The sequence below is a fragment of the Pontibacillus salipaludis genome (genome assembly GCF_014642405.1).
Classification (GTDB): domain Bacteria; phylum Bacillota; class Bacilli; order Bacillales; family BH030062; genus Pontibacillus; species Pontibacillus salipaludis.
This window is the reverse complement of the sequence record NZ_BMIN01000010.1, coordinates 57,672-115,342: the sequence shown is the minus strand read 5'-3', so window position 1 is coordinate 115,342 and position 57,671 is coordinate 57,672. Positions and strand designations below refer to the sequence as shown.

The window sequence follows — 57,671 nt, the reverse complement described above, 5'->3', positions numbered from 1 at the left end:
GTGCAGCGCAGGATAGCCGCGAAGAACGTGGTTTATCAGACCAGGATACGAGCAAAGCCTTCTCTATCCTTATTCATGGGGATGCAGCCTTTCCTGGCGAAGGAGTAGTAGCTGAAACACTAAATATGAGTGACTTGCCAGGGTATCGTACAGGTGGAGCCGTTCATATTATTGCGAACAATCTAGTTGGGTTTACCACGATTCAAAAGGACGGTCGTTCAACTCGTTATGCAAGTGATCTTGCTAAAGGTTACGAGATTCCTATTATTCATGTGAATGCTGATGATCCAATTCAGTGTTTGTCTGCTATGCAGCTAGCATATGAATACCGGAAGAAATTCCATAAAGATTTCTTGATTGATCTTGTAGGCTATCGTCGATTTGGTCATAACGAAATGGATGAGCCTCGTGCGACTCAGCCTGAGTTGTATACAGAAATTGATGATCATGCCACGGTTGCAACGTTGTATGCAGAGCAACTTCAAGATGAAGGTGTGATTGAGGAAGGGTACTTCGACCAAGTGAAAGAAGAGGTTGATGAGAACTTCCGTCAGACTTATGAGAATATGAAAGAAAATGAAACCGGAGAACGTGATGCGAAAGATGTACCTGAAGAAATGGTGAGTGGTTTAGATGCCATTGATACATCGGTCTCGCTAGATGTTCTGAAAACGTTGAATAAAGGATTATTAAAACGTCCAGAAGGTTTCAACGGCTTTAAGAAGCTAGAGAAAATTCTTCAGCGACGTGAAAATGTGCTTGAAGAAGGCAATAAAGTAGATTGGGCTACAGGCGAATCGCTTGCCTTTGCATCGATCTTACAAGATGGTAAGCCGATTCGTTTAACAGGTCAGGATAGTCAGCGAGGAACGTTCGCACATCGTCACCTTGTTTTACATGATGTAGAAGATGGATCTACCTATTGCCCGATGCATGGATTAGAAGAAGCGAACGCTTCATTTGATATCTATAATAGCCCGTTAAACGAAGCGGGTGTGCTCGGTTTTGAATACGGGTACAGCGTTCTTGCGCCAGAAGCCCTTGTTCTATGGGAAGCGCAATACGGAGACTTTGCCAATGCAGGTCAGGTTATTATTGATCAATTTATCTCAGCAGGACGTGCGAAGTGGGGAGAGAAATCAAGTCTTGTGATGTTGTTACCTCATGGTTATGAGGGACAAGGCCCTGAGCACTCCAGCGCCCGTTTAGAGCGATATTTGACGATGAGTGCAGAGTATAACTGGACGGTTGCTAATGTAACTTCTTCCGCTCAGTACTTCCATTTGCTTCGTCGTCAGGCTGCTATTGGTGGTAAAGATGCAGCACGTCCACTCGTGCTCATGACTCCAAAGAGCCTTATTCGTAATCAACGTGTTGCTTCAGATGGTAAAGAGTTCAGTGATGGACAATTCCAACCACTTAAACCACAGCGCGGATTGGGGAAAAACGAAGATAAAGTGACTAGACTTGTCATTGGTAGCGGGAAGGTCATGATTGATCTAGAAGACCGCATCGAAAATGAAGATCAAAACTGGGATTGGCTTCATATCGTTCGGGTAGAACAGATCTATCCATTCCCAGAAAAGCAACTGCAGGAAATACTGGAACAGTATCCAAATATTGAAGAAGTGGTGTGGGTCCAGGAAGAACCCCGTAATATGGGCGGATGGGACTTTGTTAAAGAAACACTTTATCAATTAGTGAACAATACACACGAAATTAAATATATTGGACGTCCAAAACGTTCTTCACCAGCTGTCGGTGAACCGAATATTCACAAGACAGAGCAGAACAGAATCATCCAAGAAGCACTGAAGCTATCTAAAGGAGGAGATTCCAATGAAGGAAATTAAGGTACCAGAACTTGCAGAATCCATTACAGAAGGTACGGTCGCAGAATGGCTGGTTAAAGAAGGCGACTCCGTTGAAAAAGGCGATGCGATCCTTGAACTAGAGACAGACAAAGTAAATGTTGAAGTAAACGCTGATGCTTCTGGCGTCATCTCCGAACTTCTAGTTGAGGAAGGAGACGACGTCGAAGTAGGGGATACCGTTGCAAAAATAGACGAAAACGGTGAAGGCGGCGGTTCTTCTGAGGCTGAAGAAGATAGCGGCCAAAAAGAAGAATCCGAGCAACAAGAAGAATCGTCTGATGATGGAAAACAGGAATCTTCCAAAGACAGCCAAGAAGAAGCTTCAGAGAAACAAGAAGATACAAAGGATGATAGCAAACAAGATCCGAATAAAGATATTGTAGCTTCACCAGCTGCTCGTAAAAAAGCGCGTGAACTTGGGATTGATCTTCGAGACGTTAAACCTAATGATCCGTTAGGCCGCATTCGTCCAGAAGATGTAGAAGCAGCTGCTAACCAATCCAAAGAAGACAAAGGTTCTAAGGATAGCAAGAAAGAAAGCAAGAAATCTAAGAAATCAGAGGAAAAGTCTTCTGAGAAAACCGAATTCGAAAAACCGGTAGAACGTGAGAAGATGTCACGTCGTCGTCAAACCATCTCAAAACGTCTTGTTGAAGCACAGCAAACGGCTGCTATGCTTACAACGTTTAACGAAGTAGATATGACTGCAGTTATGAATCTTCGTCAAGAACGTAAGGATCAATTCTTACAAAAGCATGATGTGAAACTAGGTTTCATGTCCTTCTTCACGAAAGCTGTTGTCGGCGCTCTTAAGGAATTCCCACTTCTTAACGCTGAAATTCAAGGCGATGAGATTGTGAAGAAGAAATTCTATGATATCGGTATGGCAGTATCTACGGACGAAGGTCTTGTTGTTCCGGTTGTTCGTGATGCAGACCGTTTAGGATTTGCTGGAATTGAGAAAGAAATTGGTCGTCTTGGCAAGAGAGCTCGTGACAAAGAGTTGGCGCTAGACGAGCTACAAGGCGGTTCATTCACGATTACAAATGGTGGAATCTTTGGATCAATGCTTTCTACGCCAATCCTAAATGCTCCACAGGTAGGAATCTTAGGAATGCATAATATCCAAAAGCGTGCAATGGTTATGCCGGATGATTCTATTGAAGTTCGTCCGATGATGTACATTGCATTGTCCTATGATCACCGCATCGTTGATGGGAAAGAAGCGGTTCAGTTCCTCGTTCGTATTAAAGAAATGTTAGAAGACCCGTACAATCTTCTATTAGAAGGTTAATAAGATAAGCTTAAAGCCCGTTCTGCTCTTGTTGGCAGGACGGGTTTTTTTAGATCGGTTGTTTGCTCGTAGAAAAAATAGTAGACTGAAGATAAGGAAATTGAAACGCATGAAATGGTTGTGCCGTAAATGTAAGAGATGCAAATGAGAAATGAGGCAGATGAATGAATATGCTTATCGAATATCTTTTGGATATGGATCTAGTCAATGATCCCTTTCTTTATTCATTTTACGTAAGTTTGTTCTTATCCCTTGCGTTTAATAGAGTATGGGGTTCACTCGTTGGCGATGCAGCCAATTTATTCTCAAAAAATTGGTCCATTAAACAAACAACTATTCAATTACCGTCTCATATGAACAGTGGAGTAAAACCAACTGACCATTTCGTTAGCTGGTTTTGCAAAACAATAGGGAGACAAGAAAGTTCACCAGATGATGAAGACTACCTCAATAATCGGTTACTCACTTTATAATCGACTATTGAGGAGGATTTAATAGAATGAAAGCTTTATGGAAATCAAGTCTGCTATTTATTGTTACAGCATTTGTACTATCCGCGTGTTCAAGTCAAAGTGATGGTGGAGATGGAATTCTCCACAACTTATTCGTTGAACCATTCACGAAAGCCATTGAATTGGCGGCATCTGTTACAGGTGGAAATTACGGGATCGCCATTATCGTTATTACCGTAATCATTCGCCTGGTGCTAATGCCTCTTATGTTGAATATGTACAAAAGCCAGCAACAAATGAAGGTTAAAATGGCAGGAATGAAGCCTGAAATGGATGATATTCAGGCAAGAATGAAAGAGGCTACTCCTGAAGATAAACAAAAGATTCAGCAGGAAATGATGGCTCTATACCAAAAACATGGCGTGAATCCTCTTAACATGGGATGTTTACCTATGCTTTTACAAATGCCAATTTTAATGGGCTTCTACTTTGCAATTCGAAGCTCAGAAACCATTGCCACACATTCTTTCTTATGGTTTAACCTTGGCGAACCCAATATTGCAATGGCTCTTATTGCAGGAGCATTATACTTCATTCAGTACCGGGTATCATTAGTTGGCGTGCCAGCATCACAGCAAAAACAGATGAAGCTCATTGGTCTCCTGTCTCCAGTAATGATTTTTGTGATCTCTCTTAACGCTCCAGCAGCGTTACCCGTTTACTGGGCAGTAGGTGGTCTGTTCTTAATTTTCCAAACGATTATTGGGCGTAAACTATACCAAACAGAAGCTGAACCCGTACCACAGCCATCAAATTAATCAGTTGTACTATAGAAAGCCCAGGATCAGCTAGCAGACCCTGGGCTTTTTTATGATATAGGTGAGTAATTTTTTATAAATGTTTCCATGTAACAGGAATTCTGTGGAAAGGCATCCCTAGCTCTCAATATTATTAAGTCCCCAACCTTAATAACATGTCTCAACTTTTAGTCCTCAACATCTCCACCCTTTATTAAGTCACAGAATGCTTGTCCTCTATTTACACGGGACTCATAATAGACGAACTGCGCTCATATGATGAAAGACATAAAACGTTAGGCGAGGTACGGTCAGTTTACAGGTAGAAAGAGTGTTGTCGCGGTACGGAACGCTATGGGTGCAAGCGGTCATATGCGGAAAGTGACAAGTTTTTAAATAAGTTTTCAGAATTTTTAATCAAAATGACAACTTCTGCATATGATAGAGTAAACAAAATGGAGGAGGGGTAAGGATGAGTCGTTCGAAAAATTTTGTGATATCTGAAGAGAACTGGTCCCTCCATAGAAAAGGGTATGATGATCAGCAGCGCCACCAAGAAAAAGTTCAGGATGCGCTGAAGAATCAACTCCCGGACCTGATTTCTGAAGAAAACATTGTAATGTCAAATGGGAAAGATGTTGTGAAGATTCCGATTCGGTCGTTGGATGAATATAAGATTCGTTATAACCATGATAAGAATAAACATGTAGGGCAAGGTGAAGGTGACAGCCAAGTCGGAGATGTAATTGCTAGAGATGGATCCCCGCAGCAAGCGCAAGGGAAAGGTGAGAAACCAGGTGATCAACCTGGTGAAGATTTTTATGAAGCAGAGATTTCGATTGCAGAATTAGAAGAGGCTTTGTTTAATCAGTTAGCTTTGCCGAATTTGCAGGAAAAAGAGAAAGATAACATTATAACAACGGATATTAATTTTAATGACATTCGGAAAACGGGGTTGCAAGGAAATATTGATAAGAAACGTACTATGCTAGAAGCGTTTAAGAGGAATGCTATGGGAGGGGATGCGACGTTTAATCCAATCTACCCAGAAGATATCCGATACAAGACTTGGAATGAAGAAGTGAAGCCAGAATCAAAAGCGGTTGTGTTAGCTATGATGGATACCTCTGGATCAATGGGCATGTGGGAAAAATATATGGCTCGTAGTTTCTTTTTCTGGATGTCGCGCTTCTTGAGAACGAAATACGAAACAGTGGACATCGAATTTATCGCCCACCACACAGAAGCCAAAGTCGTCTCTGAAGATGACTTTTTTTCAAAAGGAGAAAGTGGTGGAACCATTTGTTCATCTGCATATAAGAAGGCACTTGAGTTAATAGACCAAAAATATAACCCAGAGAGTTACAATATTTACCCATTCCACTTCTCTGATGGAGATAACTTAACATCTGATAACAAACGATGCTTACAACTTGTTGAACAGTTAATGGATGTATCGAGTATGTTTGGATATGGTGAAGTGAATCAGTATAACCGCCATAGTACTCTAATGTCGGCCTATAAGAAAATTGAAGATGAGCGTTTCCGACACTTTGTTTTAAGAAGAAAAGCTGACGTATTTTACGCAATGAAGCATTTCTTTAAAGAAGAAGATGAGGAAGTGTTGGTATAAGAAAAACTCGAGTCCCCTTTTGAGGGGACTCGAGTTTTTGTGTGTTCTAAACCTATACGCGGTATGTATAGGAAATTAGTTGTTTGAGGACACTACATACATAATCAAATTGTTCTAGAGGAGGGGTGGCGTGAAAATACGAAAGTTGTTACGGCCGAGACAATCGGCTACAGAGAATCAAAGTAGTGTGGTTAAAGAGCAGGAAAGTCCTACGAAAGATAGTTTTCGTTCGCTGAAAGACAATATTGACTATATCAGCTCAGAGCTTCATCATTCCCACGACTTAAAAGTTACGCATATGGATGGAAATCGCCAGGCCCTTCTCTATTTCGAGTCGCTAGTTGATCAAGAACAGATCCAAAACAAAATTTTCATTCCACTTTCCAATTATTCTGATCGTACAATTGGGCAGTTACCGAACCGAAGGGGTACTACTGACTTAAACGATGCGATCTTTGCTTTGTTAAGCGGTTGTGCGGTTTTTGTACAAGAAGGAAACACTGAGATTTCAGTCTTTGTCGTGACCATGTCCAATAATAGGAATATGTCGGAACCTGATACAGAGAAAGTGCTCCGAGGATCTCATGAGGGATTAGTAGAGAGCGTGATGATTAATATTAATTTAATCCGAAAAAGAATCCAACATCGAGACTTAACGGTAAAATATTTTCGAGTCGGGAAGAAGACGAATACGAACTTAGCCATTATGTATATGGAAGGGCTCGTTAATCCCGATGTGGTCAAGAAAATTGAGGACCGTATCAAACATATCTCTGCTGATACCATTATTAGTCCAGGCTACATTGAAGAAATGGTAGAAGATAATTCGTTATCCCCGTTTCCTCAGATGCTAAACACCGAGCGACCTGACAGGGGTGCTGCGAATGTTTTAGAGGGGCGAGTGATCCTACTCTCAGAGGGTAGTTCCACTTGTCTTGTCTTTCCTGTCACGTTTTTTACGTTTTATCAGACGCCGGATGATTATAATAGTCGATGGATATCTGGTACCTTTATTAGATTGATTCGATTAATGAGCTTTCTTATTGCGATAGGATTGCCAGCTTTTTATATCGCGGTTGTTGGATATCATTTTGAGGTTATTCCAGACACACTGGTCATCCCCATAAAAAGCTCCATTAATAATATTGCTTATCCCCCGATTGTCGAGGCTTTAGTGATGGTTATTATTATCGAACTCATTCGTGAATCTGGAATAAGACTTCCGAGTCCTGTGGGCCAGACAATAGGGATTGTCGGTGGTTTGGTTATTGGGGATGCTGTTGTAAAGGCCGGCCTTGTATCAAATTTGATGGTAATTGTAGTTGCGTTAACAGCGATAGCATCTTTCGTAGTCCCTTCAAATGAACTAAGCACAGCGTTACGATTATTGACTTTCCCGCTCATTTTATTAGCCTCTACTTTTGGATTTTTAGGGATTGTGTTTGGTTTTTTTGGCCTGTTAATTCATTTATGCCGTCTTGAATCATTTGGATCACCATATTTTGCCCCTTTAGCCCCTTTAAGAGTAAAAGACTTGAAGGATACGTTCATACGGCTGCCGCTTTTTATGATGGACAACAGACCAAAGGATGCTCAGCCAGCTAAGAGTAATACAGGTGATACGTCAAGGGAGTGGAAGAAGAATGGCCGCAGTAAAAAATGAGATGATTAGTAGAAGACAGTATTTCTTCTTTATTATTCAAACTTTGATCGGAGTGGGCGTTTTAACCCTCCCTTTTAACCTACATGAAGTTGCAAAACAAGATGGGTGGATCTCCCTCCTCATAGGCGGGGTTCTTATTCAAATCGTACTCTTTATAATGTGGGGATTGGCCAAACGTTTTCCTGATCAACACCTATACGAATATATCCCTACCATCGTTGGAAAAGTAGTGGGAGGGCTATTCAATGCTGTACTGATTCTATACTCACTAGCCGTTGCAGCCGTCATACTATTGTTATTCGATGAAATGATACGAACCTGGCTTCTCCCAAGAACGCCCTACTGGATTATTAGTCTTATGTTTATCGCATTAGGTGTTTACTTGGTTTCAGGTAATATTAAAGTAATGGCGAGGTTATATGTATTCGTTTCTGTATTGCTGCCCATATTAGTGCTCCTCTTATTATTTGCTGCCAAAGATGGTCAATGGATTTATCTACTCCCAATTGGTGAATCAGGGTTTTCATCGATATTCGATGGTGTGTATCAATCCTCTTTATCCTTGCTCGGTTATTTGATCGTTCTGTTACTGTTCCCGTACACGAAAGGAACACCAAAGCAAAAACTAGTAACCATTACGTTTGCTAACGGATTCGTTGTATCTTTTTATTTTATAACGGTACTACTGTCTTTCATTTATTTTGGAACCGTAGAAATGAAGTATGTCAGTGAGCCTGTTCTATATATGTTGAAAGCTGTTGAATTTCCTATCATTTCAAGAATTGATATGTTCTTTATATCCATGTGGATTGTTTCTGTCGCCACCACACTTTGTAGTTATCTATTGATAGCTAGCAAAGGCATGAGCCACGTATTCCCTAAGCTTCCTTATGAGAGGGCTGTCCTATTCATTGGCTTTTTTCTCTTTTGTATCGCTTATTTCATGCCAAAGGATGAAGAGTGGTTGAACGTTCTGGATGATTACGTATCCATGGCTGGTATGTGGACCGGGGTTGGTCTTCCGATCTTCCTGTGGCTAATTAGCCTTGTACTTAGAAAGAGACAACAAGGAGGGCCTAATTATGAGAATAGGCACTAAAGCGCTCATTATTATCACATGTCTCATACTACTTACTGGGTGCTGGGATCAGCGGCAATTTAAGAATGTGAAGCTTGTGTTGGCAGCGGGATTTGATGCTGGAAATGATGGACTTATTCGAAATACAGTTGTAATCCCTACAGTAGAGAAAGGGCTTGAAGGACCAGGACAAGAATTCATTCAAGTGATAACGAGTGAAGCTTATTCTACAAGGGATGGGAAAAAGAACGTCGACCATCGTATTTCGCGTTCTTTTGATGCTTCGAAGGCCAGGGTCTTTTTACTAGGAGAAGAGGTAGCGCGTCATGATATCTTCCCTATATTGGACGTACTCTATCGAGATCCGAAAAATAATTTGAATGCCAAATTAGCTATGGTGATGGGATCTGCTGAAGAAGCATTACGGCTCAGGGTGAATCAGGAGCCTCGCATAAGTGGGTATATTAGTGGGATTTTAGATAGTCAGATGATGAATACAGAAGCACCTACTGAAAACTTACAGCTTATATGTGCAGAGTTATTAGAAGAAGGAGAAGATTTCGGCTTGCCAGCTTTGGAAGTTGATCAGGACGAAGGTCTTATCAATTATGTAGGGATGGCCCTGTTTAGTGATCAGAAATATTCAGGGGTAACATTAACAACAGATGAATCGCTTCTTCTGTTGTTATTAGATGACAAACTGAAGCGATCGGCAACGATTAATCGTAAAGTGACTGACAACGAGGAAGAGCCTTTGAAGAATTATGTATCTATTGAGGTAGGGGGCGTAAAACGGAAAATGAATATCCAAGCCGATGCTCCAGATGATATTAAAGTTACGATGACCATGAAGTTGAAGGCGAAAATTGTAGAAAAAACGTTACCTGTAATTTTAAATGACAAGGAAGTAGCTAAGTTAGAAAAGAAGTATTCGGAGATCCTAACAAAGGATATGCAAAGCGTCATTCAAAAAACCCAAGAAGCCAATAGTGATTTCTTAGGAATTGGACGAAGAGTTCATGCCTTTAATCATCCTACGTGGGAAAAGGTAAGCTGGATAGATACTTATCCGAATATTACATTCAACATAGATACAAAGGTAGATCTATCAGGGCATGGTGTAATCAATTAGATAAAGGCATAAATCCTTCAAGTTTATGCCTTCTCATTTAGTTAAATTGAAGCAAGATCCTCTATGACAATACGGCGATCTGGTCCATTTTGAATGTCCTCACAAGCTTGTTGAGCCAGTTGTTTATACTCTTCTTTCTTCTCCGTTAGTCCAGCTAATTTGTACGCTCTTGCCATTGCTTCATACGCAAAAGCTAAATCAAAATCTCCAATCTCTTCTTGCAAACATAAATCTAAACAAATCTTAGCGTGAAAGAGGGCGGGTTCCTCGCGTCCGGTAACAGAATATACTCTCGATAGTTGCCAATCGCCTCGAACTTTGTTGAGCGAAGTGCCGATCTGTTCCCAGTGATACCTCGAGGCATGAGCAGCATGAATCATCGTTTGCCCTTGTTCTTCTGACCTATCTTCACGATCGAGTAGTGTCCACACATAATTAAATAGATCTACGGCCATTTTCTTATGGAAATCTTCTAAACTATGTAACTGTGCCATATCTTGTTTCATCGTTCTCCTCCTATTGATTGGGTCCTATATCTAAAGATTCGACACAAATTCATATGACCCTTTTTGTTTAATAGGCCGAACAGATTATTTAGCATGAAGATTTAGAGTCAAATATTACATTATTATTACAAATCTTTAAAAAATTTCGCACATATTACAATAAATTGTTAATAAAGCATTGACGTTCTACCAATAAATAGTTTACTATAATAAAAAATCAGAAAATTATTAATTCTAATACATTTGTAAAATTTAAATCTGAGGTGTCCTAATGAAGAACTCACAATCAAATGTAAATCATGACCCTTTACTTCAGGTAAAGGGCTTAGAGACGGCCTTTAGTATTGAGGGAAAAGATCACAATGCGGTCGACGGTGTTTCTTTTAATGTCGAAAAAGGTAAGATCGTCGGAATCGTTGGAGAGTCCGGTTGCGGAAAAAGTGTAATGTCTTTATCTGTAATGAATTTGTTACCAAAAGGAATCGGTAAAATCCGAAACGGAGAGGTTCTTTTTGAAGGAAGAAATTTAGAAGGTTTAGACGATAAAGAAATGAATAAAATTCGGGGTAAAGATATATCAATGATCTTCCAAGAGCCTATGACTTCCCTAAACCCGGTATTTACGATTGGTTATCAGTTGGAGGAAGTACTGCATAACCATTTTAAACTGTCTAAAAAAGAAGCGCGGGAAAAGGTAGTACAACTATTATCAGCTGTTGGAATCTCTAGAGCAGATCGTATCGTTGACGAGTATCCTCACCAGCTATCTGGTGGAATGAGACAGCGCGTCATGATCGCAATGGCCATTGCCTGTCAGCCGAAGTTACTCATTGCAGATGAGCCTACGACAGCACTAGACGTAACAGTACAAGCTCAAATTCTAGAGCTGCTACAGGATATTCAAAAGAAAAACGATATGGCGATTATCTTTATCACTCATGATCTTGGTGTTGTATCTGAGACTTGTGATGAGGTTATTGTCATGTATGCAGGAAGAATTGTAGAGCGTACGGATGTTCAGCGTCTTTTCCATTCACCTAAACATCCATATACAGAATTATTGATGGGAGCAATTCCCCGTTTAGAGGAACAGAAAGATATGCTTGCAACAATTGATGGAATTGTGCCTTCGTTAACGAAAATGCCAGAAGTAGGGTGCCGATTTGCTAATCGTTGTCCAAAAGCTATGAAAGAATGCACAACCGTTACACCTAAGTTAGCGAAAAATGAAGAAGGTCATGAAGTAGCTTGCTTACTCTACGAATCAAGTCGACCTGAAGAAGAGGTGTTACGATGAGTATAACCGAATTGAACAAAGCTCAAACCGAAAAGTTGCTTGAAGTAAACGATTTAAAGATGCATTTTCCCGTAAAGGGCGGTTTCTTTAAAAGAACAATAGGAGCTGTAAAAGCAGTAGATGGTGTTTCCTTTGATATTAAAAAGGGTGAAACGCTAGGTCTTGTAGGAGAATCCGGGTGTGGCAAATCTACTACAGGTCGTTCCATTTTAAGATTGCTAGATCCTACAGATGGTGAGGTACTCTTTAATGGTGAGGATATTACGAAATTAACCGGTAAACGACTCCGTGATATTCGTCAAGATATACAAATGGTGTTCCAGGACCCATACGCATCCTTAAACCCTATGCAAATGGTTGGGGATATCGTAAGCGAACCTATTAAAAACTACCATAAAAACCGCAAAGGTGAAGAACTAAAAGCGGAAGTTATGGATTTATTAACTCGTGTAGGTCTTCCTGAAGATGCTTATTATAAATATGCTCACGAGTTCTCGGGTGGACAGCGTCAGCGTATAGGCATTGCTAGAGCGCTTGCGCTTAAACCGAAGCTCATTATTGCGGACGAGCCTGTATCTGCATTGGACGTTTCTGTGCAGTCGCAGGTGTTGAATCTATTAAATGAGTTACAAGATGAATTTGATTTAACCTATTTATTTATTGCGCACGATTTGAGTGTTGTAAAACATATGAGTGATCGAATCGGTGTTATGTATTTAGGAAATATCATGGAAGTTGCTAATAAGAGTTCTATTTATGCAGAGCCTTTACATCCTTATACACAGGCATTGATTTCAGCGGTACCAGATGCCTCTAAAATAGGGCAAAAACGTGAGCGGATCGTCCTTGAAGGGGACGTTCCAAGTCCTGAAAATCCACCATCTGGATGTCCTTTCCATACAAGATGTCCAAAAGCAATGGATGAATGTTCTAAAACTAAACCTCAATTAAAGGAGGTGAAACCAGGTCAGCACGTCGCATGTCTTCTTTATGAGTAATAATCATTAAAAATTATCAGGGGGGTTCATTTTTTCATGAAGAACAAAAGAAGTTTTTATTGGCTAATGTCTTTAATGTTAATGCTAACGTTATTCTTAGCAGCATGTAACAGTGATGCTAACGGAGATTCAGGTGACGGTGAAGATACCGACACGGAAGATACGACTGAGGACACAGGTTCTGAAGGTGACAGTGGAGAAGAAGCAAGCGGAGAGCCACAAGAGGGTGGAACGTTAAATTACGCAATTGATGGTGAACCAGAAGGTATTCTGAACGTTCACTACTATGGTACAGCAACTGACTTTGAAATTATCCAGTTCGCTGTAGATCCATTATTCGAATATGACGAGAATTTAGCTATTCAACCAAATGTTGCTGATTGGAGCACTGAGGATAACAAGGTGTATACATTCACATTTGAAGAAGGTATTAAATGGCATAATGGTGATGAGCTAACAGTTGAAGACTGGAAGTTCGCACTTGAAACGCTTGCTAGCCCTGACTATGAAGGTCCTCGCTATGCAAACGTTGAAACAATCGAAGGTGCAAAAGCTTACCGTGATGGAGAAGCGGACAGCATCTCTGGTATCGAAGTTATTAGTGATTATGAAATTAAGATTACATTCGACAAAGCTCGTGTAAACAACTTACTTAATGTTTGGTCATACCCTATGAACCGTAGCTATTGGGAAGGTGTAGAAGTAGCTGACATTCTTGACAGCGAAAAAACACGTCAAAGCATGATGGGTACTGGACCATTTAAACTTACTAAAGTTGTACCTGGTGAATCGTACCAGTTTGAAGCAAATGAAGACTATTGGAAAGGCGCTCCTAAGCTAGACAAAGTTATCGTTAAAGTAATTGATAACAAAGCAGTAATTGGTGCTCTTGAAAATGGTGATGTGGACATGGTTCCTGTTCACCCAACACTAGGTGAGCAAGTAGAAAACATGGAAAATGTTGATCTTGTAACTTATCCAGGTCTTGCATACTACTATGTTGGATTCAAATTTGGTAAGTTCGACAACGAAAAGAAAGAAGTTGTTGAACAAAATGACAAGTACGCAAACTTAGAGCTTCGTAAAGCAATGTACCATGCAATCAACCGTGATGAGTGGATTGACGCATTCTTTAGTGGTTATGGTTCTAAAGTAAATGCTCCAGTACCAACTGCTCACTGGATTGCTGCTGACCAAGATGAACTAAACGACTATGCATATGACCCTGAAAAAGCAAAGAGCCTTCTTGATGAAGCAGGCTATAAAGACGTAAACGATGACGGTTTCCGTGAAGATCCAAATGGTGAGGAGTTCGTTATTAACTTTGCTCACTATTCTTCTACAAACCCAACATTTGAGTCTCGTGCAAAAGCATTGACTCAGTACTGGGAAGAAGTAGGTCTGAAGGCTGAATTAGAAATGATCGAATCAAGCCTTTACTATGACAAGCTAGAGAAAGATGCTGAAGGAATTGAAGTTTACTTCGGTGGTTGGGGTACAGGTTCTGACCCAGATCCATCAGCACTTTGGAAGTCTGACCAGCTGTGGAACTACACTCGTTGGGTAAACGAAGAAAGTGATCAGCTTCTAGAAGATGCGATTGATATTGATGTAGTTGGTACAGATCAAGAAAAACGTAAAGAAGTATATGGTGAATGGCAGAAACTTCTTAACGAGCAGCTACCAATGCTTTACATCGCTGAACTTCAAGAGATTTATGGTGTAAACAAACGTGTTGGCGGAGTTGAATTTGATGTATCAGGTTCTAACAGCCCTCACGAATGGTACATCCAGAACTAAGACCATCTTGGAAGTTTTATTAGATAAGGGGAATGTCCATGTTAAAGTACACACTTCGTAGATTATTAGGCATGATTCCGATGTTACTCCTTATCTCCATTGTAGTGTTCTTCCTGGCATTAGCAATGCCAGGAGATCCCTTCTCTGGAGAGATAGATCCGAATAATACCGATCCAGAGTATATTGAAGAAATGCGTGAGAAGTTAGGGTATAATGACCCCATTCATGTACAGTATTACGATTGGATTACTGGGTTTGTTCAAGGAGATTTTGGTAAGTCTGTTAAGTACAAGATCCCTGTTAGTGATTTAGTTGCTCAACGTTTGCCAAACACTTTATTTTTGGGAATAATGTCTTTAGTCATCACATACTGCTTTGCCTTTGCTATGGGAATGACAGCTGGGAGAAAGCCTTACACAAAATTGGATCACTTTATCGGTGGATTTAACTACATGATGTTGGCTATCCCTAGTTATATCGCAGGTGTTTTTGCGATTTACTTCTTCTCATTCCAATTAGGTTGGTTTCCGTTTAACGGTTCCGTTAACATAGCCGTTGATGAAGGTACACTAGACTGGTGGTTAAGTAAGGTCTATCATACGTTCTTACCTGCACTAGTATTAGGGGCTATGGGAACGGCGAGTTACACACAATTCTTGCGTAACGATATTATTGATAACAGTAATAAAGACTTTGTACGAACAGCTCGTGCAAAAGGTACGCCAGAATCAAGAATTTATAATCACCACATTTTAAGAAACTCTGTTATTCCTTTGATTACTTTCTTAGGTTTTGATTTAGTATCTTTAGTTAACGGTGCACTGATTACAGAAACGATTTTTACTTATCCAGGTTTAGGACAATTATTCCTAACGTCAGTTCAGGCTTCTGACTATCCTACACTGATGACGTTAACACTGATGTTTTCGTTTATCGTTTTAGTCGGTAACTTAATAGCTGACATTCTTTACGGAATCGTTGACCCAAGGATCAGAATTGATTAGGAGGTGTGGCTATGGAAGTTGTTCCTAACAAAGACCCACAACTAAAAACAACAAAGCCACCCAAGAGTATGTCCCCTTGGGCAATGGCCCGTCGAAAGTTTATGAAGAACAAATTAGCGATGATTAGTTTAGTTTATTTAATCATCTTAGCAATCCTGTCCTTCTTAGCTCCATACATAACTACCGTGGATATTTCACGAGTTAATATTGGGCAAATGAAACTTCCTCCTTCTTCCGAGCACTGGTTTGGAACAGATACAAGTGGAAGAGACGTTTTCGTTCGTTTGTTATACGGAGGCCGTGTTTCATTATTTGTAGGAATTAGCTGTACGATGATTATCTTGTTCCTAGGAGTCATTGTAGGAGCTATTGCTGGTTTCTTCGGTGGAATCGTAGATAGTATGTTAATGCGATTCACAGACTTTGTGTTAAACTTCCCATTCTTAGTATTCGTTATCGTTCTTAATGCGATCCTTTTCGGTAAAGTAGGCGGTGTCGGTGTACTAATTGGGGTTATTAGTCTTCTCGGTTGGGGTGGGGTTGCCCGTCTTGTCCGCAGTAAGATCTTATCTGAAAAAGAAAATGAATATGTACTGGCTGCTACTTCAATCGGAGGGCGACCAAATAAAGTTATTATGAAGCACTTGCTACCAAATGTTCTGACAACAGTTATTGTTCAAGCGACTATTTTGTTTGCGAACATGATTGTAGCAGAATCGGCTTTAAGTTACCTAGGCTTTGGTGTTCCTCAGGAAGTGCCAAGTTGGGGGAACATGTTAAGTGCCTCTCAACAACCTGAAGTTCTTCAGGATATGCCATGGATCTGGGTTCCACCAGCAATCATTCTGGTGTTTACCATCCTAGCTATTAACTTTATCGGAGAAGGGGTTAAAGATGCCTTTAATCCAAAATCATTCCGCTAAGTAAAATCTACCAAAGTTTCTTTGGTAGATTTTTTTATTTCCACGCAGACTCTATGTTGAGGCACTTTATTGTGACTGGGGCCGTTACGTTTATAAGTGCAAGGGCAGGCTTGGGGACTACTCGCTTTCCTGCGGGGAGCTGGGAAGCCTCCTCAATCGCTACGCGCTTTCCGGGGTCTCCCCTAGTTTTAAAGTGCAGGAGTGGTGCCTTTATATATAAGGAAGTTCGACTAAGATCGTCACATCCTGTGACAACGTCGAACGACCCCACGTCGTGTGGGGCCGCGGAAAGCGAGTGATTTCCAGGCCCACCTTACTTTGCGTTAAGGATGACGGAAACATCCCTTTAATTATAACGTAACAAAAGCATCTCAACTTAGAGCCTTCCATATAAGAGGTTTATATGGAGAGATAAAAACCTATCTTATTATTAGTTCAGTAAGACTCCGTACGTTTACTGTGGCTCAAAAATTCAAAACACATGTGGATGAGGTCGGCTTGGTCTGGCCCGTGGCAAACCATGTGCTTTGATTGAGGTAAGAAGTGAAGAGTTTTTTTTGTGGATTGGATGGAATTGTAAATGTATCTAGCGCTCTTTTGAGGGAGCAATCCATCTTCTCCACCTTGAAGGATTAAAGTAGGGGTTGTGACCTGTTTGAAATACGGGCGGAACTCACCTACGAGTTTCTGAAATTGAAGTGATGCGCTCGCTGGCGCATTCCCCATGCGTCTGATATACCGATGAAATAGATCATTTTCGAGTAAATCTCCCCGTATCCCATCCTTAGCCATTTTCCATAAATCCTTAGCAATTTGTGAAATGTCTATATAATGAGCGGATGTACTTAATAGTACAAGTTTATCGACTTTGTAAATGGTGGAGAGGTAAGCGGCGATGACTCCTCCCATCGAGTACCCGATTATATAAATGGTCTCACATTTTGCTTTCAACTTTTTAAAGTCATTTTCTGCCTTGTGCACCCATTCCATATACTCACTTTCTTTCAGAGATTCGCCTTCGTTGTGTCCGGGAAGAATGGGGATGCTTAATTCCCATTCTGAGTGTTCTTTAATTTCTTTATAAAGAGGCTCCAATTCGTAAGGAGCTCCACCAAATCCATGAATGAAGAGACAACCTACAGTCAATATAACCACTCCTTTTATTTAGTGATTATAAAACAGTACCCTTTTTGTTTCTTCATTAATATAAGTTTTGTTAACGTTGATGAGTATTTTTTCCTTATTTAGGCACACTACACATGATTACAAAAATAAGGAGCGATAAGAAATGAAGAAGATCCTATTTTCCCTTCTTTTTGCAGTTTTACTTGTTGCCATGATTGTGCCAAGTTCTAGCCATGCACAGAGTACGGATACATATACCGTAAAGAGTGGCGACACCCTTTGGAAGATCTCTAAACGCTACCAAATTGGATTGAATGAAATTATTAGTGCCAATCCACAGTTCAGTAACCCAGATTTAATTTATCCAGGTGATCGAGTAACGATTCCACTTAAAGGGGATATTAAATCAGTTGAACAAGAAGTCATTCGTCTTACAAATAAAGAACGGGCGAAGCAAGGATTGCCTGCTTTAAAGAGTGATTGGCAGTTATCACGTGTGGCGCGTTACAAATCACGTGATATGAGAGACCAGGGTTACTTCGCCCATAATTCTCCTACTTATGGATCGCCGTTTGAAATGATGAAGTCGTTTAATATTTCGTACCGTAAAGCAGCAGAAAATATTGCAGCAGGACAACGAACTCCACAAGAAGTTGTTCAAGCATGGATGGATAGTCCTGGACACAGAAAGAATATCCTTGATAAAGACTTAACGTATATTGGTGTAGGATATGCTGAGGGCGGTAGTTATGGCTACTACTGGACCCAACAATTTATTACAAAATAATGAAAAAGTCAGCCTTATAGGCTGGCTTTTTTTAACTAGAAAAGGACTCGTATCGACATGATTCGAACGCAATAGGACAATACTACGAGAGAGGGTAAAAAAATTTAATTATTGAAAATAGCGATAAATTAACGTTTTTCCCTATGTAAGCGTTTATATGGAAATGTTTGCATTTGCATGACGTCTGACAACTTGGTATGATTCTGTAAGAAGGTATTAATGAAAGCATTTTCATTGCCGTCATATCAATTATTATTAAATTTATATAAAAGGGAAAGGGAGGCATTTATGCCATGAATATTTTGCTTGGCTTGCTTGCAATTGTAGTGGTTCTTGGTATCGGATTTTTAATGTCCAATAATAGAAGTAACATTAATTATAAAGGTATCGGAATTATGCTTGTGCTTCAATTGTTTACAACTTGGTTTGTGTTCAATACTAAGATTGGTAAGATCATTATTACGGGGATTTCAGCTGCGTTTGATCAGCTCATTCAATCGGGACGAGCTGGTGTGAGTTTTATTCTTCCAAACGTTGCAAACGTTGGGGAAGATGGAAACCCAATGAACGTCTTCTTCCTAGATGTTCTTATGATCATTATTTTCTTCGCTGTTCTTCTTTCTGTACTAACATATTTGAAGATTCTACCTACGATTATTAAATACTTGGGGGCTGTAATTTCTAAAGTCACAGGTCTTCCAAAAGTAGAATCATTTAACGCTGTAAATAGTATGTTCTTTGGACAGTCTGAAGCGTTATTAGCGATTAAATCTCAGTTTCACCACTTAGAAAACAACCGACTGTATATCGTAAGTGCCTCCGCAATGGGATCTGTATCTGCTTCAATTGTAGGTGCATATCTTGAAATGTTACCAGAACAATTTGTACTTGTAGCGATTCCGTTAAACATGTTTAGTGCTCTTATTCTTGGATCAATTATCGCTCCTGTAAAAGTTTCAAAAGAAGAAGACCATGTTGATATTAAAGAAGTTTCAAACGCAAATAGTTTCTTCGAGGCAATGGGGAATGGAGCTCTTGATGGTGGTAAGATTGCTTTAATTGTAGCTGCGATGTTGGTAGCATTTACCGCTTCTCTTGACTTTGCTAACTTCCTAATCTCAAGCGTTTTCTCTGGGGTTACATTAGAACAGATTTTAGGTTATGTACTAGCTCCACTTGCTTTCCTGATGGGAATTCCTTCTGGCGACCTTATTCAAGCAGGTAGCTTAATGGGTACGAAGATTATCACAAACGAATTCGTTGCAATGCTACAATTGACAGATATTATGGCTAATCAGCCAAATGAATTATCCGATAAAACAATTGGTATTGTATCTGTATTCCTTACGAGCTTCGCTAACTTTGCTTCTATCGGTATCATTGCTGGTACAGTTCAAGGTATTGATAGTAAGAAGGGTGCAGCCGTATCCAAGTTTGGTTTGAAGTTGTTAATCGGTGCGACACTAGGTTCTGTACTATCAGCAACTATCGCTGGACTATTCTTATAAAGTCTACAACGCTTAGAACATTATGTTCTAAGCGTTTTTTTTTGCCATTATTGCCCCACCTTACATAGAAGACTCGGAGCTGAGACACTTTTGTTTGGGTAAGACCGTTACGTTTATTGAGTGCTTGGGGTGTCTGGGGAACGACTCGCTTTCCGCGGTCCCACACGACGTGGGGTCGTTCGACGTTGTCACAGGACGTGACGGTCTTAGTCGAGCTTCCTCTATTTTTTAACTTTTAACAGCCTCCTCGGGAAGGCCACCCTGCGGGGTCTCGTCGATCTCTTTCTCCCGCAGGAGTCTCCTCGCTCCCCAGACCCCCCTTCCTATAGTTTTACGAACGGTCCTGCATCTCGAAGGGGGTGGAAGTGGTGGGATTACCACATAAGGCATGTTTCCGTTTCATCCTATATGGCAGAGGTGGTTCGGGAAATTGCGAGACTCCTGCGGCAGTAGGAGCCTATCCAGTTCCGGAGTGGAGGACCTAGCGAGATAAGTCATCTTTTTTCCAAAGGCTAATCGCCTTTTCCAAAAAGCTGTCTTATCCGGCCCCACACGACGTGGGGTCGTTCGACGTTGTCACAGGATGTGACGATCTTAGTCGAACTTCCTTATATATAAAGGCACCACTCCTGCACTTTAAAACTAGGGGAGACCCCGGAAAGCGCGTAGCGATTGAGGAGGCTTCCCAGCTCCCCGCAGGAAAGCGAGTAGGCCCCAATCCTGCCCTTGCACTTGTAAACGTAACGGCCTCATCCTGTTAACACGTCTCAGCTTCGAGTGTTCAATAATACACTGCCCGCTTATGGAATAGGAGAAGAGCTTGTGCTTCGATGTTTGGAATTTCCTAATAAAGGTAATATTCAAAGAAATATTCCAAATAAAGGAGTGCTCGTCTTATGGAGCAGTACGGACTTTTTATAAATGGTGAATGGACCAAATCCCAAGAAACAGTAGAGGTTTATAATAAGTATACTCAAGAAGTGTTTGCAACGGTTTCGAAAGCTGGGAAAGATGAGGTAGACCAGGCGATTGCTAGTGCAGAGTCAGCGTATCGCAATAAGGAAATGTCTCCTTACTCACGGTTTGAAGTTCTCCATAAAGTAAGTACGTTGTTACAAGAACATAAAGAAGAATTGGCACAAATTATTACGGCTGAGGCAGGTAAACCAATTAAACAGGCACGGACTGAAATAGACCGAGCTACTCAAACATTTGAATTGTCTGCTGAAGAGGCAAAACGTATTCACGGAGAAGGTGTCCCTGTGGAGGCAGCTCCTGGGTCAGAGAATCGGATGGCTTTTACTATAAAAGTACCTGTTGGAGTCGTTGGGGCAATCAGTCCATTTAACTTCCCCGTAAACCTTGTGTCTCATAAGATTGCTCCGGCTATCGCTGCTGGGAATGCTGTTGTCCTGAAGCCAGCTAAGAACACACCAATCTCTTCTTTAAAACTGGCACAGTTATTCCAAGAAGCAGGCCTACCTGAAGGTTTTTTAAACGTTGTAGTAGGATCAGGGTCAGATATTGGTAGCCAAATGATGAAGGATGAGCGTATTAACCTTTATACGTTTACGGGGAGTGCCGAAGTAGGGTTAAAGCTAAAGCAAAATACAGGCTTAAATAAGTTGATTTTAGAGCTTGGAAATAATTCGCCTGTCATTGTAGACAAAGCAGCTAATGTAAAGAAGGCTGCAGAAACTTTAGCTCAAAAGAGTTTTGCTTTTGCGGGTCAGGTATGTATTTCTGTTCAGCGCATGTACGTTCATGAAGAAGTAGCAGAAGAATTCAAGAATCATTTTATTAGCGCTACGAAAGAGTTAAATGTAGGAGACCCAACAGATGATGACACGGATGTAGGACCGATGATTAGTCAGGGCGAAGCAGAACGGGCTGAAGAGTGGATCCAGGAGGCTAAAGGACAAGGGGCTGATGTTATTTATGGAGGCCAACGAAAAGGATCCATTTTTGAGCCAACTCTGTTAACGAACGTAGACCACTCTATGAAAGTCGTTTGTGAAGAGATCTTTGCCCCTGTAGTGACAATGATGACCTTCACTGATCTTGATGAGTGTATTCAAGAGGTGAACAAATCAAACTATGGATTACAAGGTGGAATCTTTACACAAGATGTCGATCGTGCTTTTAAAGCTGCTCGGAAAGTGGAAGTTGGTGGATTTATGATTAATGATGCATCTCAGTACCGTGTAGACCTTATGCCTTATGGTGGTGTTAAGAACAGCGGGTGGGGTAAAGAAGGACCCAAATACACGATTGAGGATATGACGGAAGAACGTTTAGTTGTTATGAATTTAGAACAATAAGGGTAAAAAAAGCTCGTTTTGGAATACTTCCAAAACGAGCTTTTTTAGTCGAATGCTGATGAAATTTCAAATTTCCCAGGTAATAATGTTACATATTGAAGCCTCTTATGAAAAGTTATAAATAACTGTCATGACTCACTGATGGGGAGCCATATACTGAAATGAATTCAATAAAAGCTGGTCTATGATTTAGGAGGTTTTATATGAGTATGTCCAAAATGCCCCATCAGCCGAATCGACCTAGCCAAAAAGAAGTAACAATTGACTTATTGGAATCTATTGCGTTAGAAGAAATGGCTCTTGCTAATCTTTTAAATGCAGAAGCAGATAAAATCCAAGCTTTTATAGGAGAATCCCATGACTTCCCTTCTAATCCACATCCACATGAAATTATTTCTTTCAATAAAGGGGCAAGGAAATTTGTAGATAGTATAATTATGAAAGAATGGTTACTATTGAAAAAGTTAGAGGAAGTGTGTGAATGTTTACCTTTACATGATTCTTATTGTCCTCACTACTGTACATGTCATGATGATGGAAGTGAATGCTGATTTAAGATAGAGGAGTGTAGGTTATGAGAGAAGTAGCTTCACAACAAAGGAGGCGATTATTACATAGTTTCTTTAAATCAGCGAGTAGCTGTCTCAAACTAATTTATAGTGTTAAGAGCTACAGAGAAGCATATGCAACCGATCTACGTGATAAGTTAGATTGTGATTATATAAAGATGCTTTCTGCGATTTGTAAGTGGTTTGAAATTTGGGAAGAGAAAATAGAGTGTCTGATGAGAATTACTCCGCTTGAGTACATCCAAGAATGGTCACATGAGCCAGTAGTGAAAGATTGGCAAACCCTCTACATGGGCATTTATAAAGAACTTGCCGAAAACAGAACGCCTCCATATAGTCATTCTAAAATTCTAGAATTGTTTCATGTGTTGAATCGTATTAATAGGTGGATTGATACATGGAAAAGTAATAATGAAGAGGCGAGGATTTGGATTAATCCAGCTATTCGTTATATAAAAGCCAATGACACATAAGTGTCATTGGCTTTTCGTTGCGTTTACTGTTGAGGATGCGTTTTTTTGAACATATATGAGACGAATAAACAATGTGATCGCTCCCACAGCAAGACCCGTAATGAGTCCCATCCAGTACCCTGCTGGTCCTAAGAATGTGTAAGTCGCCATTAAATACCCGCTTGGTAATCCAATCACCCAATAAGATACAAACGCCATGAGCAGAGTGATATTTACGTCTTTATATCCTCTTAGCGCACCTTGAATAGGAGCACCAAATGCATCAGAGAGCTGGAAGAAGATCGCGTAGAATAAGAAGTGTTTCGTCATTTCGATCACTTCGGTTTGATCATTGTAAAGTCTAGCGACAGGTCCATCAAAGGCATAAATAGCGATTCCGCATAATATTGACAAGAGGACAGCAATGCCTATTCCAAGATAGCTATATTGCTTTGCATGGTCACGACGATTACCACCTGCTTCAAATCCGACAGCAATCGTTAAAGCCATTGCAATGCTAAGAGGAATCATGTATAAGAACGAGGCAAAGTTAATTGCTGCCTGGTGAGCTGCAATCGTATTTGTACTGTAGGTACTCATTAGAATCGTAACAGCTGAAAAGATACTAACTTCAAAGAAAATAGCGATTCCAATTGGTACCCCGATCTTTAGTTGGTTCCACCATGCTTGGATGGAAGGCCTCTCAAACACTTTAAAGATTGCATAAGTAGAAAATGGCCGAACTCGTATAATAATCATAACTGTAAATAACAGCGTTACCCAGTAGGTCATAGATGTAGCAATCCCTGCACCAACACCGCCATACGCAGGTAATCCGAACTTACCAAAAATAAAGATGTAATTAAAAACGATGTTGAATGGAAGGGATAAAAGGGTAATGACCATCGTAACCCTAGTAGCTCCCAGTGCATCTATAAATGACCTGAGGCCATTATAGATAAATAACGGAATTATGCCAGTACTTAAGGCGATTAAGTAGTCCTTTGCAATTGAACGAACTTCAGACTCTAGCTTCATTAAGTTCAAGATGGGATCAAGAACAAAAAATCCAATAATCAGAACGAGTATGGCGAGCAATGTTGAAAGGTAGACGCCTTGTCGAACCGCACTAGGCACATCTTGTTTCTGATCTGCTCCAGTCAATTGTGCTACGATAGGAGATAGGGCTAACATAATACCGTTTATTCCTGTGAAAATAGGTACCCATAGGCTTGATCCTATTGCAACACCTGCTAGATCTTCTGCCCCAGCATTACCAGACATCACCGTGTCAAAGAAGTTCATTGCATACATACCAAGCTGGGTTACAAGAATGGGGCCTAAAATAATAAGAAATAATTTAACTTTTTGTTGCCATGTATCTGTTTTGTACATGAAACTCTTCCTTTTATCCGAAATTTCTTTTACGATAAGGGGGATTATAGCATACATTCTACTGATACTGTGAAAATTTGAAAATGTTTCTATATAGAAAGGACGTCAAAGCTATGAACACAAAGCGCATTCTCTTTACCGGAGGGGGCACGGCAGGACATGTAATCGTTAACCTTGCCCTTATACCTGAATTTCAAAAGGAAGGCTGGGAAGTTGATTATATTGGTTCTCATGAAGGGATCGAGCGTCAATTAATTGAGTCTCTTGGGGGAGTCACTTACTACCCAATATCAACCGGTAAACTACGCCGCTATTTCTCTAAAGAAAACTTTAAAGATCCTTTCAAAGTATTAAAGGGGACTGGGCAAGCCTATTCCATTATGCGAAAAAGAAAGCCGCAAGTCATCTTCTCTAAAGGCGGGTTTGTATCGGTACCTGTACTCCTAGCTGCGCGTATGGCTGGGGTGCCATCTGTTATTCATGAATCGGATTATACACCGGGACTTGCGAACAAATTAGCCATGCCATTTGCCAAAAAAGTACTAGCAACATTCCCAGAAACGATGAATCACATATCTGATAAGAAAGCAGAGTGGGTTGGAGCTGTTGTCAGAGAAGAGCTTTTTGAGGGAGATGCAGCAAGAGGGCGTGCCTTATGCGACTTCACCCGAAACAAGCCTGTGTTACTCGTGATGGGAGGAAGTATGGGATCGAAGAAAATTAACGATGCCATTCGGGATAATTTAGATGAGCTTTTAAAAGAATTCCAAGTTGTCCATCTTTGCGGAAAAGGGAATCAAGATGACAGTATTCATCGACCTGGTTATGTACAATTTGAATACGTAAATAAAGAATTAAATGACCTATTTGCCATGACTGACTTTGTAGTCTCCAGAGCCGGATCAAATGCAATCTTTGAATTCCTTGCACTTAAAAAGCCTATGCTCTTAATCCCACTATCTCGACATGCTAGTAGAGGAGATCAAATCTTAAATGCAGAATCCTTCCAAAAACAAGGCTACGCCCGATCCGTTGAGGAAGAAGAATTGGATGAGAAACGCTTCTTAGAAGAAGTTCGCCAGTTAAGTAAAGAGAAAGAAAAGATGTTAGAAGCAATGAGTCAATATCAAAGCAGACGCGCGAAAGAACAAGTGATAGATATTATTAAATCCCACGCCAAATCGAAGTAATCATTAAAATATGAATCCTCCTATACCACCGCCCAAGAAACTTCTTGGGCGGTTTGTTTTAGTTGTTATTTCTTATTCAAGTATATGGCAGGATTGTTTAACAATCGAAGGTGAGAGAATGTTTCCGTTAGCTAGATTGAGAGTAAGGTGGGCCTGGAAACCACTCGCTTTCCTGTGGGGAGCTGGTGAGCCTCCTCAGCCGGCAAAGCCGGCCTACGGGGTCTCACCGAGGCTCTTCTGCCCACGGGAGTCTCGCAGTTTCCAGGCCCACCTTTTCCATATATGAGGAACAGAAACATACCATCTAGAGAGAAGTGAGCTTTCCTGTTTACCATCTGAGGGGCCGTTTAGCCTCTTTATGCCAGGGCTTGCTCGGGGACGGCGAGACTCCCGCGGGAAAAGGAGCCTAGGGGAGACCCCGGAAAGCGCGTAGCGATTGAGGAGGCTTCCCAGCTCCCCGCAGGAAAGCGAGTTGTCCCCGAGCAAGCCCCACCGCTCAACAAACATAACGGTCCCTTCCTGCTAGAATACCTCAACTTGGAGTTTTCCACATAAGGAAACTTATGTGGAAGAGAAACATCTATCTATAAAGAATTGCATTCTATATAATAGAATCAGAATCATGAGGAAGGGGAAAAGTATGAAAGATTTAGTGTGCCGTTATTGTGGAAAGAAGATCGAGAAGAACCAACTGCGGACAGCGATTCGGCGTTTGAAGATCAATCCTTTTCACAAGGAATGTTTTGAACTAAAAGAGGAAGAAACCATATCTACTAATGAAATGTGGAAACCTATAAACCAAGTGGGCTGGACAATTACGTCGATCGCTCTACTTATTCTTGCAATTGTGCTTGGAGTAACGGAATGGCTAGGAAATCTAGGTAACTTTATTGGTGTTTTAGCGTTATACCCAATGATGATTCGTATCATTTCCTATGTTATTTATGAAACAAAGTGAGCATTTCTTTATTTTGGAATATGGATGTGCTAGAGTAGGTACGTTGCTTCGAAATGGTATGTGCTCTACCACGTCCGACTCGTCATTCACATCACATTTGTGAAAGGAGAATGGCCATGAAAGAACATCCTGATTACCAAGAAGAACTAGATCGTTTAACGTTTACTAAAGTGTATATGGATTCCGTTATAGCTGCCCAGCAATCGGATCAGGAAACGTTGAAGAAACGTCAGGAGAGTACAGTAGCTTCTCTTGATTTTAAGGACAGTAGTTTAAAGTACCAGGACATGCTTACCCATGCAAACTTCATGAAAATGTCCAGAGAACAGCTAGAAAACCTCAAGAAACTCCGAAAGAAACCGTATTTTGCCCGCATTGATTATCATCGAAAAGAGAAACCAGAACGTGAAATATTTTATATTGGGAAAGTTTCCTTGTTCGACCGTGAAACCCAACAACCGATTATTCTTGATTGGCGCTCGCCGCTTGCGAACGTCTACTACGAGGGTCGTGTTGGTGATGTGAGCTATGAGGCGCATGGTGAATGGTATGAGGGGAATGTTTCCTTAAAGCGTCAGTATTCCATAGAAGAAGGAAAACTTCTCGATTTTCGAGACATAGATATTACGACTAAAGATGACTTACTTCAGGACTCTTTATCCCAGAACGCCGACCATCGTTTAACGGAAATCGTTTCGACCATTCAAGAAGAACAAAATCGTGTCATCCGTGCTGACCTCCGTAAGCCAATTGTTGTGCAGGGGGCTGCTGGTAGTGGGAAGACAACAATTGCTTTGCACCGAGTTTCCTATTTCTTATATACATTACAAGATATCTTTCGACCAGAGGAAATGCTAATACTAGCACCAAACCGTTTATTCATTGATTATATGAAAGAGGTTCTTCCTGAATTAGGAGTAGAAAAAGCAAGGTCGACAACCTTTGTAGATTATGTTCAACTTATTACTGGCCATACTTTCACTGTTCAAACACAACATGAGACACTTATGAATGTATTAGAACATTCCGGTGAGGAAAAGGCCATTTTAAAGATGGCAGAATGGAAAGGATCGATGTCTATACAAACCGTACTCGATCATTTTATTCAGCATGTGAAAAAAGAATTTTTAGTGGAAGAGGATTTGAAAATTGCTGGATTCCGAGTTGTAAATGGGAAGAAGATGAAGAAGCTCTTTTTAGAAGACTATTCTTACTTACCCTTTTATAAGAGGAAAGAGAAAATTCGTCAGATTCTTATAAGTGATGTACGAAGAAAAAAGAAAGTCATGCTCGAGAAAATGACGAAGAAATATGATGATGAGCTTGATCGCGCCTTGTATGGCATAAAAGATGCTGACAAACGAAAGCGACGCGTAAGTTTTCTCTTGGATCAGAAAGATGCGAAACTAAAACAAATCGAAACAGAATCTAAAAAGGCTGTTCGTGTATATATGAAGCAGTATCCTAATGCTTCTTTGAGTGAATACTTTACACGCTTCTATAAAGAAGAGGAGCTGTTTGACACATTACTTGAGAAGTACCTGTCGAAGGAAGACCGACAGTTTATGAGGACACACACGCTAGAACAGCTCAATAAGAATAAGGTAGACGCTGAGGATTTAGCGATGTTGCTGTATCTACAAGCAAATTTATATGGACTTGATCCTGATTACAAAGCAAAAAAAGTTGTGATGGATGAAGCGCAAGATTATTCCTATATGGAGTTTGTAAGCTTGAAGAGGGCATTGAATACTGATTTATTTACGATAGTTGGTGATCTGGCTCAAGGTATATACCAATATCGTGGCTTAAAACAATGGCAACCTATTTTAGAACACGTGTTTAGGGAGCCTAACTACTTAACGTTACAGAAGACGTATCGAACGACGATGGAAATAATGGAAGTGGCAAATAGCATATTAACATCCATGGACGCGAATTTGCCTCTGGCTGAACCAGTCCTTCGAAGAGGAGATCAACCTTCCTTTCACTATTTAGGGGAGGAAGGATGGGAGAAGGCGCTATACGAAGAATATAAGCGTTTGAAGGAAGAAGGGTTCAAAAGCTTTGCTCTGATTGGAAAGACGGTAAAAGAATGTCAGATGATTTATCATTCCCTTTCGTCTTATTTCCCCAATGAATCTCTTCAGTTCATACAAGGGAATGAAGAAATGAAAAAAGACAGCGTTATTATTCTGCCTGTTTATTTAGCAAAGGGACTGGAATTTGATTGCGTATTTTTAGTTAACCAAAACGAATCGTATGCTAAAGAAGAACTGGATCGGAAGCTGTTGTATGTTGCTATGACACGTCCATTACATAGGCTGCAGTTTTGGGCGCAAGAACAAGCATCATTTCTTCTCAACGAGGTGGACTCTAAATATTTTAACGATACACAACTGTCGAAATGAATTTCGGCAGTCTTTTTTTGTTGTATAAACAAAAGGTTTCTTGAATATAAAATTAGGCAAATGAGGAATTAGTGTTGAATTTTGTCTAATTTTTCTGCAAATAATGATTATTTAAGGGGAATAAGGAGGAAAAATGACAATTTATGCAAGAATAAAGAATATATTCCCTTAGCGCTTGTCTTTACATGTTCTTTACATAATACGATGGAATATCAGTTTTGATGGAAGTGCTTCCTTTTATGTACAATAGTAAATGTTGGAATAATTAATGGAGGCGATATTATTTAGACGTTAGCAAAACTAAATGAAAGAGATGAATGGTTGCATAAGAGAATGATCTAAATCTTATTTTACCTTCTCAATTATCTTCTTCAAAAATTCCCCTCTGTGGTCTTGTATAGGCTTCTTTCTGTAAATAAGCAATGAAGAGTGTGAGTTTTCCAAGTCAATCAAGTGAAGAATTAACTAAGATTGAGCGGCTTATTCGTTTAATCATGTGAAATAATTCACAAAATACTATTAGGAGGATTTTCATGCACAAAAAAATTACGTTATTAATTAGTACCATGCTTCTATTCGTATTAGCAGCATGCAGTGGAAGCACTGAGTCTGAGAGTGATTCTATTGAGACGATTACATTTTCAGACGCTGGATGGGATAGCCAGCGCGTACATAATGAAATTGCAGGAACGATTATCGAAAATGGATTTGACTATGAAACAGATGTTACCACAGGGTCTTCACCTGCGGTTGTGCAAGGTTTAAGACAAGGTGACATCCAAGTAATGATGGAGTTTTGGGTAGACAATATGCAAGAAGAATACGATGAGGCGATTGAAAAGGATGAAATTAAAGAGGCTTCTGTAAACTTTGATGATAATAAGCAAGGGTACTGGGTGCCGACTTATGTTATTGAGGGAGATGAAGAACGAGGAATTGAACCGATGGCGCCAGACCTTAAAACAGTAGCTGACTTAAAGAAATATCCTGAACTCTTCCAGGACCCTGAAGATCCGGATAAAGGAAGGGTATATGGATCTCCATCAGGGTTTGCTGCTGACAAGATGTTAGAACCTAAATTAGATGCTTATAACTTAGATAATTTCAACTATTTCCGACCAGGATCTTCAGCAGGCTTGGCAACATCTTTAGCTGATGCTTACGAGGCTGGAGAAGCCTGGGTTGGGTATTATTGGTCTCCAACATGGGTGACAAGTGTATTTGATATTACTCTGTTAGAAGAGCCTGAATACAACGAAGAGCAGTTTAAAGAAAACTACGGAACTGAGATTCCTCCAACAAGAGTAACGGTAGCTGTACATTCCGACTTCCCTGACCAAGCACCTGAAGTCTACGATTTCCTTCAAAACTATGAAACAAGCAATAAGTTAACTCAAAGTGCTTTAGGCTACATGAAAGAGAATGAAGCGAGTGCTGAGGAAGCAGCTCATTGGTGGTTGAAGGAGCACGAAGATGTGTGGACCGAATGGGTATCAGAAGATGTCGTTTCAAAAGTAAAAGACGCGATTTAATGAGAGGAAGGTAGATGAAAAGATTGTTCCATCATCTACCTTTCCATATTTATAAATATGAATAAAGCGAGGGACCTCAATGGAAGGAAATTTTCCGGAAATTCAGCTTGAGATTGGAAAGTATGTAGAGAATTTTGTGTTATGGCTTAACGATGTGCTTGAGCCGTTTTTTGACTTTATCTTCTTAATTGCTTCTAGAGCAATTCTATCAATAGAAGCAGGGTTAATGTTTTTGCCATGGTGGGTATTTATTGCCATCATTTTTGTGCTAGGTTGGCGTTTTAAATCCATTACTGCTGGTGTTTTATATGCTGGTTTTATGTTCCTTGTAGGGACATTCGGGTTATGGGATGTGTTAATGACAACAATTGCAATTGTCTTAACATCAGTGATCACTTCTCTATTACTCGGAATCCCACTAGGTATATGGATGGCTTTTAGTAAAAAATTCTCATTTGTAATGCGTCCTTTATTAGACGCGATGCAAACGATGCCTAGTTTTGTTTATTTGATACCGGCTATATTCTTCTTTGGATTAGGGAACGTAGCAGCTGTATTTGCAACGCTCATTTATGCATTGCCCCCTGTTATTCGATTAACAGATCTTGCTATTCGTAATGTTGATTCAGAAGTGATTGAATCTGCTGAGTCCTTCGGGTCATCGAAGTGGCAAATGCTTAAGAAGGTGCAGCTACCGCAAGCTTTACCTACGATTATGGCAGGGGTAAACCAGACTACAATGATGGCCTTAGCTATGGTTGTTATCGCTTCAATGGTCGGCGCAGGTGGTTTAGGGGAGCTTGTACTAGTTTCCATTAACCGCATAGATTTGGCGCTAGGGTTTGAGGCAGGAATTAGTATTGTATTCCTGGCGATTCTCATAGACCGTGTTACAGGTGGAGTAGCGGAACGATTCCAGAAGCACAGGAGGGCTGATTAATGACTGTTAAGATGAGAGTAGAACATGTATCTAAAATATTTGGTTCAAAACCTAAATCGATTATTCCCAAGGTTCGCGACGGTATGGAGAAAGATCAAATTTTAGAAGAAACAGGACATACAGTAGGGGTATATGATGCTTCCATGGATATTAATCAAGGAGAGATCTTTGTCATTATGGGTCTTTCAGGAAGTGGGAAGTCGACTCTTATTCGTTGTTTGAATATGCTTAATACGCCAACTGATGGGAGTATCTATGTTGATGATGAGAATATTGTAGAATATAGCCCGGCTCAGTTAAAGAAGTATCGCCAAGATAAAATCGCAATGGTTTTCCAACACTTTGGCTTGTTTGATCATCGTACGGTGCTAGGAAATGTCGAATATGGACTTGAAATTCGTGGTGTTGATAAAGAGGAGAGAAAGAAGATCTCGATGAGGAATATTGAGATCGTAGGATTAAAAGGATATGAAGATAAATATCCAGGTGAGCTATCTGGAGGTATGCAACAACGAGTAGGCCTCGCGCGTGCTCTTGCAAATGACCCTGATATCTTATTAATGGACGAGCCATTTAGTGCTTTGGATCCGTTAATACGTCGAGAAATGCAGCTTGAATTGTTAGATATACAAGAGCGTCTTCAGAAAACGATTATTTTCATTACTCATGATGTTAACGAGGCTTTTAAAATTGGGGACCGTGTAGCTGTTATGAAAAATGGAAAAGTTGAGCAAATTGGAACGCCTGAAGCAATCTTAGAAAGTCCTGCAAATGAATACATTGAGAACTTTATCGCAGATATTGACCGCTCTAAAATTCTTCAGGCGGAACATGTGATGATAAAGCCAAATGCTTTAGTTTCGCTTAAGGACGGCTTGAATGTAGCGGTTCGAGAGATGGAAGAGAACGGCATATCCAGTGTGTTTGTAGTCGATCGACAGCGACATGTGCAAGGTATAGTAACGATCGATGATGCAGTTAATGGAATCCGCTTAAAAAAATCATTATCTGATGTAATCACTACTGATATTCACATGGTAAAGAAAGACGAATATGTGAACGATTTAATTCCAAAAGCGTTAGATTCAAAATATCCTCTAGCTGTATTGGGAGAAGAAGACCGTTTAGAAGGTTTTATTTTAAGAGTTCATGTGTTGGCTGGACTTGTAGGGGATGATATTGAGGAGAATCAAACCTCTACACAAGCAGTAACGATTTAAATTCTTCCATGCGATCTAAAAATTAAAATTTATTTTCGTGTATCTATCCTTCCAGATTGAAGAAGGGTAGATACATGATACCTTGTTGAGGAGAAGTGATATGAGGAATACATTCACATTATTATTGATGACACTTTTAGTAATTGTTTTATCCGCTTGTAGTGGTGAGACGCAATCTGAGAGTGATTCAAGCATTAATACGATCACCTTTGCCGACCCGGGGTGGGATAGTGTGCGAGTGCACAATCAAATTGCTGCAACCATCATAGAGAATGGTTTTGGTTACAGTACAGAAGTGACGGCAGGCTCAACTCCTGCAACTGTCCAAGGCTTACGGAATGGAGATATTAATGTTTATATGGAATTATGGACAGATAATATCAAAGAAATATACAACGAGGCCAAGGACAAGGGAGATATTATCGAGACTTCTATAAACTTTGATGACAACGAACAAGGCTATTACGTACCTACATATGTAATTGAAGGTGATCAAGAACGGGGGATCGAACCTATTGCACCAGACTTAAAGACGGTTGAGGATTTAAAAGATTATAAAGAAGTCTTCCAAGATCCTGAGCAGCCTGAAATGGGGAGGGTTTATGGATCTCCTTCAGGTTGGGCGGTAGATGCCATTTTAGAAGAAAAAGTGAAGACCTATGGACTTGAAGATTTTAATTATTTCCGTCCTGGTTCAGGAGCTGCCTTAGCGACGTCGCTTGCAGATGCATATGAATCAGGTGAGGCGTGGGTTGGTTATTATTGGTCTCCAACATGGGTAACGAGCATATACGATTTAACCTTACTTGAAGAACCAGAATACAATAAAGAGCAATATCAAAAAGATTATGGCACAGAAATTCCACCTATGAAAGTAACAACCGCTGTTCATAAAGATATGCCGGAACTAGCGCCAGAAGTGGTTGATTTTATTAAACAGTATGAAACAAGCAATGAGTTGACTCAGAGTGCGTTGGAGTATATGAGGGAAAATGGTACAAATGCTAAAGAAACGGCTCATTGGTGGATGAAAGAACATGAAGATGTTTGGACTGAATGGGTTTCAGAAGAAGTAGTTACTAAAGTCAAGGGTTCATTGTAGAATCGTGTATATGTAGAACCTATCCGATGGCGGATAGGTTCTTTGATATCGATTTTTATTAAGTGAGGAAGCTTTCCATGATGGGTACTTGGTGAATGAGAAAACATTGAGTGTAAATTTATTGTTATAGTTACGTGTGAGCGTTATGATCATAGGGGAATATACCTTATGGAAAGGGGACATAATCCAATGAATTTACAATCTACTACAACGTTAAACAATGCAGTAAAGATGCCAAGAGTCGGTCTTGGTGTGTATAAAATGGAAGAGGGAAGCGATGTAAAAGAGGCTGTTCTTTCAGCAATCGACATTGGTTATCGTAGTATTGATACGGCTTCTTTCTATAAGAATGAAGAGGGAGTTGGGCAAGCACTTAAGGAGACGTCTGTTCCTCGTGAAGAGTTGTTTGTCACGACGAAAGTTTGGAATGATGAGCAAGGGTATGAAGAGACGTTAGCTGCTTTTGAACGAAGTATGGAGAAGCTTGGTCTCGAATATCTGGATCTTTATTTAATCCATTGGCCTGTACCAGGGAAATACAAAGAAACGTGGAAAGCGTTGGAGAAATTATATAAGGATGGCAAAGTGAAAGCGATTGGCGTGAGTAACTTTCTAGAGCATCATTTGGAAGATCTCCTTGAAGATGCTGTAATTAAACCGGTCGTTGATCAAGTTGAACTTCATCCGCGTTTAGCTGAGCCTGCACTTAGAGATTTCTGCACCCAGCGTGATATTAAAGTGGAAGCTTGGTCTCCACTTGCTCGTGGAAGGTATTTTGATGATGAAGTATTGCAGAATCTAGCTGAAAAGTATGACAAGACACCAGCTCAGATTATCTTACGATGGGACGTGCAGCATGGTATTATCACCATACCGAAGTCCACGAAGCCCCATCGCCAAAAAGAAAATGCGGATATCTTTGACTTTGAATTAACATCTGAAGAAATGAAACAAATCGATGAACTTAATACAGGTGAGCGCAACGGAGCCCATCCGGATGAGTTTGATTATAATAGCTAATGAAAAGAGCCACTTTTATATAAGGTGGCTCTTTTCTTTATTTGATGATTCCGTGACGGACGATTCTTGTCTTTACTTGTGCATCTACGCTTATGTCTGGAATCATCTCTCTCCATTCTCCTTTTTCTTTTAAAGGACGTTTGGAATTGTATAGTTGGCCAAAGCCAATAGGATCTACTTGATTCTCTTTGAACACCTCTACTACACTTTCAATTTCTTTCTCAATTAAAGAAGCGAATTCTTCTTCTAACAATTTGACAACCTTAGGATCTTGAATTTTTAAGTCATCTGAAATTTCTAAGATCCGCCCTTCAAGTGTAATGTTTACTCTAAACTCTAGAGATTCAGGTGAGATGAGCTCTAGCTTACTTTTACTTTTAATCTCATCAAATGTTACAAACATCTGGTCAATGTCTTCGTGATTTCGATCGGATTTGAAGTACTCTTTAAATTTCTCTCGAGGTAAGCCAACCTCTAAATGACCTGCTTCAAAACGTGACTCAATTAACTTCAGATAGAACCCTTTTTTTACCGGAAGTTTACCAACGAGACGATCATCTTGCATAAGTGCTAAGTGACGTAGTACAGGCTTGCCGTCCTCTAAATTAAGCATAGGCAGTATGGGGTCCCGTCCTAAATCATAATAATCGTGTTGGAATTGATGAAGAGTACTATATGGGAGAACTTCGTTTCGAATGTTTTTCCGAATCATACTATTTAGGTAGTTCCCGATATCAGCTGCATCTTCCATTTTATTAGATGAAAGGATCGCTTTTGCGTCTTCCTCTGCAATGGTCATGTATAACAAGTCGGAAACAGCCGCATCACGTGCAAGGGTATCGGTTACTCTCATAACTCCTTTTTCAGCAAGCTTTGATCCAAAGACAGCCAGCCGGAGTTGTCCTGAAACAAGCTGCTTACTCGACTTTAAGTTCGCGTCTTGGCGTATACCCTTAGCTGAGTTAGCGCGACTCGTAATAATTTGTGAGACACTATTCGCATTCGGATCAAATTGGAAGAAAATCAGTGTCCCTTCCAAGAATCCTTCCTCTAATAAATCGTACCCAATTACCGTAATGATCCCAAGTCGTTCAATATACTTTCTTTCAACGCATCCCGTAAGAAGAACAAGGGCACAAAGAATACAAATCACCTTTCTCATTGTGAAGTTCCTCGCTTTCTTCGGATATAGTTCTTAAGTAAAACAATAGGCCAGAGAACGATTGGATAGACAAAGGCGATATAAAAGCCAACCGTTGCTAGCTTATCCGTGAAATAGTTAATTTGCAGACGGTCTTGGAATACAATCGTCCCAAAGAAAAGTAATATGGCGGCTACGTATAGAACTTGTTTCTGTCTCAAACCATATACTCTTTTAAATGTATGTGTGCATAACCACATAGCCGTTATCATATTCGGTAAAACAATCATCATCCACAATCCTACAGCGATAATGTCAAATCTTTCTGCAAAAGAGAATTGAATGATTTTAAACATGGAAAGAGTGGGCCAAATCAAGCGTTCCAACTGAGGGCCACTAAAGTAACCAATTGTTATAACAACAACGGCTAAGGTGAGAAGCGTAGTCCCCAATGCAGCTAGTTGAGCAGCTGAATGAGCTTTTCGTTTATTCTGAATGTATGGATAGATAAACAATAATACTTCAAACCCAACTAGAGAGTATGTGGTCTTAAATGCCCCGCTTGCAATGTCTGAATAAGAATTTCCCATAACTGGGAGGAAGTGATTCCATTCCATAAGCGAAATAGGCTTGTATAATACGATTAAAAGCCACACCGTTCCAACAAAGAACAAAAACGAAACCCCAACGATTACTCTCACTCCACCTAGAACGGCATAAACCACGAGTGATAGCAAGAATAAACACACTAGCCATGTAGGGACGGTTGGAAACAAAAATACCTGAATGACTTCAATGTAATTAAGTAAAACGGAAATCAGAAGACCGAAGAAGTATAGTGCTAAAATGGTTCCTAGAAATTTGCCAACGAATTTCCCAAAGATATCTACTTGAATTCCAGGCAAATCAGCGCTCTCATATTGTTGTAAGATCTTCCCCATACAAAATACACTGATGCTCATCCAAACGCCTGCTACTAGAATGGAAATCCACGCATCTTGTTTGGCTGTACTGTATATATGTGTGGATATCCCCATAATCCCTGTCCCGACTTGAGTAGTGTGGATAAGGAAAAAAACGTAGAACGCCTGAATTTGTATTCCTACTGGTACTTGAAGTTGTATTTTCATAATGCATCCCTACTCATCGATATCTCTTTTCTTTTTAGCTTCTTTTTGAGAGAATTTCACAGGTTTTTTCGTTTCATTTACTGTCGGTCGTCTGTTCGCTCGTGACCATGGCAGACGTATAATCGAATTATCGAGATCTGCAAAATGGAATGGATAGAGTGGAGATAAGTAAGGTGTGCCGAGTGAAGACACCTTGAGTAAATGAATAATTAAGAAGGATAAGCCAAGGAAGATTCCTAAGAGCCCCCACAATCCAGATAGGACGATCATTGGAAACCGAATGACTCGTATCGCTCCTCCCATCATATAACTTGGCGCTGTAAAGGAAGCCAATGCGCTTAATGCTACTATGATGATTAAGATATTACTCGTAAATCCTGCTTTAACTGCAGCCTGACCCAATACAATACCTCCCACAATACCCATTGTCTGACCAACTTTAGTTGGTAACCGAGCTCCAGCCTCACGGAGTAACTCGATTAACAATTCTAGAAGCAATGCTTCAAAGACAGGTGGAAATGGCACGTTTGCCCTTGATTGTCCCAGTGACACAAGAAGGGAAGAAGGGATGACTTCCACGTGAAACGATAGGGCGGCTACATAAATAGGAGTTAATAAGATCGACAGGAACATTGCGGCTAAACGCATTATTCGAAGGAATGTCCCAATATTCCATCTAAAATAAATATCTTCAGTAGACTCTAAAAAACTAAATAAAGTTGCGGGCGTAATGAGAACCGTGGGACTTTTATCTACCATAATCCCGACTTTTCCATTGATTAAAGAATTGCAAAATCGATCTGGAAGTTCTGTCGTTAATAGCTGGGGAAAGATGCTTGTTGATCGATCCTCAATCAATTGCGCCACCACATTACTGTCCATCACGTCATTTACATCTAAGTCTTCGAGTCGCTGGCGTACGGTGTTAATTAAATCTTCGTTGGCAATGTTTGTTAAGTATGCAATGCGAACTTCAGTAGGGATTTCTTTCCCAATAATTAACTTCTCTGTCTTGAATTCAGGGGTGTCTAATCTCCATCTAATGATATTTAAGTTCGTCACCATAGATTCTGTAAAAGCAATTTGTGGACCGAGGACAAGTGATTCATTTTCTGCACGTGAAACTGCGCGCCTAGCTTGTTCAGGGATATAATACGTAATCGGTTGATCGTCTTCCTCTACATAAATTCCAACACCGCCTTGTATGAGTTCTTTTGCTACAGATACAAGCTTGTCATGTAAGGTGCTAGAAGCGAGAGGGACTTCGTTTTGGATCATCTTAGCATCCCATGTTTTATCTTGTGAGGCCAGGAGTGTATCTAATATGCTTCTGTGTAGCTGTTCTTTGTTAATCTGGTACGTAAAGTAGAATACGATAACCCGTTTCTGGCCTAGCGTATAAGTAGAGAAATTCAAGTCCGGACTATCCTGTAGCATGGTGGATAATTGTTTCTTTAACTCTTCAATGGTACAGGGAAATAGATCACTTGGTTTTTTCTTTTTCTGAACAGAACGTCGCATTTCGATCCTCCTTTTTATCGAGCATTTTTTGTTAGTATAAGGAGAATTCCATAATTTATAAGGTGCAAAGAAAAAAGATTATTATGTGATTCAAAAGAGGTGCGTTGTAGGATTTTGCACCAAAAGTACATAGGAATGTTCATTTTCTCCGATACTAATAAAACGAAAATGAATCTAGAAGAAAAGGGCGAGGTCGCGATGAGCCTGCAATTAATTGAAGCGTATGTTCCCGATAAACATTTCGAAAAGGTCAATGAAAAATTACAAGAACAGCCTCATACTTCTTATTGGGTGTCGAGTGAGTCAGAAGAGAGGATGCTTATTCGCATCCTAGTAGACTCGGATGAAGTGGAAGAGATTTTAAATTATTTAGAGAGTGTTTCCAATGTTGTAGACGGATTTGAAACGATGCTCATTCCGGTTCGCACGTATCTATCACGGGAAACGTTAAATAGTGAGAGTAAGGAAGAGACAACTCAAGAAGATGCGGATGAGGAAGAGAAGCAAATTCTTCTTCGAGCAAGCCGACAAGAACTTATATCATTTGTAGAGCGTAATAGTGTCACAACCTTGAATTATTCCCTGATGATCTTTTTCTCTGCCGTAGTGGGTTCGATGGGGTTCATTAAAGACAGTGATGCTGTAGTAATTGGGTCGATGGTAATTGCGCCCTTAATTGGTCCGGTTATTGCAACTGCTTTCGCTGCTATTCTAGGAGATTACAAATTGCTTGGGAAGGCAGCTTTAACTTCTTTTGTAGGAGTAGCGATTGTGGTAGTAATGGCCATTCTTTTCAATTTTATCTTTCATATGAGTGGCGAGTCCTCCCAATATACTTCTAGGACGGGAGTGACAGGATCTGATTTCTTCTTAGCCCTCGCAGCTGGGGGAGCAGGTGCCATTGCTACCTTGAACCGAAAAGCGGGAAACTTAGTTGGAGTGATGGTCGCAGTTGCCTTATTACCACCTAATGTTGCGCTCGGTATGTCAATCGGAAAAGGATTATGGGGAGAGGCGTATGGCTCCTTCCTGCTTGTAACGGTCAATATTATGTGTATATTACTGTCAGCAGTTATTGTTTTCTCTTTAGCAGGTATTCGACCTGTGCGTTGGAAAGAAGTGCAGAGAGCTAACGTGTCCAGATCTTTGTCTATTGTATTTGTACTCATTATTGTCGCTTCTTTAGTAGGGGTCATCTTCCTTGGCGAGGGCGTTCCTTTACAGTAATTTTAATTTGATTTGTCATAAACTTGTGAGAAACTCATATAGTAAAAAAGAAAATCGTGGAAAGTTATTGACTTAAGATTTTGAAAATTATATACTTTAAACACTATTTATGAAAGGGAGGTCACATCAAAATGAACAACCGTAAAATTGTAATTATGATTGCCATGAATATGAATAATTACGTGACCTCATCCTTCTCGTAAAAGATTCCGGTCTTAAGGTATCTTTTTGTTCATTTTGAGACGTGTGGAGGTTGCGACAAGATCGTAGCCTCTTTTTTTGTGCCTTTAGCACATACGTTAAGAGCCTAACGTATGTGCTTTTTTTGTGTTTAATGAGGTTTAGCAGCTTGTCTGCTTCATCTATATAAAAAATTTTAGGAGGCGTTATTATGGAAAGAAACATTCGTATGTATGGATCAAAGCAGGAGATGGAAGGCGGCTAACAAAGGAATAATTGGAAAGTTGGTGACTAGATGTTTTCGGTTTTAGGGAAATTAAATTGGTTTTTTAAAGAACATTGGATCAGATATTCAATCGCTATTATTTTATTAGTCTTTGTGAGTGCCATCGATATTTTACCTCCGAAATTAATCGGAGCTGCTATTGATGGGATTCAGTTTGAATCGTTAACGAGAGAGAAATTAACAGAGTTGATTTTTTGGTATGTAATCATTCTCGTGGTGAGTTATGTTGTTTCCTATTATTGGGGCTTTTTATTATTTGGTGGAGCGATGATTTTAGAGCGGAAGAAACGTTCTAATTTAATGCAACATTTCCTGGCTATGACGCCCACGTTTTTCGGCAAATATCGAACGGGTGATTTGATGGCCCGGTCTACGAATGATTTAAAAGCGATCTCCATGACAGCTGGGTTTGGAATATTAACACTTGTTGATTCAACTTTTTTCATGGTTATGATTGTGGGGGTAATGATTTTTACGATTAGTTGGAAGCTTACACTCGCAGCTCTTATTCCGCTACCCATTATGGCTTTAATGATGAATCGATACGGCAAGACGATTCACGAACGGTTCACGAAGGCCCAAGATGCATTTGGGGATATGAACGACAACGTATTAGAGTCCGTTAGAGGTGTGCGGGTGATCCGTGCCTTCGTTCAGGAAAAGGAGGATGAAGAACGGTTTCAGAATATGACGCACGATGTTTACGAAAAGAATGTTGAAGTTGCTAAGATTGATGCGATGTTTGAACCTACGATTAAAATTCTTGTAGGACTTTCTTATACGATTGGTCTAGGATATGGGGCTAACCTTGTATTTGTAAATGATATTACGCTTGGCCAACTGGTTTCATTTAACGTTTACCTTGGGATGTTGATCTGGCCAATGTTTGCTGTGGGAGAATTAATTAATGTAATGCAACGGGGAAATGCCTCCCTAGACCGTGTTAATGACACTCTTGGGTATGAAGCTGATGTGAAAGACCCGGCACATCCTAAACATGTACCGATGCCATCCGTTGTCCATTTCGATCATGTTACGTTTCGTTATCCGGACACAGATCGGGATCAATTACAAGATATAAATTTAACGGTGAAGCGTGGTTCTACCATTGGAGTTGTTGGCAAAACAGGTGCTGGGAAAACGACACTTTTCCGTCAGTTATTGCGTGATTATTCTGGGATGGAAGGACGTTTAACTGTAGCTGGCACACCACTTGAAGAAATATCCCTTGAAGCTTCAAGAGGTTGGATTGGGTATGTTCCTCAGGATCAGATCCTTTTCTCCAAAACGGTACGGGAGAATATTCAATTTGGTCAAGACAATGCAACGGATGAGGAAATTGAGCGAATTCTGGAGCTGGCCTATTTAAAGAAAGATATCGATAACCTTCCTAATGGACTCGATACAAAGGTCGGTGAGAGTGGGGTTACCTTATCCGGAGGGCAAAAACAGCGTGTGTCCTTAGCGAGAGCTTTGATTATGGATCCTGAGATTCTCCTTTTAGATGATTCTATGTCGGCTGTTGATGGTAAAACAGAAGCGAACATTATTCAACATCTAAAAGAAGAGCGAAAGGATAAGACGACATTTATAGCGGCGCATCGCTTGTCTGGCGTACAACATGCTGATGAAATTATTGTTCTTGAAGATGGGTGTATTTCAGAGCGTGGTACTCATGAAGAACTTATGAAGCAAGGTGGCTGGTATAAAGATCAGTTTACGAAACAGCAGATGAATCAAGAGGAGGTGGATGATCAGTGAAGCCTTCGACAGAGAAGCGGTTGTTTCAATACGCGCTAACCAGTAAAAAGACGATTTTAATTGGACTTTTGTGCCTGGCCATAGCGGTTGCGCTTGAATTAACGGGTCCTTTTATTGCCAAGCGTTTAATAGATGAACACATATTAGGAATCGAGGCAAACTGGATTCAAGTTGAAGAGGATAACGACCGCCATGTTGTTCCTTATCAGGGTGAACTCTATAAGAGGGAAGATCGTCTGAAATCAGGCGATGAGACAGGAGAGGTGGCTACGATCCTGCAAGTAGGAAAGTCATATTATTTCATACCATCTGATGTTCCAACTTCGGGGAAAAAGTCTGTTGAACAAGGTACAATCACGATTTCGACAAGTGATGATACCGTAACGGCTGAGGCTACTAAAATGAGTCGTGGAGAACTGTACGGCTTCTTCAAGCCTGAGACACAAGCGATTACCTGGCTTCTTGTGTTGTATGTTGGACTATTGATGATTGCAGCTGTATTTCAATATGGGCAGACGTACTTGCTTCAAATCTCATCCAATCAAATTATTAAGCGGATGCGAAATGATATCTTTGCACATATCCAGCGCGTTCCGATTGATTACTTTATTAATCGGCCTGCAGGGAAAATCGTGGCTCGTGTGACGAATGATACAGAGGCTATTCGTGAACTTTATGTAAAGGTTCTGGCTACGTTTGTAACTAGCGCTATTTATATGACGGGAATTTACATTGCACTATTTCTATTAGACCCGAAACTCGCTTCTCTTTGTTTACTGTTGATCCCGATCATGTTTATTTGGATGAAGCTGTATAAGACGTATGCGGGAAAGTACAACCAAGTCATTCGTTCAACGATCAGTGATCTAAACGGTAATATTAATGAAGCGATTCAAGGGATGCCAATCATTCAAGCATTCCGTCGCCAAAAGCAAGTAACAGAAGAGTTTGAACGAATGAATGAGAAGCACTACACGTATCAAAAGAAGTTGTTGAAGTTAAATTCGTTAACGTCTTTTAACCTGGTTAATGTTCTACGAAATCTCGCTTTTGTAGCGTTTATTTGGTATTTTGGTGGAGCTTCGCTTGGTGTTGGTTCGATTGTGACAGCAGGTGTGTTATATGCGTTTGTGGATTATCTCAATCGTTTGTTTCAGCCTGTTATTGACGTGGTCAATCAACTAGCTCAGCTTGAGCAGGCTCGAGTGGCTGCGACGAGAGTGTTTGAATTAATGGACCACGATGGAGAAGTCGTTCAATCTGCTCCGATTGAACGCTATAAAGGGAATATTGCGTTTAAGGACGTCAGTTTTGCTTATGAAGCGGAAGATTATGTCCTGAAGAATATTAACTTTCGTGCAAACTCAGGAGAAACCGTAGCATTTGTCGGGCATACGGGATCTGGAAAGAGTTCTATTATGAATCTTTTATTCCGTTTTTACGATCCACAAAAAGGTTCCATTACAATTGATGGCATGGAAACAAGACAATTATCCAGACAGCAAGTACGTAGTCATATGGGCATCGTGTTACAAGATCCCTTTCTGTTTACAGGGACCCTTTTATCGAATGTGACAATGGGCGATCCTGCTATATCCAGGGAAAAAGCAATTGAAGCTTTAAAAGCGGTAGGGGCAGACACGTTTATTGAAAAGTTACCTCACCAATACGATGAGCCGGTGAAAGAGAAGGGAAGTACACTCTCTGCCGGGGAGCGTCAGCTTATTTCTTTTGCAAGAGCCTTGGCTTATGATCCAGCGATCCTTATTTTGGATGAAGCTACGGCTAATATTGATACAGAAACAGAAAGAATGATTCAAAACGCTTTGCAAGTGTTAAAGAAAGGGCGAACGACACTAGTAATCGCTCATCGCCTGTCTACGATTCAACAAGCAGACCAGATTCTTGTGCTTGATCATGGCCGTATTGTTGAGCAAGGAGATCACGAAACGTTGCTTCAACATAACGGAATTTATCAACAAATGTATCAAATGCAACAAGGCAGACTGGAACAAGCAATCATTTCGTAGCATAATAAGAAGTAGGCGCCAAAGCGTCTACTTCTTTTTTTAGGGAACAGACACACACACACTTTAACGCAGTACAGTAACGCATGGTGTCTGGCACCCTTTAGTTCGTTAAAGGGGGTCGATTATGAACGAGGATTACAAGAATAAAGATAATGCGGCTGATATTATAGATGCCGATTTATATGAAGAAATTGATGATGAGGAAATGAAAGAGATATTAGATGAAGAACGGGCGAAGCAAAGGGAGAAGCAGGAGGAAGAAGAAGAGAAACCAAAGCGACCTTTTCCAAAGTGGGCGTTTTGGCTTATTGCTATAATGATGGCCATTAATATTGTCGGTATTCTGCCGCGAACGTTCTCTCTTCCAGCTGTTGATTTCCTTGTGAAGTCAGCTGAACTTATGACAAACCCTGATATTGATCGGTACCAGAAATCCGTTGTTGTTATTGAGTCCGGTCAATCTAAGGGGACAGGATTTTCAATCTCTGAAGATGGATATGTCATTACGAATGAACATGTGATCGATAATGAGATGCCTATTACAGTCGCATTTGAAGATGAGGGACTGTATGGAGGTGAAGTGGTTCAGACCTTTGAGGACGTAGACCTTGCCTTATTGAAGGTAGAGCCGAATGATGGTGAGTCATTGCCTTACCTTCCCCTTGCTGCTGAAACGACATTTGAAGAACGGGAGCATGTGTTTTTTATCGGAAATCCACTGCGTTTTAATGGCATCGCGAATGAAGGAGAGGTTATTGGCTATCGAGACTTAAGTGATTGGGAACGGCAAGTTCTCATGCTTGAAGCCCCTATCTATCACGGGAACAGTGGGAGTCCTGTGATCACAGAGGATGGAAATGTCATTGCTGTAGTCTTTGCAACGATTAAGGATGACTTGCACGGGAAAGTTGGATTGGCTGTGCCCATTACGTATTTCCATGAAAAGATACAGAATATAGATGAACCCATTTCCCTTCCTTCCAAAGAAGACTGAATCGTTTGAGTTTTGTCCTCTAGTGGTACATAGATAGTAGAAAGTCGATACTACTAGAGAGGTGACAAACGTTGTTATTAAAAGGAAATTTACTAGAGAAATTTCGCTTGGATGCTAGTGACGGAGAACTTGGGAAAATTAAGGATCTGTACTTCGACGATAAGAAATGGGCACTTCGCTATGTGGTCGTCGATACACGAAAATGGCTACCAGGAAGAAAAGTTGTCTTATCCCCTACAGGCATTAAGGAAATCAACATGGGAGATCAGCTTGTTTATATGGACAATGATAAAGAATCGATACGTAACGCTCCTACAATAGAAGAAGAAGCACCAGTGTCTCTACAAAAAGAACAAGAAATGGCAAATTATTACGGTTGGTTTCCGTACTGGAAAGGTGACTCCTTATGGGGAACAACTGGAGCGCCGGAAATGGTAGGACCTGACTTGTCCCAAGAAACACCGACCGTAACTGAAAATGAATTTAATGAAGAACCCAATCACCACCTTAGAAGTATGAATGAAATAAAAGGTGATGAAGCAGGATATCAAATAGAAGCTGTTGATGGAAGAGCTGGCTTTATCGAAGACTTCATCATAGAAGACCAGTCATGGGGAATTCGCTATGTTGTAGTCAAAACCGTTGAGAAGCTAGGCGGAAAACGAATTCTGCTTTCACCAGATTGGATGGAAACCATAGACTGGGGAAAGAAAAGCATCCCTGTGGACCTCGATTATAAGCGAATTCAAGATGCACCAGAATACGACCCAGAACAACCTGTAACACGTGACGATGAAGAGAAGATCTACCAAGCATTCCAAAAACCAAAATACTGGCAATAAGTGAAAACCCTCTAAGTCTTTATAAAACTTAGAGGGTTTTTATTGTTTTCCATATAAGCTCCTTATGCGTAGGACTCGAAGCTGAGAGAATGCTTCCGTTTGCTTAGAATGAGGATAAGGTGGTTCGGGAAATCACTCGCTTTCCGCGGCGAGCGGGGGAGCCTCCTCGTTCGCTACCGCTCTCTGCGGGGTCTCCCCTAGATGGAATGTGCAGGCGTGGTGCCTAGGGCCGTACGGATAAGACAGCTTTTTGGAAAAGGCGATAAGCCTTTGGAAAAAAGATGACTTATCACGCTAGGTCCTCCACGCCAGAACTAGACTGGCTCCTACTGCCGCAGGAGTCTCGCAATTTCCCGAACCACCTTTGCCATATATAGAAGAACGGAAGCATGCTATATAAGGGGGGGGATGAATATCCCTGCCACGAGCGAGTTTTATGGGGCCGTTCTACCACTTTTGGTAAGGGGGGCTGGGGAACGGGGAGACTCCTGCAGGAGAAAGAGGTCGACGAGACCCCGGAGCGAACGTAGTGAGTGAGGAGGCTCGACAGCTCGCCTGCGGAAAGCGAGTCGTTCCCCAGCCCCCCTATCACTCAATAAACGTAACGGTCCCACTCTACTCCTCTCCCCCTTCCCACCATCATTTCATTGCTCGTTTTATGTGTAATAAAGGAAAATAGTCTACTTTTATCCTAATCGTTCAGGTGCCCTCTGGCTGTAGGGATCAGAGAATATGGTTAGAATCTACTGTAGATATAGGTAGAAATATGTTGTATGATACCCATATTGATTAAGGCTAAACCCGCGTCATGATAGGAAATTCATGGCTTTAATATGACACTGAGTGAAATGTTTTTGTAACAAAACTGCAAAAAAAGATCTCGAAAACACCCAAAAAAAGATCGACCAAAGCGAAATTTATAATAGCTGGAGGTGACCAGGGTTGATCAGACGTCTGTGGAAAAAGGAAAAGGATGGGTCACTAGAAGAGCAAGTAGCACTTGTTCAAGAAGGTGATGAAGAGCTTCAAAACCATCTTATTAAAAAATATCAACCTTTTATCGCCAAAAGTGTATCAGAAGTATGTAAAAGATATATAGATCCTACAAAAGATGATGAATTTAGTATTGGTTTAATGGCTTTTAATGAAGCGATGCATTCTTACTCAGCTGATAAAGGAAGTTCATTTCTTTCCTTTGCTAAGCTGGTAGTTAAGCGTAAAGTCATTGACTATATTCGTTATGATCGTAACAATCCTGTGGTAGCCTCTTTGGACCAAGAGTACGAAGATGATGAGCAAATGGAAAACCCTCAAGAGGTTAAGGCTGCTAAGGAACGTTACCAATCTGAAACAGAAAGCTGGTACCGTCGCACTGAAATACAAGATTTCAGTGAAAAGTTGAAAGAGTATAAACTGTCATTTCAAGAACTTACAGAGGTGGCACCTAAACACCGTGATGCACGAGAATCTGCCATTCATGTGGCACGTACAGTTTATCATCATGAAGAAATGAGGGAATTTGTGCTTGAAAAGCGAAAACTCCCTATGAAACAACTGATTAATGAAGTGGAAGTTAGTAAGAAGACACTTGAACGGAACCGAAAGTTTGTTTTAGCCATTTTCATCATTTTGAATGAGGATTACGTATATTTGAAAGATTATATCAAGGGGGTGGGCCTGTGAAAAAAGGGGTTGTCATGGAACAACACCGACGATATACCATCGTAATGACGAGTGAAGGAACCTTTCACAAAGCTAAAGCCATTCAGTCTTCCCAACCTGGAGATGAAGTTTCATTTGAGCCGTTACCAGAGCGTAAGGAACTTGGTCAGTTCTTCCCTAATATAATGAAACCCAATGTTCGTTTTATCGCTATGGTTGCAGCACTCTTGATTGCGATTCTCCCTCTTTATTCTTGGATTGATTCAAATCGAGCGTATGCTTATGTCAATATTGAAATGAATCCAAGCATTGAGATGAAGGTTAACGACAAGATGAAAGTCATCGAGATGATGCCTCTCAATGATGATGCTGGCTTAATTGTTGAGAAGGTCACGGACTGGAAGAATAAAGCTGTTGAAAAGGTTACATTTACCGTTATAGAAACAGGCAAAGAGATTGGTCTTATAAACGAGAAAAAGAGTGTTATGATTGGCGTCAGTCATGAAAGCACGGTTCGACAAGAGGGAGACGTTCTTCAAACGATTGATCACTACTTACAAGATCATTCGGTAATGGGGATGAATATTGCGACGTTCGCCGTTCCAAAATCTATCCGTGAACAAGCGGAAAGTAATGGGAAATCCATGAACGATATGCTTGCTCAATCGCTTCAATTTTCTCGTTCTAGCAATATGACGAGCGATCCATCGATTCAGATGTCCGAGAATGAAGTTAAGGCTTTTAATAACCATTATAATAAGGCTCAAGTAGAAGCACCTGACTCATCATCTGAAGAAGAATCGACTCAGAAAAAGGAACCGGAACCGTCATCAAATGATGAAAAACAAGAAGAAAAAGAACAACCTAAGCAACAACCAGAACCTCACTCGAAGAATGAAATTGAACCGTCTACCCCGTCTACAGATCCGGTGAATCCTGCTGGTAAAGAAAAAGGGTGGGCGAAACAAGGTAAGCAAAAGGAAGATCCACCTGGGAAAAGCGTGGCTCTTCCTTCCGATCTTGTATCTAAAAAACAAGAAATCATTCAAGAGCTAAATCCAGGTTTACAGAAAAAAGTTCAGTCTTATAATAACTGGAACACATTGCCCCACGGTATTAAAAAGCAGGTCTTAGAGGTCTATCACTCATTAAATAGCCAGGAAACAGAAGATAAGCATAAAGCTAAAGGTAAGAGTGGAAAAAAGCAAAGTAATAACGGCAAAGGCAATAGCAGTAACAACGGTAGCGGCAATAGCAATAATAATGGGAATGGTAAAGGAAATGGTAAAGGCAATAGCAATAATAACGGTAATGGAAATGGAAAAGATAAGTAGAAGTAGATGGACATAGAACGAAAAAGAACAGATGAGAAGGACTTCTTTTAAGGCGGGGAGTGGGAACGCCTTGGAAGAAGTCTTTTTTTAGTATGTATAGATTTAGAAGGATAGCCTATCAGAAAGTAGGCAACGTGTGTGAATTTGGGTATGCTAGTAAAAAAGGAGTGTTGGATCTTGTCTAATTCTAAACTAGGAGTTCAAGACGGAAAATTAGCTGCGTGCCCATCATCGCCAAACTGTGTGTCAACTCAGGCGGAAGATGCTTCGAAGAAAATGGAACCTCTTCCCTTCAAAGGGACACGTGAGGAGACAAAGGCTAAATTAAAAACCATTCTAGAAGAGTATGATCGTGTTTCGATCGATGAAGAAAGAGAAGATTACATTCACGCAACGTTTAAAACAAAAATCATGCGTTTTACTGATGATGTTGAATTTTATCTTGATGAATCGGCGGAAGTGGTCCATTTTCGCTCGGCTTCACGAGTGGGATATTCAGATCTTGGGAAAAATCGTTCGCGTATGGAAGAAATCCGAGAATTATATAATCGTTAACAGAAAAGTCTCTATTTTAGAGGCTTTTTTCCTATTTTATCTCTTTTTTCTGTAACGGTGTTTTCCTGGTAATTTACATAATAGTATAATGAGTAAGGCTTTTACATTATCTACGAATCTGTGAAACCTTTTCCTCATATATTCGTAGAACAACTATTAACCATTTACACAGGAGGACAGAAAGGGAGAGATACATGAGCAATCAACAGCAAGCGAAAAAGGGCGTTAACAAGTGGCTTGTTACGCTCTTAACGATTGTCGTAATTGGAGCTTTTGGGGCTACGGCGTACGGAATGTTACAAGATTCAAATCCGATGACAATGTACATGAAAGCACAAAAGAACACGATGGAAGACCAGATGGAGCGTATGGAAGAGTACACAGGAAGCAATAAGGAAATTTATGACCGTCAATTAGAAGAAGCTTATGAGACGGATGGAAATGTAACGATGGATCTTAAAGTAGATGGGCAACAGATTCAACAAGCTTTTCCTCAAATGGGGATGATCCAAGGAATTCTTTCCACGCTGAAAATAGAGTATAATTCAAAGATTAACCCAGAATCAAAAGAAACGTTTGCAAGTGCTGATTTAACGATGCAAGGAAATAGCATTGCAAACGGTAGTTTTTACCAAAATGAAGAAACTGCGGCTGTACAAGCACCATTTGTATACGATCAGTATTTTGCACTTGGTAATGACGAACTAGGTGCATTTGTAGAACGTATGGGCGAATCAAGTGAAGGTCTTAATGAGCTTCCGAACCTAGCGGAATACTCTCAAATGCAACTGACTTTTGAAGAAACAGAAGAAATCCTTCAAGATTATGTAATGACTTTAGGGAAACAGCTAAACGAAGAACAGTTCTCTCTTAGTGAAGGTGCTACTTATGAAGGAGAGAAATACGATAAAGTAACAGTAGAGATTAGTGAAGAAGAAGCACATGATATGCTTGTTGCTGTTCTTGAGCAGGTAAAAGAAGATGAACGCATTTGGGACATCCTTAATCAACAAGCAGCTCTTCAGCAAGGAGTTAACTCTGTATCTGGAGAAGACATGAAAGCTGATATTAATAAAGCGATTGAAAATGTTGATTCTATTAAAATTCCTGGTGGTATTACGATTGAAGCGTATCTTAAAGACGATTTAGTCGCTCACCAAACGTGGAACATGGCTCTTCAACCAGAAAATGAAGAAAAAGTGTCTATGGAGATCACAAGTGATTATAGTAAAGAGAATGAAGATCGCTATACGAGCAGTGTAGACATGAAGGTTATGCCAGAGAACGAAGAGGGTGCGTTTACCCTTAGCTATAAAGAAGACGGAAAATCGAGTAAAGATGGAATGCATATAGACCACACAATTGGTGTGAACTCAGACATGCCTTCTGAGTCATTTGATATGACCCTCGTTCTAAATTCTGATCTTACAGAAGAAGGTTCTAAAACGGACTTTAACGTTGAACTATCTGGTGATCTGTTTGAGCAACAACCTGTTCCAAGCATTTCAGGATTTGTGAATATGAAGACGACTGAAGAAGGGGAAGACAGTTTCAATCGCAATGTCGATTATGGTCTTAACCTTAGTATGAACGATCCAATGATGGGAGATATGGCGGCTGAGATCGAACTGAATGTTGAACAGAATATCACGTTCTCGGATGACCTATCATTCCCTGAGTTAAAAGAAGGAAATACAGTACGTGTAATGGATCAATCTGATCAGGAATTACAGCAGATTGGGCAGGAGGTCCAGACTAACTTCCAAAAACACATTGGCTCACTATTAGGTGGTTTTGGTGGATTAGGTGGTTTCTAAATTGTGAAATCTGACCGTATTAAAGGAGGCAGACCGTATGAATGGGTTCTCGTTGTGGAGATATGAAATGAGGGCAACCGTTCGTCGGCCTGCCCCTCTTTTTTTATCCTTTTTTATTCCTCTTGCCATCATTGTTATAGCAGTCTTAAGCATTCAAAGTTTCTTTCAAGATGAAGAGAAACAGATTCAAGCCGCGATTGTGGATCATGACCAGACGTTTGAAACGAAATCCCTCGTCAATCAATTATCAGAAGAGAAACGGATGAAGCGTGCTCTTCAATTAGCTCCTATGACAAGTAAAGAGGCACTTGAAGCATTTGAGCGTGGGGACATTGCTGGGATTATGACGATTCCAAAGGGGTTCACGAAAAGTCTTCGTGTCGGGGAAAATGAACCGATTACCGTGATGACAAATCAAGAGAAGCCTCTTGATTCAACGATGTTGACTGTACTGCTTGAGAGTGGTGCCAAATACATCTCTGCATCTCAAAGTGCCGTAAACGCGGTATATGATTTACATATTAAACAATTACCAGGAAACGAACGAAATCAGAAACTTCAAGAAGCGATCGTGACATTTACGCTTTTTGCGTTAGATCGGAATGAAGCTTTTGAAGAAGATAAGGTAATTAGCGGAGCGAGCGTGGGGTGGAAGACTCATGCGATCATTGCTATAGTCTTAACCTTTATCGTATTCTTCATAATCTTATATCAAGCTTTGGATGGTGGCGCCCATTCTACCTCTATGAGTAGGAGGTGGAGGATGGTAAATCTCACCTTTATGCATCAAGTTATGGTTAAACAACTTAAATGGTGGCTCATCCTTTTCGTGATGTTAGAGGTTGGTGTGGGGATCATTGTATTTATGGACTTGCCCGTTTACTATTCAGCAGGACTTCACTTAGGGCTATTCTTAGTAGCGCTATGGTTATCTGCATTCGCTGCTTGCCTGTATGGACTGAATATTCAATCCAGTGTCAGATCACTTATTTTAGCGAGCATTTCTATTATTGGATTGATTAGTGCAGGAGCTTTTGTCCCTGAGATTTATTTGCCTGATTGGCTTTATCAAAAGGCAACTCCATTCGCGTTTTCATATGATGTGTTCCGTATGGCATTTGTGGAGCAGAGTGAAAGTATGCCATATAGAGGGTTGGTCCTATGGGGAATTGCATTCAGCTCTCTAGCACTATTCGCTGGGTATAGGAAGGAGAAGCGCGATGCTTACGTATCTGTCTTTACATCTAAATAAATGGAAGAAGCGCCCTGGCCTCGCGCTTTTTATACTCTTATTCCCAATACTAGTGACGATTTTATCTTATCCATTCTTTCAAAAAGCGGCTGAAGAAACGGCCGTTCCAGTGGCGATTGTGGATGAGGATGAAAGTTCTTATTCTACAACTGTAGTGCGTCGAGTAAGGGAAGCCGAGCGACTACACGTCTTATCCATGAGTTCCCCTGAGGCAGTGGAAAGTGTGCAAAAAGGGCAAGTTGAGGCTGCGTTTATTATAAAAAAAGGATTTCAAGATACGCTTCAAAATGGAGAGGTCGAAGAAACCATTACCTGGGTTCGATCTAATGAATCAACACTTGATGTCTTTGCGAAAGAAGCCATTGGGGCAGAATTAATGAGAATTTCGTTAAATGCCAAAGCAGGGAACACACTTGAACAAAGCTCTTCTGTTTCGTTTGAAAAAGGGTTTCAATATGCTGATCAATTTTGGGAGCCTGAACCTTTGTTTCAGATGGATTTCAAGAAGGGATCGTCTGAGGATGTAGCTCAAGGACCAGTTCCCCTTGCTTCCTGGCAAATGGTCACAGTAGCGCTGTACTTCCTTTATGCTTGGCTTGTAGCCATTTTATTCTTGAGAACCTTAATCAGAGACGAAGAAGCGGGAAGATTGCAGCGCATTAGGATTACACAATATACTACTTATTCTTATTTTGCAGGACATTTTCTGGTCATGATTGTATTAGGTATTGGAACCTTCCTTCCTGCAGCGATTGCGTTATTCTTCCTTTCCTCTACGTCGGTTCCTGTCAATGCAGAATGGAGCGGATGGGCTATGGCTGTGTTGGTAACGACTCTTGTCATTACGTGGTTCTTGTTCTTGGGACTAGGACGGAAAAGGTGGACGATTATACTCTTTATAGCACTAGCGGTAGGATCTTTTACACTGACTATTGCGGACCTTGGGTGGACTTTAGCTTGGCCACATAGCTGGTTAATTCATAAGCCATAACGAAAGGAGGAGAAGAATGTGATTCAATTCCATGATGTATCGAAACGATATAAGAGAAAAAGTGTCCTCAACCCATTTTCCCTCACCGTCAAAGAAGGGAGTGCTGTAGGCATTATTGGACCAAATGGCGCAGGAAAATCTACATTTTTGAAATTAGTTGCTTCATTAGAAAGACCATCAAATGGAACGGTATCTTTTTTTGGTGAATCTTATGAAAAGGCTATCCGTCGTGTTCGGGCTGAAATTGGGTACGTTCCACAAGAGATTGCCCTTTATGAAGAACTGACCGTTAAGGAGCAGTTATCATTTTGGAGAAAAATCGAGCCTGTCGAAGTGGACGAAGCGTTCTTAAATGAAATGATTCAAACACTACGGCTGAACGAAGTTTGGGATCAGAGGATCGACCGTCTTTCTGGGGGATGGAAGCGGAAGGTAAACATTTGTGTTGGAATGTTAAAGAACCCTTCTATTTGTTTATTGGATGAACCAACAGCTGGTGTGGACCTAGCAGCGAAAGAAGATATTATTGGCTGGCTTCGAAAACTTCATCAGGAAGGTAGAACGCTTCTCTATATTAGCCATGATTGGTACGAGTTAAAACAATTAAGTGATGAATATATGGTGTTTGCTTCAGGTAAGCCGGTTTTCCAAGGCAGCGAAAGGCGTTTATTGGAAGAAAAATCCAATTTAATGAATTCTTATAAAGGAGATCATGAACTCACGCGTATCCTCCAATATGTATAGATACAGAAAGGCTGTCTTGCTTTAAGCAAGACAGCCTTTTTTTGAGCCCGCTCCAGTACTTCAATTCCGTGTAATGAGCAATCGCTTATCATCTAGAACCCTTACAGTACTGAAGAGTGGCAATCAGAATTTGGAATGAAGGATTATGTTTAGTGAACGCCTTCATGGAATGGCTCCGTTTGTGATGCGAAGCGTACTCTTAATATGAGCACGTGGCGCCCACTTCATGAGTGGAAATTTTTTCGTTTGGTTGTTGGAGGTATGTTCATCGTTGCTTCAGTTCACTCTCTATTCTGTTTCCCGCTAATGCCGTAGAAAAATAATTGTAGCATTTCTTCTGTGAATTGTTGGGTGCTTTGTTTGTCTTGAAAAAATTCGCGGTTGTTACGCATGGTTTGGTTGTACATATTAATGTAAAACATTATCATATTCGCAGATAAAGAAGGACTTACTACTCCTTCTTCTTTGCCTTGTTCAACCAATTTCATGAACAAAGGGATTGAGTGGTTTTGAGCAAATTCATTCGCAAATTCTTTAATTTCTGGTTGGTTTGACATCAGGGTTTGCACGAAATCGAGGTCAAAGTCCAACATGTCTGTTGTTTTCGATGTTATGATATGGCGAATTTTTTCTTCAAAAGTAAGAGAGGAGTCGTCTATTAATTCTTGAAATGTCGTAAGGCGTTCAAAACCATATGATTTAATGGCTTCGAGCAAAAGTTGGTCTTTGCTTCCGAAATAATTGTAGATGGTTACTTGTGACACTTGGGCAGACTTAGCAATCTCCTGGATACTCACTTTCTGAACCCCATATTTAGAGAACAACTCAAAAGCTGTATTTAAAATTTTCTTCTTCTTTAGTTCTGTTCTTCGTTCAAAACCATTCATTGGCTCCACCTCTTCATCCCCATCATACCGTGGGTTTTGAAGCAAATCAATTCATTTAGTTCAAATCAACTGTCCCCATTTACCCCGATTTCTTTTGAAAATGTTTCAATATATTCAGCTGATCTCTTAGCTAAGCTGTAAATGGTCAGGGTTGGGTTAGCGGAAGGAGCAGTAACAAATGTAGGAGCTCCGACGATGAACAAGTTATCAATATCATGGCTTTGTCCGTAACTATTTACGACAGAGGAATGAGGGTCATTCCCCATCCGACATCCGCCCATCAGGTGCGCGTGTGCTCGTAGATGGTACAGGGGTTCACCGCCTGCTGCTGTGGCTATAGACTTCAATGTTTCTTTAGCATGTTCTCGTATAAGTAAATCATTTTCATGGTAAGAGAAGGTTACTTTTGGAATGGGAACACCATTACCATCGAGCTCATCCGTTAATGCAACTTGATTACTCGCCTGAGCGATCACTTCCCCAAGCATCGCAAAGCTTGCGAAATGATTATAGTCAAGCATTCTCATCCTCATATTCTCACCGATACATGTTTCGTCGTTTTCTAGAAACAGTGTAGCTAATCGTACAGGTCTCATTCCGTAAGAATTTAAGATGAATCCTCGCTTAAATCCATTCTCTTGACCACATAAATAGGGATCCATGGTTAACGCTTGAACGGGATTGCCTCGATACATTCGGATCTCCTCAGGGAACTTAGCGATGATATGGTCATTTGTGTTCGTCATTAGGTATTTTCCTACAAGCCCTGAAGAATTTGCCAAACCATTCGGAAAGTCGGCATTTTTTGAGTGCAGTAAAAGGCGAGGTGTCTCAATCGCATACGCTGCTAAAACGACAATTTTGACTTTGATTTCATGTTTCTGTCCATCTAACTTATAGTGGACGGTCTTTACTCGTTTTGATGGATCGGTAGCTAGAGATGTAACGGTCGCTTCTGGCAAAAGAGTAACACCACCGTGTAAGGCTTCTGGTATAAACGTGTTCAAAGGTGTAGTCTTTGCGTCTGGCATACATCCTTCCTCGCAAAAGCCTCGATTGATACAAGGGTGTCTATCCTCAAGTGGCGCTGATAGGATGGCAAGAGGGGAAACGGCGTGTTTCATCCCGATCTTCTCTAAGCCGGAACGGAATTTCAATGTATTATTTGAAAGGTCGTGATGAGCTGGGTATGGGAAGTGCTCGCCAAATGTCTGCCATGGAAAACGATTTGGCCCGGATAGGGAAAGACGTTTCGTCATGTGTTCATAATAAGGAAGTACGTCTTCGTATGAAATCGGCCAGTCTTCTCCAATGTCTTCTGTTGTCTTCGTTTTAAAATCACTTTTATGAAAACGTAAAAGTTGAGCTGTGTAATGGACCGCGCTTCCTCCGACACCTTTCCCAGATGTACTTCTGTGTAAATCGAGCGGGTCTTGCCCGACACTGACTCTTGGCTCATCCCAGAACAGTTTCTCCATTTCTAATTCATCACTTGCGAAATCTTTTTCTGGATCGCGGTGAGGCCCTGCATCGAGCATAACAACGCTTAGGTTTGTCTTGGCTAAATGAGCTGCGATGACAGAGCCTGCTGCTCCTGCGCCTACGATGCAAACATCAAACGAGGTTCTCGCCATGAGGCTTAGCCTCCCACTCATCGAACTGGTGAGGACCAAATGCGTAGTACCCCCTTGGGAAGGCAGGGCCTCCATAACCAATATCAGACCAAATAGCAGGATCTGAATAAATAATTTTTACAATTTCAGCCGATACCGTTGAGAAGAATAAATCGCTATGCACTTCAGCCCAAATAGAGGGATCACCATCGCTGCCTCTCCATTTTCTCACAAGCTCATTTCTTGTTTTTTCATCTAGTAGATAAAAGGTTTTTCCGTGTTCGGTTATGGCTTCTTGCTCCATAAAGGTTAACCCTTTTAAAATAATCGTTTCCTTGGAGAGATTAGCTCCTTTTGGGAAGGCTTTAAGCTTCTTTGCGGTTAATCTCTGATCGAGTACCATTGTCAGGCTTAAGGTTTGTTCTCCAAGATGTGAGGGAAATAACGTTTTAGCTAAAGCCTGTAAGGTGCGCTTCATATCAGGCGTTAAAATGGAACCCTCTGATGGATGAATGCGTGAGAATAGAACCTGCTGTGTAACAGGATCCCATTCATTCTTTTCGCTCATAACGTCATAAGTTGGGTAATGCGTTCGTTTTGGGTGCTTATCCATAATCATTTACTCCTTTAATACCATAGATTGAATAGTTGAATGACACCAAATGCCGCTACTGTAAACGGAAGCACAAAGGGAGGACCTACTTGCAGATTCTCATATCGAAA

At 40.6% G+C, this 57,671-nt stretch carries 48 protein-coding genes (2 of these 48 cut by a window edge); 38 read left to right on the top strand and 10 right to left on the bottom strand.

From position 1 onward, the window contains the following. The 8 genes from IEW76_RS12315 to IEW76_RS12280 form a co-directional block, all read left to right on the top strand. Positions 1-1,853: the 3' portion of a 2-oxoglutarate dehydrogenase E1 component gene (locus IEW76_RS12315; RefSeq protein WP_188654264.1), read on the top strand. The gene continues 1,000 nt to the left of window position 1, outside the view; the window shows 1,853 of its 2,853 coding nt (coding positions 1,001-2,853); its start codon lies beyond the left edge, outside the window; it ends in the stop codon at positions 1,851-1,853. After that, positions 1,840-3,168 carry a 2-oxoglutarate dehydrogenase complex dihydrolipoyllysine-residue succinyltransferase gene (gene odhB, locus IEW76_RS12310; protein ID WP_188654262.1) on the top strand — a complete coding sequence of 443 codons (1,329 nt, stop codon included), beginning with the start codon at positions 1,840-1,842 and terminating at the stop codon, positions 3,166-3,168. The genes IEW76_RS12315 and odhB overlap by 14 nt, the downstream gene beginning before the upstream one ends. Before the next feature lie 164 nt (positions 3,169-3,332). Next, positions 3,333-3,641, top strand: coding sequence for a hypothetical protein (locus tag IEW76_RS12305; RefSeq protein WP_188654260.1), 309 nt, complete (start codon positions 3,333-3,335; stop codon positions 3,639-3,641). 26 nt (positions 3,642-3,667) lie between these two features. Further along, a complete protein-coding gene (yidC, locus tag IEW76_RS12300; protein WP_188654258.1) occupies positions 3,668-4,438 on the top strand; it encodes a membrane protein insertase YidC in 771 nt (256 codons plus the stop codon). A gap of 451 nt (positions 4,439-4,889) precedes the next feature. Further along, a complete protein-coding gene (yhbH, locus tag IEW76_RS12295; RefSeq protein ID WP_188654256.1) occupies positions 4,890-6,050 on the top strand; it encodes a sporulation protein YhbH in 1,161 nt (386 codons plus the stop codon). Between the two features lie 136 nt (positions 6,051-6,186). Next, a complete protein-coding gene (locus tag IEW76_RS12290) occupies positions 6,187-7,713 on the top strand; it encodes a spore germination protein (RefSeq protein WP_188654318.1) in 1,527 nt (508 codons plus the stop codon). Further along, positions 7,694-8,812 carry a GerAB/ArcD/ProY family transporter gene (locus tag IEW76_RS12285; RefSeq protein WP_188654254.1) on the top strand — a complete coding sequence of 373 codons (1,119 nt, stop codon included), beginning with the start codon at positions 7,694-7,696 and terminating at the stop codon, positions 8,810-8,812. The genes IEW76_RS12290 and IEW76_RS12285 overlap by 20 nt, the downstream gene beginning before the upstream one ends. Continuing rightward, on the top strand, positions 8,796-9,923 hold the full coding sequence (locus IEW76_RS12280; protein WP_188654253.1) for a Ger(x)C family spore germination protein: 1,128 nt from the start codon (positions 8,796-8,798) through the stop codon (positions 9,921-9,923). Before IEW76_RS12285 ends, IEW76_RS12280 begins: the two co-directional genes overlap by 17 nt. Positions 9,924-9,964: 41 nt before the next feature. On the opposite strand, the gene IEW76_RS12275 is transcribed toward IEW76_RS12280, so the two are convergent. Next, the gene (locus IEW76_RS12275) at positions 9,965-10,429 is read right to left on the bottom strand and encodes a hypothetical protein (RefSeq protein WP_188654251.1); all 465 of its coding nucleotides are present in this window, start codon (positions 10,427-10,429) and stop codon (positions 9,965-9,967) included. A 271-nt stretch (positions 10,430-10,700) separates the two neighbouring features. Here IEW76_RS12275 and IEW76_RS12270 point away from each other — a divergent pair, with 271 nt between their 5' ends. Genes IEW76_RS12270 through opp4C form a run of 5 tightly spaced genes read left to right on the top strand, consistent with a single transcriptional unit; the run spans position 10,701 to position 16,451 of the window. Next, the gene (locus IEW76_RS12270) at positions 10,701-11,726 is read left to right on the top strand and encodes an ABC transporter ATP-binding protein (RefSeq protein WP_188654249.1); all 1,026 of its coding nucleotides are present in this window, start codon (positions 10,701-10,703) and stop codon (positions 11,724-11,726) included. Then, positions 11,723-12,724 carry an ABC transporter ATP-binding protein gene (locus IEW76_RS12265; protein ID WP_188654247.1) on the top strand — a complete coding sequence of 334 codons (1,002 nt, stop codon included), beginning with the start codon at positions 11,723-11,725 and terminating at the stop codon, positions 12,722-12,724. The genes IEW76_RS12270 and IEW76_RS12265 overlap by 4 nt, the downstream gene beginning before the upstream one ends. Positions 12,725-12,760: 36 nt before the next feature. Next, complete coding sequence (opp4A, locus tag IEW76_RS12260) at positions 12,761-14,524, top strand: oligopeptide ABC transporter substrate-binding protein (protein ID WP_188654245.1); 1,764 nt, start codon at positions 12,761-12,763, stop codon at positions 14,522-14,524. A gap of 38 nt (positions 14,525-14,562) precedes the next feature. Further along, a complete protein-coding gene (gene opp4B / locus IEW76_RS12255; RefSeq protein ID WP_188654243.1) occupies positions 14,563-15,528 on the top strand; it encodes an oligopeptide ABC transporter permease in 966 nt (321 codons plus the stop codon). An 11-nt stretch (positions 15,529-15,539) separates the two neighbouring features. Further along, positions 15,540-16,451 carry an oligopeptide ABC transporter permease gene (gene opp4C / locus IEW76_RS12250; RefSeq protein WP_188654241.1) on the top strand — a complete coding sequence of 304 codons (912 nt, stop codon included), beginning with the start codon at positions 15,540-15,542 and terminating at the stop codon, positions 16,449-16,451. 435 nt (positions 16,452-16,886) lie between these two features. Here opp4C and IEW76_RS12245 read toward each other — a convergent pair whose 3' ends face one another. Then, the gene (locus IEW76_RS12245) at positions 16,887-17,597 is read right to left on the bottom strand and encodes an alpha/beta hydrolase (protein ID WP_188654239.1); all 711 of its coding nucleotides are present in this window, start codon (positions 17,595-17,597) and stop codon (positions 16,887-16,889) included. Positions 17,598-17,739: 142 nt separating this feature from the next. On the opposite strand from IEW76_RS12245, the gene safA reads away from it, so the two are divergent. The 5 genes from safA (at position 17,740) to IEW76_RS12220 (ending at position 23,234) form a co-directional block, all read left to right on the top strand. Next, a complete protein-coding gene (gene safA, locus IEW76_RS12240) occupies positions 17,740-18,363 on the top strand; it encodes a SafA/ExsA family spore coat assembly protein (protein ID WP_188654237.1) in 624 nt (207 codons plus the stop codon). A 293-nt stretch (positions 18,364-18,656) separates the two neighbouring features. Then, entirely contained in the window at positions 18,657-19,871 is a 1,215-nt protein-coding gene (locus IEW76_RS12235; RefSeq protein WP_188654235.1) for a NupC/NupG family nucleoside CNT transporter, read from the top strand. A gap of 896 nt (positions 19,872-20,767) precedes the next feature. Further along, complete coding sequence (locus IEW76_RS12230; protein ID WP_188654233.1) at positions 20,768-22,192, top strand: aldehyde dehydrogenase family protein; 1,425 nt, start codon at positions 20,768-20,770, stop codon at positions 22,190-22,192. A 203-nt stretch (positions 22,193-22,395) separates the two neighbouring features. Continuing rightward, entirely contained in the window at positions 22,396-22,743 is a 348-nt protein-coding gene (locus IEW76_RS12225) for an alpha-helical endospore appendage domain-containing protein (protein WP_188654231.1), read from the top strand. A gap of 23 nt (positions 22,744-22,766) precedes the next feature. Further along, positions 22,767-23,234, top strand: coding sequence for a hypothetical protein (locus tag IEW76_RS12220; RefSeq protein ID WP_188654228.1), 468 nt, complete (start codon positions 22,767-22,769; stop codon positions 23,232-23,234). Between the two features lie 3 nt (positions 23,235-23,237). On the opposite strand, the gene IEW76_RS12215 is transcribed toward IEW76_RS12220, so the two are convergent. Continuing rightward, positions 23,238-24,608, bottom strand: a complete 1,371-nt coding sequence (locus tag IEW76_RS12215) for an MATE family efflux transporter (RefSeq protein ID WP_188654227.1) — start codon at positions 24,606-24,608, stop codon at positions 23,238-23,240. Positions 24,609-24,721: 113 nt separating this feature from the next. Here IEW76_RS12215 and murG point away from each other — a divergent pair, with 113 nt between their 5' ends. From murG to IEW76_RS12175, 8 genes are all read left to right on the top strand, one after another. After that, a complete protein-coding gene (gene murG / locus IEW76_RS12210) occupies positions 24,722-25,798 on the top strand; it encodes an undecaprenyldiphospho-muramoylpentapeptide beta-N-acetylglucosaminyltransferase (protein ID WP_188654225.1) in 1,077 nt (358 codons plus the stop codon). A 640-nt stretch (positions 25,799-26,438) separates the two neighbouring features. After that, entirely contained in the window at positions 26,439-26,756 is a 318-nt protein-coding gene (locus tag IEW76_RS12205; RefSeq protein WP_188654223.1) for a mediator of RNA polymerase II transcription subunit 27, read from the top strand. A gap of 116 nt (positions 26,757-26,872) precedes the next feature. Beyond that, a complete protein-coding gene (gene helD, locus IEW76_RS12200; protein ID WP_188654221.1) occupies positions 26,873-29,167 on the top strand; it encodes an RNA polymerase recycling motor HelD in 2,295 nt (764 codons plus the stop codon). 533 nt (positions 29,168-29,700) lie between these two features. Continuing rightward, entirely contained in the window at positions 29,701-30,699 is a 999-nt protein-coding gene (locus tag IEW76_RS12195; RefSeq protein WP_188654219.1) for an ABC transporter substrate-binding protein, read from the top strand. A 79-nt stretch (positions 30,700-30,778) separates the two neighbouring features. After that, positions 30,779-31,639 carry an ABC transporter permease gene (locus IEW76_RS12190; RefSeq protein WP_188654217.1) on the top strand — a complete coding sequence of 287 codons (861 nt, stop codon included), beginning with the start codon at positions 30,779-30,781 and terminating at the stop codon, positions 31,637-31,639. Continuing rightward, the gene (locus IEW76_RS12185; RefSeq protein ID WP_188654215.1) at positions 31,639-32,859 is read left to right on the top strand and encodes a quaternary amine ABC transporter ATP-binding protein; all 1,221 of its coding nucleotides are present in this window, start codon (positions 31,639-31,641) and stop codon (positions 32,857-32,859) included. The genes IEW76_RS12190 and IEW76_RS12185 overlap by 1 nt, the downstream gene beginning before the upstream one ends. 100 nt (positions 32,860-32,959) lie before the next feature. Then, positions 32,960-33,961 carry an ABC transporter substrate-binding protein gene (locus IEW76_RS12180; RefSeq protein WP_188654214.1) on the top strand — a complete coding sequence of 334 codons (1,002 nt, stop codon included), beginning with the start codon at positions 32,960-32,962 and terminating at the stop codon, positions 33,959-33,961. A gap of 189 nt (positions 33,962-34,150) precedes the next feature. After that, positions 34,151-34,981: an aldo/keto reductase gene (locus IEW76_RS12175; RefSeq protein ID WP_188654213.1), complete on the top strand. Its 831-nt coding sequence runs from the start codon at positions 34,151-34,153 to the stop codon at positions 34,979-34,981. 37 nt (positions 34,982-35,018) lie between these two features. Here IEW76_RS12175 and IEW76_RS12170 read toward each other — a convergent pair whose 3' ends face one another. From IEW76_RS12170 to IEW76_RS12160, 3 genes are read right to left on the bottom strand one after another with little or no spacing between them, the layout of a single operon-like run. Next, positions 35,019-36,143 carry a Ger(x)C family spore germination protein gene (locus IEW76_RS12170; protein ID WP_188654212.1) on the bottom strand — a complete coding sequence of 375 codons (1,125 nt, stop codon included), beginning with the start codon at positions 36,141-36,143 and terminating at the stop codon, positions 35,019-35,021. Beyond that, a complete protein-coding gene (locus IEW76_RS12165; RefSeq protein WP_188654211.1) occupies positions 36,140-37,252 on the bottom strand; it encodes a GerAB/ArcD/ProY family transporter in 1,113 nt (370 codons plus the stop codon). The genes IEW76_RS12170 and IEW76_RS12165 overlap by 4 nt, the downstream gene beginning before the upstream one ends. Positions 37,253-37,261: 9 nt before the next feature. Next, a complete protein-coding gene (locus tag IEW76_RS12160) occupies positions 37,262-38,773 on the bottom strand; it encodes a spore germination protein (protein ID WP_188654210.1) in 1,512 nt (503 codons plus the stop codon). A 198-nt stretch (positions 38,774-38,971) separates the two neighbouring features. On the opposite strand from IEW76_RS12160, the gene IEW76_RS12155 reads away from it, so the two are divergent. The 12 genes from IEW76_RS12155 (at position 38,972) to IEW76_RS12100 (ending at position 54,448) form a co-directional block, all read left to right on the top strand. After that, positions 38,972-40,000, top strand: coding sequence for a TIGR00341 family protein (locus tag IEW76_RS12155; protein WP_188654208.1), 1,029 nt, complete (start codon positions 38,972-38,974; stop codon positions 39,998-40,000). 475 nt (positions 40,001-40,475) lie between these two features. Next, a complete protein-coding gene (locus tag IEW76_RS12150) occupies positions 40,476-42,227 on the top strand; it encodes an ABC transporter ATP-binding protein (protein WP_188654206.1) in 1,752 nt (583 codons plus the stop codon). Further along, entirely contained in the window at positions 42,224-44,257 is a 2,034-nt protein-coding gene (locus IEW76_RS12145) for an ABC transporter ATP-binding protein (protein ID WP_188654205.1), read from the top strand. Before IEW76_RS12150 ends, IEW76_RS12145 begins: the two co-directional genes overlap by 4 nt. A 124-nt stretch (positions 44,258-44,381) precedes the next feature. Then, positions 44,382-45,251, top strand: coding sequence for a S1 family peptidase (locus IEW76_RS12140; RefSeq protein WP_188654203.1), 870 nt, complete (start codon positions 44,382-44,384; stop codon positions 45,249-45,251). Positions 45,252-45,322: 71 nt separating this feature from the next. Beyond that, a complete protein-coding gene (locus IEW76_RS12135) occupies positions 45,323-46,093 on the top strand; it encodes a PRC-barrel domain-containing protein (protein WP_188654201.1) in 771 nt (256 codons plus the stop codon). 942 nt (positions 46,094-47,035) lie between these two features. Beyond that, the gene (gene sigI / locus IEW76_RS12130; RefSeq protein WP_188654199.1) at positions 47,036-47,776 is read left to right on the top strand and encodes an RNA polymerase sigma factor SigI; all 741 of its coding nucleotides are present in this window, start codon (positions 47,036-47,038) and stop codon (positions 47,774-47,776) included. Next, positions 47,773-49,089: an anti-sigma-I factor RsgI family protein gene (locus IEW76_RS12125; RefSeq protein ID WP_188654197.1), complete on the top strand. Its 1,317-nt coding sequence runs from the start codon at positions 47,773-47,775 to the stop codon at positions 49,087-49,089. Before sigI ends, IEW76_RS12125 begins: the two co-directional genes overlap by 4 nt. 177 nt (positions 49,090-49,266) lie before the next feature. After that, on the top strand, positions 49,267-49,644 hold the full coding sequence (locus IEW76_RS12120) for a DUF1499 domain-containing protein (protein ID WP_229721224.1): 378 nt from the start codon (positions 49,267-49,269) through the stop codon (positions 49,642-49,644). Between the two features lie 194 nt (positions 49,645-49,838). Then, on the top strand, positions 49,839-51,461 hold the full coding sequence (locus IEW76_RS12115; protein WP_188654195.1) for a DUF6583 family protein: 1,623 nt from the start codon (positions 49,839-49,841) through the stop codon (positions 51,459-51,461). Between the two features lie 37 nt (positions 51,462-51,498). Beyond that, positions 51,499-52,713 (top strand): ABC transporter permease, encoded by a 1,215-nt coding sequence (locus IEW76_RS12110; protein ID WP_188654193.1) that lies wholly within the window; start codon positions 51,499-51,501, stop codon positions 52,711-52,713. Continuing rightward, positions 52,682-53,704 carry an ABC transporter permease gene (locus IEW76_RS12105; protein WP_188654191.1) on the top strand — a complete coding sequence of 341 codons (1,023 nt, stop codon included), beginning with the start codon at positions 52,682-52,684 and terminating at the stop codon, positions 53,702-53,704. Before IEW76_RS12110 ends, IEW76_RS12105 begins: the two co-directional genes overlap by 32 nt. Before the next feature lie 18 nt (positions 53,705-53,722). Next, positions 53,723-54,448, top strand: coding sequence for an ABC transporter ATP-binding protein (locus tag IEW76_RS12100; protein ID WP_188654189.1), 726 nt, complete (start codon positions 53,723-53,725; stop codon positions 54,446-54,448). Positions 54,449-54,729: 281 nt separating this feature from the next. Here IEW76_RS12100 and IEW76_RS12095 read toward each other — a convergent pair whose 3' ends face one another. From IEW76_RS12095 to IEW76_RS12080, 4 genes are all read right to left on the bottom strand, one after another. Next, on the bottom strand, positions 54,730-55,335 hold the full coding sequence (locus IEW76_RS12095) for a TetR/AcrR family transcriptional regulator (RefSeq protein WP_188654187.1): 606 nt from the start codon (positions 55,333-55,335) through the stop codon (positions 54,730-54,732). A gap of 65 nt (positions 55,336-55,400) precedes the next feature. Next, positions 55,401-56,969 carry a GMC family oxidoreductase gene (locus IEW76_RS12090; protein ID WP_188654185.1) on the bottom strand — a complete coding sequence of 523 codons (1,569 nt, stop codon included), beginning with the start codon at positions 56,967-56,969 and terminating at the stop codon, positions 55,401-55,403. After that, positions 56,950-57,561 (bottom strand): gluconate 2-dehydrogenase subunit 3 family protein, encoded by a 612-nt coding sequence (locus IEW76_RS12085; RefSeq protein WP_188654183.1) that lies wholly within the window; start codon positions 57,559-57,561, stop codon positions 56,950-56,952. The genes IEW76_RS12090 and IEW76_RS12085 overlap by 20 nt, the downstream gene beginning before the upstream one ends. A 14-nt stretch (positions 57,562-57,575) precedes the next feature. Beyond that, a protein-coding gene (locus IEW76_RS12080) for a hypothetical protein (RefSeq protein WP_188654181.1) crosses the window boundary here: on the bottom strand, positions 57,576-57,671 show its 3' end. Its footprint extends 300 nt past the window's final position; 96 of the gene's 396 nt are visible here — the last part of the coding sequence; the start codon falls outside the window, past its right edge — the gene reads right to left on this strand; the stop codon is at positions 57,576-57,578.

Bases quoted from the DNA above. Each gene is read 5' to 3' on its own strand.
- odhB (WP_188654262.1), top strand. From the start codon at position 1,840: ATGAAGGAAATTAAGGTACCAGAACTTGCAGAATCCATTACAGAAGGT.
- IEW76_RS12305 (WP_188654260.1), top strand. From the start codon at position 3,333: ATGAATATGCTTATCGAATATCTTTTGGATATGGATCTAGTCAATGAT.
- yidC (WP_188654258.1), top strand. From the start codon at position 3,668: ATGAAAGCTTTATGGAAATCAAGTCTGCTATTTATTGTTACAGCATTT.
- yhbH (WP_188654256.1), top strand. From the start codon at position 4,890: ATGAGTCGTTCGAAAAATTTTGTGATATCTGAAGAGAACTGGTCCCTC.
- IEW76_RS12285 (WP_188654254.1), top strand. From the start codon at position 7,694: ATGGCCGCAGTAAAAAATGAGATGATTAGTAGAAGACAGTATTTCTTC.
- IEW76_RS12280 (WP_188654253.1), top strand. From the start codon at position 8,796: ATGAGAATAGGCACTAAAGCGCTCATTATTATCACATGTCTCATACTA.
- IEW76_RS12275 (WP_188654251.1), bottom strand. From the start codon at position 10,429: ATGAAACAAGATATGGCACAGTTACATAGTTTAGAAGATTTCCATAAG.
- IEW76_RS12270 (WP_188654249.1), top strand. From the start codon at position 10,701: ATGAAGAACTCACAATCAAATGTAAATCATGACCCTTTACTTCAGGTA.
- IEW76_RS12265 (WP_188654247.1), top strand. From the start codon at position 11,723: ATGAGTATAACCGAATTGAACAAAGCTCAAACCGAAAAGTTGCTTGAA.
- opp4A (WP_188654245.1), top strand. From the start codon at position 12,761: ATGAAGAACAAAAGAAGTTTTTATTGGCTAATGTCTTTAATGTTAATG.
- opp4B (WP_188654243.1), top strand. From the start codon at position 14,563: ATGTTAAAGTACACACTTCGTAGATTATTAGGCATGATTCCGATGTTA.
- opp4C (WP_188654241.1), top strand. From the start codon at position 15,540: ATGGAAGTTGTTCCTAACAAAGACCCACAACTAAAAACAACAAAGCCA.
- safA (WP_188654237.1), top strand. From the start codon at position 17,740: ATGAAGAAGATCCTATTTTCCCTTCTTTTTGCAGTTTTACTTGTTGCC.
- IEW76_RS12235 (WP_188654235.1), top strand. From the start codon at position 18,657: ATGAATATTTTGCTTGGCTTGCTTGCAATTGTAGTGGTTCTTGGTATC.
- IEW76_RS12230 (WP_188654233.1), top strand. From the start codon at position 20,768: ATGGAGCAGTACGGACTTTTTATAAATGGTGAATGGACCAAATCCCAA.
- IEW76_RS12225 (WP_188654231.1), top strand. From the start codon at position 22,396: ATGAGTATGTCCAAAATGCCCCATCAGCCGAATCGACCTAGCCAAAAA.
- IEW76_RS12220 (WP_188654228.1), top strand. From the start codon at position 22,767: ATGAGAGAAGTAGCTTCACAACAAAGGAGGCGATTATTACATAGTTTC.
- IEW76_RS12215 (WP_188654227.1), bottom strand. From the start codon at position 24,608: ATGTACAAAACAGATACATGGCAACAAAAAGTTAAATTATTTCTTATT.
- murG (WP_188654225.1), top strand. From the start codon at position 24,722: ATGAACACAAAGCGCATTCTCTTTACCGGAGGGGGCACGGCAGGACAT.
- IEW76_RS12205 (WP_188654223.1), top strand. From the start codon at position 26,439: ATGAAAGATTTAGTGTGCCGTTATTGTGGAAAGAAGATCGAGAAGAAC.
- helD (WP_188654221.1), top strand. From the start codon at position 26,873: ATGAAAGAACATCCTGATTACCAAGAAGAACTAGATCGTTTAACGTTT.
- IEW76_RS12195 (WP_188654219.1), top strand. From the start codon at position 29,701: ATGCACAAAAAAATTACGTTATTAATTAGTACCATGCTTCTATTCGTA.
- IEW76_RS12190 (WP_188654217.1), top strand. From the start codon at position 30,779: ATGGAAGGAAATTTTCCGGAAATTCAGCTTGAGATTGGAAAGTATGTA.
- IEW76_RS12185 (WP_188654215.1), top strand. From the start codon at position 31,639: ATGACTGTTAAGATGAGAGTAGAACATGTATCTAAAATATTTGGTTCA.
- IEW76_RS12180 (WP_188654214.1), top strand. From the start codon at position 32,960: ATGAGGAATACATTCACATTATTATTGATGACACTTTTAGTAATTGTT.
- IEW76_RS12175 (WP_188654213.1), top strand. From the start codon at position 34,151: ATGAATTTACAATCTACTACAACGTTAAACAATGCAGTAAAGATGCCA.
- IEW76_RS12170 (WP_188654212.1), bottom strand. From the start codon at position 36,143: ATGAGAAAGGTGATTTGTATTCTTTGTGCCCTTGTTCTTCTTACGGGA.
- IEW76_RS12165 (WP_188654211.1), bottom strand. From the start codon at position 37,252: ATGAAAATACAACTTCAAGTACCAGTAGGAATACAAATTCAGGCGTTC.
- IEW76_RS12160 (WP_188654210.1), bottom strand. From the start codon at position 38,773: ATGCGACGTTCTGTTCAGAAAAAGAAAAAACCAAGTGATCTATTTCCC.
- IEW76_RS12155 (WP_188654208.1), top strand. From the start codon at position 38,972: ATGAGCCTGCAATTAATTGAAGCGTATGTTCCCGATAAACATTTCGAA.
- IEW76_RS12150 (WP_188654206.1), top strand. From the start codon at position 40,476: ATGTTTTCGGTTTTAGGGAAATTAAATTGGTTTTTTAAAGAACATTGG.
- IEW76_RS12140 (WP_188654203.1), top strand. From the start codon at position 44,382: ATGAACGAGGATTACAAGAATAAAGATAATGCGGCTGATATTATAGAT.
- IEW76_RS12115 (WP_188654195.1), top strand. From the start codon at position 49,839: ATGAGCAATCAACAGCAAGCGAAAAAGGGCGTTAACAAGTGGCTTGTT.
- IEW76_RS12110 (WP_188654193.1), top strand. From the start codon at position 51,499: ATGAATGGGTTCTCGTTGTGGAGATATGAAATGAGGGCAACCGTTCGT.
- IEW76_RS12105 (WP_188654191.1), top strand. From the start codon at position 52,682: ATGCTTACGTATCTGTCTTTACATCTAAATAAATGGAAGAAGCGCCCT.
- IEW76_RS12095 (WP_188654187.1), bottom strand. From the start codon at position 55,335: ATGAATGGTTTTGAACGAAGAACAGAACTAAAGAAGAAGAAAATTTTA.
- IEW76_RS12090 (WP_188654185.1), bottom strand. From the start codon at position 56,969: ATGGCGAGAACCTCGTTTGATGTTTGCATCGTAGGCGCAGGAGCAGCA.
- IEW76_RS12085 (WP_188654183.1), bottom strand. From the start codon at position 57,561: ATGGATAAGCACCCAAAACGAACGCATTACCCAACTTATGACGTTATG.